We start from the raw sequence: 57671 nt of genomic DNA, 5'->3' as shown, positions 1-57671 counted from the left end.
GGTCTCAGCATCGAAATACTGCCCCGGAAATCTCAGGTTATTGGTAATTGCTGCGACATCGATGTCGGCCTGGCCGAAGGGGCGGTAGTTTGCGTTCCAGACCACATTCTGGGCCTGGTTGGTCAGGGTTTGCGGGGTGCCGAGATGGTCGGTGTGGATGTAGTAGATTTCGGTGCTGATCAGTGGCGGTGGGGGAGGGAGTATTTCTACCAGGCGGATGCCGTCGGCGGCGGTTTTGCCGCCGGCATCGGATAGGTCTATGTACTCGTCACCATTGCCGCTGAAGCTGTAGGTGCCCAGGTACACCCATTGTTTGCCCTGTCTGCCCTGGTTGGCGGTAACCGTCGACACCTGGCCGCCGTGATGGATCCGGTAGGTGGCGGAAGGGTTGTTCTTTCGTACTTTTGGCCACCAGGCGTAGATCTCGTAATCGCGCTCTTGCAACGTGCCGGGGTGCCAGCGATAGCTGTTGCCTGCATCTTCGGAGAGGTGATAGTAGTCCCCCCAGGCGCCTTTCTTTCTCACCTGTTCCCAGGTGCCGCTGCTGCTGGTTCCCGCGCTGGTGTCATCCAGCAGTGTCTCGGGGCCGGGCTCGGCGGGTCCGTAGGTGAAGCTGGTGCTGGCCACGGCGATGGGGCGTTCGTTGAAGTAAATGTATTCGCGCAGGGGGATGCCGTCGCCGTTGATCTCTGCCAGTAACTCACCGCGCTGGCCGTAAACGTAGTGAATGTCCTCGTCTGCGGTTTGTTTCCTGGTGCGTTGGTTGCGGAAGTTGTAGCTGTACTCGGCGATAAGGCTGTCTGCGGGCTCGCCGTTGGTGAGTCGTCGCTCGATTACCCGGGCCAGCCGGTTGCGTGCGTCGTACTGGTAGATGGTAGTGTTGTCGCCGTTGTTGTCAGATTTCGCCACCAGGTTCCCGTTGGTATCGTACTGGTACTGCCAGTCACTGGTGCTTTGCAGGCGGTTGCTGTTGCTGGCGTAGCTGTAGACATCCGTGCCGTTACTGCTGCTATGGCTAAGGCGGTTGCTGTTGGCGTCGTAGCTGTATGACAGATTGCCGTAGCCGCCACTGGCGTTACCCAGCCGGTTGAGGGCGTCGTAGCCCAGGGCCTGGCTGAATGTGGCGTTCTTCTGGTCGTTTATGGCGGTGATGTTGTCGGCGGAGTCGTAGCTGTAGCTGCGGTTGAGCGCGCTGCCAAAGCTCAGCGTGGTCAGGCGATAGTCCAGATCATAGGCTGCCTGCATCTGCATGCCGTTGCCCAGGACAAGGGATGTGACCGGGCCAAAAGGGAGGTATCCGGCATCGCTGGCGATAGTCCGGGCTCCCTCGGGGCCGTTGCTGTGAATCGCCATTTGTCGTCCGGCCCCGTCGTAGCTGTAATCCACTGTGCGTCCGCTGGGGTAGGTAATCCGCGTTACCCGGTCGGCCAGGTTGTATTCGTATGCCAGGTTGAAGTCGTGGCCAGCGCTGTTGCGCGCTTCGAAGACCAGGTTGCCGCGATGATCGTAGTCCATTGTTGTCGTGCCCGAGGCATCGCTTACGGTGGTAAGCCGGCCGATGCCAAAACTTCCCCCGTCGTAGCCGTAGCTGATGTTCAGGCTGGTGTCGGGGTAGCTGGACTCGAGCTGCCGGTTGAGCGCATCGTAGCTGGATGCAACACTGATCCCCCGCGCGTCGGTGCTGAGTATTCGGTTGCCGGCGCTGTCATAATGATAGCTGCTGACCCCCGTATCCGGGCTGTCCAGGGTCACTACCTCATCAAAGCCGTTGATGGTGTAGTTGGTGGCCAGACCGCGAGGATCGGTCACCGCGGTAAGGTTATCCCGCTGGTCGTGATTGTAGTGCACGGTGTGGGCATAGGCGGCCTCGGTGCTATAGATCCTGTCCAGGGAATCTATCCACTGCACGGTGGTGTTGCCATTGCCATCGGTGCGCGAAGTCCGGTTACCGTTGCGGTCATAGGTATAGTGGGTGGTTTGTCCGGATGCGCCGGTAATGGTGATCAAGCGCTTGAGTTCATCATAGCTGCGGTTGATGTCCCTTAGCAGCGTGCCGTTAGTGTCAAAGCTTCGCTCCGCGATGCGGTTGCCGGCCTCGTCCAGGGTGTATTCCACCCGCTCGCCAAGGTTGTTGCTGACCGCCACCAGCCGGCGGGCACCGTCGTATTCGTTGCTCAGGGTGCTGCCGTCAGGCAGCGTGGTGCTGAGCAGCATTCCCTCGCTGTCGTAGCTGTAGTCAGTAATCGCATCCAGCGAACTGTCACCGGTGGGGTCGATCACGGTGCGTGAGGTGATCCAGCCCCGGGGGTGATAGGTCAACCGGGTTTCCACGCCGTTTACGTCGATAATCCGTCGCGGCTGGCCGCGCTCATTGTGATCGAGCAGGTGGCTGGTGTATCCCAGTGAGTTGGCGGCCGAGATGCGATTGCCGCTGGCGTCATAGCCATAGTGGATGCTGTCGTCCGCATCGACACGGGGGCCATCAGCGAGGGTAATCTGGCCGTTGCTGTTGTACTGGTAGGTCCACTGCCTCTCTTCGGCGAGGGAGACGGTGCAACCGACTGCGAGTGCAATGCTGCCGGTTAGCGTGAACAGGAGTCTGCCGGAGTGGTTCATGATGCGTTCCTTGCTTCGTGAGCCGTTGCTATTGTTGGAATCCCGGTGTCAGGGAGTTTCGACACGTTTACGGATCAGGTTACCCTTGAGGTCGTATTCGTAATGGCTTGTGCGGCCAGGTTCGGCTATGACTGTGGGCAGGTTGAAATTGGCGTGCCAGGTAGTGCGGGTTTCCCGCTCCTGGGGCGTACCCACGCCTTCCCGGCGAATCAGTTCACGCCCGTTGGCGTCCCGCAGGTACTCGGTAACGTTGCCTTTCCAGTCGGTCTTGCTGCGGATGAACGCCCGCTGGTCAAAACCATAGCGCTGGTTGGCCGCCACGCAGTTGGCGCTGGCATGTCCCTGCACCTGGAATACGCGCTGTACGCCATTGACCCGGGTGTAGTAATAGGTGGTTTCCTTGCCCAGTGGGTTGGTGACGGTGGTTCTGCTGGTACCCGGACCGTTGAGCAGACTGTAGTCAAAGCTGGTCCTGTCGGCGCCGTTGTGGTGTTCGGAACTGACCGCCCGGCGGGCGCTGTCATAGGTCCAGCTGGCGTAGCGCTTGCCGTTGGCATCACTGATACCGGTGAGCAGGTCGGGATAGGTGGTGTTCTCGTAGTGATAAGTGCGGTTACTGCCATTGTCCGGGTAGAACACCGAACCGAGCATGCCATTGCTGTTGTAACTGTAACTGTAATCCTGCCCCAGCGGATCGCTGAAGCCGGTAATTCGGCCCGCTGTATCCAGCGCGTAGCGGATCACGCCGCCCAGGCTGTGCTCAACCTCGATGGCATCCAGCTGGTAGCGATAGCTGTGACTGAGCCCGGATCGTTGGCTGACCCGCACAAGTCTTCCGCTGCTGTCGTAGGTTTCGACCTGGTCGTCCAGGGTCTCCAGGCGCCAGCCGCTGATATTGCCCGCGCCGTCGAGCTCACTGAACAGTTGTTCGGTGATGTCGGTGCTGCTGTTGCGCCAGTCAGTGCCACCCTGGCCGCCGGTGAAGGTAAGTATCTTGCCGTCGGCACGGGTGACCTGGGCCTCGATGGTGCCCGCCTGGTGGGACACCCGGGGAAAGAATGTCCACTGGCCGCTGATGGAGTTGTAGGCCCGGCTTACCGCCAGCGGAAATGGCCGCTTGCCCTGGTAATCGGTTTCTATCTGGACCTTGTTGCCGGCGGCGGGGTTCACCGGGTTGCCCAGGGCGCATTCGGTCAGGCCCATTTCCCGCCCGAGGTCGTCTTTGCCGGGAATCGAAAAGTAGAGGTTGTCGATGCCGAAGCCGCCCGGTTCGTCACTGACAATGTGTACGCGCCAGCTGGCAATGCCGATATTGCCGCCCCGGGTGAAAAAGCGGTAGATACCGGTGCCCTCGTTGGTGGTGGATAGCAGCAACTGGCCCTGTGGGCCATAGAGGTCCATCTGTACCGAGGCCACCGCGTCAAAGTGGCCGCTCTCCCAGACAAACTGGTAGACGGTTGCGGCTTCCTGGGTGCCGGGTTTGACGAACTGGCCGGTGATATCACCCTCGAACACGGGGGTTCCCGTCAGCACAGGAGAAGAAGCCACCGCGGCATCCGTGGTAATCACCGGCCCCGAGCCGCCGAAGACGATGCCCCGGTCCCGGTACTGGTCACTCACCAGGGCATCCACTGGCAGTTCCGAAAATGAGATGCGGCGGGAAAAATTGCGCTCGCCGCTGGTGTATGCCGGTGCCGGCGTCTGGAGGGTTGTATTGACCTGCCGCGTGTTTGCGGGGGCCGACCCTCGGGGCGCCGGGCTGAGCGATTCCGGGGCCTGCAGCGGTGGACTGAAGTCCTGCTGCTGGAGCGTGGTGGCAGGCGCCGGGTTGTCAGAGGATGATTGCCCCAGTGCCAGGGCGGGAACGAGCAGCAACAGGCCGCCCGGAATTCCAGGTTTCATCGACACTACCTCCCTGTAGTGAACCGTTGCGATAGCGTCCTTGCCATCGCGATAGTCAGAGTAGGTGCTTCCGGGCTGGCGAGCCAGCAAACGCCGCAATTTGATGAATTGCGACGCGCTCTGGCTCAGTAAGATGGGTGCTCTGGCTTACATGCCGCCGGCGTTTTCCAGCAGGTAGGTAATCACGAATTTGATCAGGAAACCGAAAATGCCCATGGCCAGGCCGATGTAGAGGATGATGGTGCCGAACCTGCCCGCGTTACTGCGCCTGGCCAGGTCCCAGACGATAAAAATCATAAACAGGATCAGGGCGCCGACCCCCAGGGTAACGCCGTACTCTGTTAACCACTCGTCCATATCGCTCTCCCGGGCCGCAGGCGGCGCCTGTTCAGGGGGCGGCGATTATATCAGCTTCCAGGTGGCAGGGGGCCTTGAGCGAGGCAGTGACCAGGCAGGCACTTTCGGCCTTTTCCAGCAGGCGCCGGGCGTCGGCCTGGTCGGTGCCTGCGGGCACGGTCAGGCTGGTGCGCACGGTGAATCCGGTGAACTGAGTGACCCGGTCCATTCGGTCCAGCACCCCTTCGGCGTTCACTTCCAGGCTGTTCCATTCCAGCCCGGAAGCTCGCGCAATGGCGCGAAAAGTAAGAATGAAACAGTCGCCAACCGCAGCGACCAGCAGGTGTTCCGGTGACCACTGGTCTCCCGGGCCGCCAAACTCGGCGGGCGGGGCGGAAACCAGCTGCGGCATGTCGTCGGCTTTCAGGGCGATATTACCCTCGGCTTCCGCGTTGGCAGATACCCGGTAGTGGTGGGGGAAGTCTTGCATGTTTGGCTCCGCTGTCAGTGGCGTTAAAGTACAACGCGGATTCTAGCAGAGCGTAATTATCCCGTTTTTGATGTCCGTCATGCTGGTTGTGTTCAGGCAAACGACAGCGTCGGCTGCACCTGGGGGCTGACCTGCCCGGGGCTCGCCTGCCAGGCGGGAATCTCCCACAGCTGGGGCTGCTCCGGCACATCTTCCGAGGGCGGCAGGGCCACGTCCAGGTACTGGTTGCCACCGCGCTGCTTGAGAATATGCACCTTGCGGTACTCGCGCATTTGCAGGCGCAGACTGGCGGGGGCGTGGTTGCGCGCGGCGGCCTGGGGGCGGAACAGTACTGCCAGGCTGTCGCCGCTGGCGGCGGCCAGTTGCAGCTTGCGCAGTTCGCCGTAGCTGTATTCCTCGGCCCCCAGCCAGCTGAACACGGCGCTGCTGGTGCTGCTGCGCAGGGCCTGCTCGGTGGCCCACAGCAGGTCTTCCCGGTTTTTGGGGTGTACCAGCAGGATCTGCCCGGTGTCGATGCCCCGGGCTTTCAGCAGGGGGGCATAGGGTGTGAAGGGCGGGGCAATAAAGACCTGCCAGAGGCCCTCGGCGCTGAGCTTTTCCATGGCCGGCAGGAACAGGCCCATGGAGCCCAGGCCGCAGCCATCGCTGAGCATTTCCACGGTGTTGCCCAGGGGCCAGCCCTTGTGGCGCAGCTGGGCATCCAGGGTGCTGTAACCGGTGTTGAGGCGGCCCTCATCCCGATGGCTGTTGCCGCTGGCGGAGAATACCTGGCCGGCAAGCCAGGTGTCGTTACGCTTGATAAGCTGTTGCAGTGCTGTATTCATGGCCGCGCCTCTTTGCTGTATGTTTATACACTGTTTGTATATACAGTAGTTGGCGCGACCGGGCTTTGCAAGCGGTAAAATTTACACGCGGGTGTGACCTGTGCGATCAGGCGACAGGTGGTTGAAGCGCAGAGCAGGGTTTAGCGGCGGGCGCCGGCCAGATCCAGGATCAGGGTTTCCAGGTTATCCCAGGGCTTGCCGCCGGCGAAGCCCTTGATGCTGCCGTCGACGGCGCTGGCCTGTTCCAGCAGGTGGTTGAGGGAGTTGCGGCTGTGGCGGCCCAGCGCCCCCTGCATCAGGCTCATGCGGTTTTTCCACACCCGCAGGGCGCCCAGGGCCTGTTGCGGGTTCTGGCCCGCATCCATCGCCTGCCGGGCCTGGTGCAGGGTGCGGATTTCCCGCAGCAGGGCCCACAGGGCCACGGCGGGCTCGGTGCCCTCGCCGCGCAGGCCGTGGAGCATTTTCAGGCTGCCGGCGGCATTGCCCCTGAGCGCGTTGTCGGTCATGTCGAACAGGTTGTAGCGGGCGTTGTTGGCGACCGAGGCGGTTACCGTCGCGGCGCCGATCCGGCCGTCGTCCGCCAGCAGCTTGAGTTTTTCCACTTCCTGCACTGCCGCCAGCAGGTTGCCTTCCACCCGCTCGCACAGCAGTTGCAGGGCCTCGTTATCGATGGCCATGCCGGCGGCGCTGACCCGCTGTTGCAGCCAGCGGGGCAGGTCCCTGGCATCCACCGGCCAGACCTGCACCGTGGCGCCGGCGGCGTCCAGGGCCTTGTACCACTTGCTGTTGGTGGACTGTTTGTCGATCTTGCCGGCGATAATCAGCAGCACGTCCTCGCTGCCCTCACTTACCTGCAGGTACTCCACCAGGGCCTTGCTGCCCTCGGTGCCCGGCTTGCCGCTGGGAATGCGCAGTTCCACCAGCTTGCGCTCGGCGAACAGTGACATGGCGGCGGCGCTGGCGATGATCTCGTCCCACTTGAAGCCCGGCGCGCTGACATCGAGAATTTCGCGGTCGCTGCAACCGGCCCGGCGCGCCGCCTGGCGCACCTGGTCACAGCACTCCTGGACCAGCAGCGGCTCGTCGCCACTGACCAGGTAAACGGGCAGGAGTTGCTGTTGCAGCTGGCCGGCCAGTTTCTCCGGGTAAACGCGCATCAGGCGTCCTGGGCGGCGGCGTAAAAGGCGATGCGGCGCATGATCTGCTGGGCCAGCTCACTGCGCATCTCCGACTTGAGGATGCGGATTTCCTCGGCCTTGCCCACCACGTTCTGCGGGTCGTTTTCCATTTGCTTGACCACCGAACTGGTGGTGCTTTCGATGACCATCTCGCCGGTATTTTTACGCACCGCGAAGGTGGCGCGCATGGTCAGCTCGAATTCCGCTGCGCGGGCTTCGGAGTTGAGCGACAGGTTGCGCTGGTTGAAACGCTCGGGACCCAGCACCACGCTGTAGTTGGCGGCTTTGTTGTCGTCCTGCCACTGCACGCCATTGGCGGCGAAACGGGTTTTCACCTCGCGGCTGAACTCGCTGTTGGGATTGTTGGTCTGCAGGTACATTGAGCGCCATTCATCGGAAATACTGACGCCGCCGGCGCCGCGCAGGTGGAAGCCACAGGCGCTGAGCGCCAGGGCCATAGCGAGGATGAAGCAGTGGTGGAGCGGGCGCTGTGGCATGGGGAGCTTCCGTTGCGGGCTAGTTGGCAACAATATTAACCAATTTGCCCGGCACTACAATTACCTTGCGCACGGTCACGCCTTCAAGGAAGCGCTGGACGTTGTCCTGGGCCAGGGCTGTGGCCTCGACGCTGTCCCTGGCGGCATCGGCGGGCACTTCCATTTTTGCCCTGACCTTGCCGTTCACCTGCACCACCATTTCAATGCTGTCGCGGGTCAGGGCATCCTCGTCGACGCCGGGCCAGGGAGCGTGGAGAATGTCGCCCTCGCCGCCGAGCAGCGGCCACAGGGTGTGGCAGACGTGGGGCGTGATCGGGCTCAACATCAGCACCACTGCGCGCAGGGCCTCATCGAGCACTGCCCGGCTCTGGTCGCTGCCGTCCAGCTTGCCCAGTTCGTTGCACAGTTCCATCACCGCGGCGATGGCGGTGTTGAAGGTCTGGCGCCGGCCGTAATCGTCACTGACCTTGGCGATGGTCTCGTGGGTCTTGCGGCGCACGTTCTTCTGTTGTTCGTCCAGTGCGGCTACAGCCAGCGCAGGCGCCGGATCTGCCGCCAGGTGACTGGCCACCAGCTTCCACAGGCGCCTGAGGAAGCGGTTGGCCCCCTCCACCCCGGAGTCGGCCCACTCCAGCGACTGTTCCGGCGGCGCCGCGAACATGGAAAAAAGGCGCACGGTATCGGCGCCGTACTGGTCTATCAGGGCCTGGGGGTCGACGGTGTTGCCTTTCGACTTGGACATCTTGGCGCCGTCCTTGAGCACCATGCCCTGAGTCAGCAGGCGGGTGAACGGTTCGTCGGAACTTACCAGGCCCTCGTCGCGCAACAGCTTGTGGTAAAAGCGCGAGTACAGCAGGTGCAGGATGGCGTGCTCGATACCGCCCACGTACTGGTCCACCGGGGTCCAGTAGTCAGCCTCGTCATCGAGCATCGCTTCCTTGTTGTTGGCACAGCCGTAGCGGGCGTAGTACCAGGAGGACTCCATGAAGGTGTCGAAGGTGTCGGTCTCGCGGGTGGCCAGGCCGCCGCAAGCGGGGCAGCTGGTTTCATAGAATTCGGGCATCTTCTTGATCGGCGAACCCACGCCCTCGAATTCCACCTCGGTGGGCAGCACCACCGGCAGGTCTGCAGCCGGCACCGGCACCGCGCCGCAGCTGGCGCAGTTTATGATCGGAATCGGCGCGCCCCAGTAGCGCTGGCGGGACACGCCCCAGTCGCGCAGGCGGTAGTTCACCGTGCGCTTGCCCCTGCCGAGGCTTTCCAGCTTGTCGGCAATGGCATCGAAGGCGCCCTGGAAATCCAGGCCATCGAATTCACCGGAATTGATGCTGGTGGTGCCGGATTTATCGGCGTACCAGTCCTGCCAGGTATTGCTGGAATAGATGTAGTCATCGCCGGCCTTGTCGACCACCTGCACAATCGGCAGGCCGTACTTGCTGGCGAAGGCGTGGTCGCGCTCATCGTGGGCGGGTACCGACATGACTGCGCCGGAGCCGTAACTCATGAGCACGAAGTTGGCGACCCAGATCGGCACCTGCTCGCCGCTCAGCGGATGAGTGGCGGTAAAGCCGGTGGCCATGCCCAGCTTTTCCATGGTCGCCATTTCCGCCTCGGCCACCTTGATATGGGACTGTTCTTCAATAAAGGCAGCCAGTTGCGCGTTGTGCTCGGCAGCAGCCCTGGCCACCGGGTGCTGGGGGGCGACCGCCAGATAGGTGGCACCCATCAGGGTGTCGGGGCGGGTGGTGTATACCGCCAGCGGCTCGCCATTGAAGTCGAACTCCAGGTCCACGCCCTCGGAGCGCCCGATCCAGTTGCGCTGCATGGTTTTTACCTGCTCGGGCCACTGGTCCAGTTTGTCCAGGTCATTCAGCAGCTGGTCGGCGTAGTCGGTGATCTTGATGAACCACTGATCGATCTCCCGGCGTTCCACCGGGTTGTCACAGCGCCAGCAGCAGCCGTCGACAACCTGCTCATTGGCGAGCACGGTCTGGTCGTTCTCGCACCAGTTGACCTCGGCCTTTTTCTTGTAGGCCAGGCCCTTCTCGAACAGGCGGGTAAAGAACCATTGTTCCCAGCGGTAGTAGTCCGGATCGCAGGTGGCGAGCTCCCGGTCCCAGTCGTAGGCAAAACCCAGCTGGCGCAGCTGTTCGCGCATGTAGTCGATGTTTTGCGCGGTCCAGTGGGCGGGTGGTACGTTGTTCTTGATGGCGGCATTTTCCGCCGGCAGGCCGAAGGCGTCCCAGCCCATGGGCTGGAGCACGTTTTTACCCTGCATGCGCTGGTAACGCGCGATCACGTCGGCAATGGTGTAGTTGCGCACGTGCCCCATGTGCAGCTTGCCACTGGGGTAGGGGAACATGGCCAGGCAGTAGAATTTTTCCCGGCTGTCGTCCTGTTGCACGGCGAAACTGTTGTTCGCCAGCCAGTGCTCCCGGGCTTGCCGCTCCAGGGTAAGGGGGTCGTATTGTTGCTCCATCACGGGACTGGTGTTTCCTGGTTCAGGGGTAAAAAAAGAAGCGCGAATTCTACCAGTAATTGCCGGGGGCGTCTGTAGTGGCGGGCAAGGTGAGGGGCGCATGGAGCGCGGTGCCCGCTTCAGTTCTCCTCGCGCCAGAACGCCAGGTACATGAGGTACATCAGCCCCAGGCCCAGGCCGCAGCCGATGATTACCGGAGCGGAACCAAAGCTGCCGAAGGGGGTTCTGCCGAGCATGGTCTGGGCCTCGCCCACCAGGCTGGTTTCGACGAACTGCCCGGTGGCCTCGACGATGTGGCCGCGGTGGTCGATGATAGCCGATATCCCGTTATTGGTGCCGCGAATCAGGTAGCGGCCATTTTCCAGGGCGCGCATGCGCGCCATCTGCAGGTGCTGCAGCGGGCCGAACGAGTCGCCGAACCAGCTGTCGTTGCTGATGGTAATCAGCAGGTCGGCGTGGCGGGCGGTGCTGGCCACCAGGTCCGGGTACACGATTTCATAGCAGATGTAGGGCGCTACCCGGAACGCGCCGGCCTGCAGCGGTGGCTGGCCGGCAGGGCCCGGGCTGAAAGAGGACATGGGCAGGTCGAAAAAGGCAATCAGGCCGCGCAGCCAGTTTTCCAGCGGCACGTATTCACCAAAGGGCACCAGGCGCTGCTTGTGGTACACCCCGCTGCCGGCGCCCAGGGCCAGAATGCTGTTGTGGGCGCCCTGGTTGTTCCCGGCACGGTAGGGAATGCCGGTCACCAGGGTGGTGTCGCTCATGCGCGCCCGGGCGTCGATGGGATCCAGGAAGCCGCGCGCGTTCTGGTAATAGTTGGGCACCGCCGCTTCCGGCCACACCAGGATGTCGTGGCCCAGCAGCGCCGAGGTCTCTCGCTCCAGTTGCCTGAGTATGGGCAGGTAATAGTCGCGGTCCCATTTGTGTTCCTGGGGCACATTGGGCTGGTAAATGGCGATGCGCAGCGGCTGCTCGCTGGCCAGCGCTACCCACTGGATGGGCTTGAGCACGCCGCCGCCCGCCCACAGGGTGAGCACCATGACGCCATAAGTGGCAATGGCAACCGGTTGCCTGCTGCGCCAGGCGAGGAATAAACAGCTGCCGCTGAGGGCGCAGATAAAAGACAGGCCGAAAACCCCGACGATGGGGGCCCAGCCGGCAATCCAGGTGTCGACGTGGGCGTAGCCCAGCAGCAGCCAGGGAAAGCCGGTGAGAATCCAGCTGCGCAGCCACTCCAGCAGCACCCACAGCAGTGGCAGGCCCATCAGCATGCCGCCCGGCAGGGGGCGCACCAGGCGCACATACAGCCAGCCGAACAGGCCGTGGAAAATCGCCAGGCCGGCGCAGAACAGCGCAGTGAGAGTGGCCGCCAGGGGCACCGGGGCGTAACCGTGCTCGTGAATGCTCACGTAGACCCAGGAAACACCGCTGCCGAACATGCCCAGGCCGTAGAGCCAGCCCCGCCACAGGCCCTGGCGGGGAGTGCAGGTGCTGAGCAGCCAGGCCAGCAGGGCGCAACTGACAATGCCAGCTGGCCAGATATCAAAGGGCGCCAGTGACAGGGTAACCAGGGCGCCCGCCAGTGGCGCAATCAGCATCACCTGCAGCGGCGACAATCCTGATTCGCTGTTAGTGTCCGGCACTGGGGGTGCTTCAGGCCTGGAGGGGGCGCATGCGCAGGCTGTGGATCTTGCGCAGGTCTGCGTTGATCACCTTGAATTCGAACTTATCAATTATCGCCAGCTCATTGCGTGATGGCATGTGTCCCAGGGCCTGCATCACCAGGCCGCCGATAGTATCGAACTCATCATCGGAGAAGTCGGTCTTGAAGTACTCGTTAAAATCGTCGATCGGAGTCAGTGCCTTGATGAAGTAGTCCTCATCGGAAATCTTGCGAATATAGCGGTCCGCCTGGGCATCGGTTTCATCTTCAATCTCGCCGACGATTTCCTCCAGCACGTCTTCTATGGTCACCAGGCCGGCGACACCGCCGTACTCGTCGATCACAATCGCCATATGGTTGCGGTTTTCACGAAATTCGCGCAGCAGGACGTTCAACCGCTTGCTCTCGGGTACCACCACCGTGGGCCGTAACAGGGAAGTGAGTTTGAAGTCGCTGTGATCCTTGTTGAGGATTTGCGGCAGCAGGTCCTTGGCCAGCAGTATACCCAGTACGTCGTCGGTACTTTCGCCCACTACCGGGTAACGCGAGTGGGCAGAGCGGGTGATCAGCGGCAGGATTTGCTCCAGCGACTGTTCTTCCTTGAGCACCACCATCTGCGCCCGCGGGATCATGATATCCCGGGCCTGCATATCCGATACCTGTATCGCACCTTCCATGATGCTGCGGGCATCCTCGTCGATCACCTCGTTCTCCGAGGCCACCGCCACCACGTCCAGCAGGTCGTTGCGGTTGCGCGGTTCGCCGGAGAACAGCTGGCCTATTTTTTCCAGCCAGGATTTGTCGCCCGAATCGCTGCCAGAGTATTCATCGCTCATGCGTCAGCATGCTCCTTGGGTATATTGTCCCGGTAGGGACAGGGAAAATTCAGTTGCCCGAGGATCTCGGTCTCCAGCGCCTCCATGGCCTGGGCTTCGGTTTCCTCGATGTGGTCGTAGCCCAGCAGGTGCAGGGTGCCGTGGACGGTCATGTGGGCCCAGTGGGCCGCCAGCGGCTTGGCCTGCTCGCGGGCCTCCGCGCGCACCACTGGCGCGCAGATGACAATATCGCCCAGCAGCGGCAGTTCAAGCTCCGGCGGCAGGTCCGCGGGAAAGGAGAGCACATTGGTGGGGCCCGCCTTGCCGCGGTAGCTCCCATTGAGCGCGGTCATTTCGGGAATATCCACCAGCCGCAGGCTGATCTCGGTGTCGCTGCTGCGACGGCCTGCCAGGGCGACGATAATCCAGCGTCGTATGTCGTCCTCGTCGGGGACCGGTTCGGTGCTGGCGCACTGGATGTCCAGTTGCAGGTTCACAGCTTGCCCTGGTCCAGGGGAGTGGCCTTGTCCTCGTGGTTGTCGTAGGCCTGCACGATGCGCTGCACCAGTGGGTGGCGCACCACGTCCTTGTTGGCGAAGTAGGTGAAGCCGATGCCATCGACGCCGTCGAGGATGTTGCCGGCGTGGGTCAGGCCCGACTGGGCGCCCCGCGGCAGGTCGATCTGCGTGGCGTCGCCGGTGATCACCGCCGTGGAGCCGAAACCGATCCGGGTGAGGAACATCTTCATCTGTTCCCGGGTCGTGTTCTGGGCCTCGTCAAGGATAATGAAGGCATTGTTGAGGGTGCGGCCACGCATGAAAGCCAGCGGTGCCACCTCGATGATATTGCGCTCGATATACTTGTTGACCGTCTCAAAGCCCAGCATCTCGTACAGAGCGTCGTACAGCGGCCGCAGGTAGGGATCGATCTTCTGGCTCAGGTCGCCGGGAAGGAACCCCAGCTTTTCGCCGGCCTCCACCGCCGGGCGCACCAGCAGGATGCGGCGCACCCGCTCTTCGAGCAGGGCCTCTACCGCGCAGGCCACGGCCAGATAGGTCTTGCCGGTGCCGGCTGGGCCAATGCCGAAGTTGATGTCCGACTGCTTGATGGTGCGGACATAGCTCTGCTGGTTTTTGCCCCGGGGCTTGATAGAAGCGCGTTTGGTGCGAATGACCTGGATCGCCTCAACCGGCTGGCCGTCGCCGGCCGCTTCCGCCAGGTGCTCCAGTCCCGCCTGCTGTAGTTGCAGGTGCAGGGACTCCGGGCTCAGGCCCACCCCCTGGCATATTTCAGCGTAGAGGTGGATCAGCAGCTGTTTGGCCGAGGCTACATTGACCGAGGGCCCGCTCAGCAGGAACTGGTTGCCCCGGTTGCTGATGGTGATGCCCAGGCGCTCCTCGATCTGCCGCAGGTGGCTGTCGAGCTGGCCGCACAGCATGGCCAGATGACGGCTGTCATTGGGCTCGAGAGTGAGGTTTTGTTGCGTCGCCGGCTGTGTTGCCGGCGTCGACGGTTCGGATTCGCTATTCAAAATGCCTGATGGCCCATTATGGGCAGAGTAGTTAGTTCAAAGGATATACGGGAAATACCAGCCGTCAACCGGCCTGCAGCACGCCGCGCAGCGAGTTGGGCAGGGCCTCGACAATCTCAACCTGGGCGAATTCACCAATCAGCTGGTGATCGATGCAGGAGAAATTCACCGCCCGGTTGTTCTCGGTACGGCCCTGCAGCTGGCCCGGGTCTTTTTTCGATACGCCGGTGACCAGAATGGTCTGGGTGCTGCCCACCATGCGCCGGCTGATCGCCTGGGCCTGCTGGTTGATACGGGCCTGTAATATCTGCAGGCGCTGCTTCTTGGTTTCCTCGGGTGTTTCGTCGGGCAGGTCCGAGGCGGGGGTGCCCGGCCTGGGGCTGTAGACAAAGCTGAAGGACACATCGAAGCCGATGTCCTCAATCAGTTTCATGGTGTCGGCGAAGTCTTTTTCGCTCTCACCGGGAAAACCGATAATAAAATCGGAGGAGATGCTGATGTCGGGCCGGATGTTGCGCAGCCGGCGAATCTTGGACTTGTATTCGAGGGCGGTGTGGCCGCGTTTCATTGCCGCCAGAATCTTGTCGGAACCGCTTTGCACCGGCAGGTGCAGGTGATCGACCAGCTGGGGAATGTCCGCGTAGGCGGCGATCAGGGCGTCGGAGAATTCCACCGGATGGGAGGTGGTGTAGCGGATTCTGGCGATGCCGGGAATCCTGGCCACGTAGTGCAGCAGCTCGGCAAAGTCGACGATGTCGCCCTCGTGGCTCTCGCCGCGGTAGGCGTTGACATTCTGGCCCAGCAGGTTCACTTCCCTGACCCCCTCGGCAGCGAGGTGGGCAATTTCGGCAATCACATCGTCCAGCGGCCGGGACACCTCCTCGCCACGGGTGTAGGGCACCACGCAGAAGGTGCAGTACTTGGAGCAGCCCTCCATGATGGAGACAAAGGCTGTGGGGCCGTCCACCCTGGGTTCCGGGAGGCGGTCGAACTTCTCGATTTCCGGAAAGCTGATGTCCACCACCAGGGTGCCGCCGGGGCCTGCGCGCTGCTCCATCATCTCCGGCAGCCGGTGCAGGGTCTGGGGGCCGAATACCAGGTCAACGTAGGGCGCCCGTTTGCCGATTTCTTCCCCTTCCTGGCTGGCCACGCAGCCGCCCACACCGATAATCAGATCGGGTTTTTTCTGCTTCAGGTGCTTCCAGCGTCCCAGCTGGTGAAATACCTTCTCCTGAGCCTTTTCCCTTATAGAACAGGTGTTTAGCAGGATTACATCGGCTTCTTCCGGGTTCTCGGTGGTCACCAGGTCATGGCTTTCTTGCAGCAGGTCACGCATACGGGCGGAGTCGTATTCGTTCATCTGGCAGCCGTGGGTCTTGATGTAGAGTTTCTTGCTCACTAATCCTCAGGTACGCTGGCAGCAGTTCTGCCGGCGAATGTGTCTGCAAAAGGGCAGCGGATTATACAGATTTACCCCGCTGAAACCTAGGCCCGGCAAGGCTTCAGCGCTGGTAATTCCTGCCGATGGTGGTAATATTGCCGCCCCCTGAAATCGCGGTCCGGCGGCCGGCGCTCCGGCGGCCGGCGCTCCGGCTTGCTACCGCGGTTCGATATCACGGTGGCCGGCCAGGGGCTCTGTTATCCGCCACCGCACGAGGAAACCATGCCAGCGCAACCCGTTTACAAAGTGATTTTCCAGAATGGCAACCAGGTCTTTGAGGTCTTTGCCCGGCAGATCTACCAGAGCGATATGTGGGGTTTCATCGAGATTGAGGAGTTCGTGTTTGGCGAGCGTTCGAAGATCGTGGTTGATCCCAGTGAGGAAAAGCTCAAGAACGAGTTCAGCGGGGTGACCCGCAGCTATATTCCCCTGCAGGCGATTATTCGTATTGATGAGGTAGCGAAGGAAGGCTCGGTGAAGATTTCCGACGTCAAGCCGGCCGAGGGCGGAAATGTGGCGAGTTTCCCGCTGGCGGGGATGCCGCCGCAGCAGACTACAGAAGAGTGAGGACTCCGAGCTTTTTGTGTTGATCCGGTTCCGGGGCTGGCTCAAACGAGCATGGATTGAATTTATCCCAGCTGTCTTCACAGTTTCAAGCGCCGTTACTTTGTTCGAATTGAAAGCTGAAAGAGGTTCGGTGGCGGGGTATAGCTGCTGAAACAATCAGGCCACCGCTTTTTGCGGAACGGAGTTTACGGGGGATTTCCGCGAGGACTGTCTGAGGTCGCTTAGCGGTTGCGCGCAGCAACCGCTGACCGAGTTCCGCAGCGGCCCGCAAACGCAGTGGAGTTTGTGGTCGTTTCAGCAGCTATACCCCGGTGCCGAACCGGCTCGCGAAGGCGCAATCTCAAGAGTTGGATAGCTGTTGCCTCAATGTCGCCAGCTTCACACAAACCACGAAGGCCTCCGCAGTCGCTTTCACGTCTTCCAGTGAGGGAAAGCTGGGCGCCAGCCTGATATTGGAATCATCCGGGTCCTCGCCGTAGGGAAAAGTGGCGCCGGCGGGGGTGAGGGCGACGCCGATCCCGGCGGCGAGGCGTACCACGTCTTTTGCCAGCCCGGGGCGGGTGTTGAAGGAGATAAAGTAGCCGCCGCGCGGCGCCAGCCATTCACCCATGCCGGTGCCGGCCAGTTCCCGGTCGAGTATGTCCAGGACCGCTTCGAAGCGCGGCCGCAGGATGGCGGCGTGCTTGCGCATGTGTCCGGCGATGCCGTCGGCGTCCTTGAGCAGCCTTACATGGCGCAGCTGGTTGACCTTGTCGGGGCCTATGCTCTGGATGGACAGGTGGTTCTTGAAGGCGGCCAGGTTATCCTCACTGCTGGCGAGGAAGGCCACGCCGGCGCCGGCGAAGGTGATTTTCGAGGTGGAGCCGAACTGGAACACATTGTTTGCGGTGCCGTACTGCTGGCAGTAGTCGCTGATGCTGGCGAGTCGGGGCGCGTCCTCGTATAGCGCATGCACGGCGTAGGCATTGTCGTACATCACCAGGAAGTGCTCGCTAGCGAGGGTGCCCAGCTTGGCCAGGCGGGCCACGGTCTCGTCGCTGTAAACGCAGCCGGTGGGGTTGGAGAAGCGGGGTACGCACCAGATGCCGCTGATGCTGGCATCGTTGCTGATCAGTGCTTCCACCAGGTCCATATCGGGTCCGCTCGCCAGCAGGGGCACGGGGATCATTTCAATGCCCAGGTACTCGCAGATAGCGAAGTGGCGGTCGTAGCCGGGTACCGGGCAGAGGAACTTGACCTCGTCGGAATTGCCCCAGGCGGAGCCGGGGCCGCGCAGGCCGGCGCTGAGCGCCAGGTCTATCACCGTGTACATCAGGGTAAGGCTGGCATTGCCGCCGACCAGCACATTCTCCATGGGAACCCCCAGCACAGTGGCGAACAGGCGCCGGGCCTCGGGCAGTCCCTCCAGGCCGCCGTAGTTACGCACGTCGATGCCGTCCTCGCTGCGGTAGTCGCCAGCCAGGATGCCATCGAGCGGGTTGCTGAGGCCCAGCTGCTCGCTACCGGGTTTGCCCCGGGTCAGGTCCAGCGCCAGCTTGCGCCCGGCGAGCGCCCGGTACTCGGCCTCAACGGCTTCCAGTTGGCTTGAAATGTCTGCCTGCGACAGCTGCTCTATATGCACGGCTGAGTCCTCTGGTGGTCTAAACTGGATGTATCTGTGGTGTGCCATTATACCGGCGCCTGCCAGCGCCGGCACGGTGCCCGCCGGTCGTGCTTGAAAACCGCGTCCGTTGGCCACATATAGCCTGCATTAACCAGCGTAAAGAAGGACAGGGCATGGATCAGCATGAGGATACTGTAGACGCGGATATCGTGGAACCTGGCGAGGGCAACAATGCCCCGGCGGTGGCTGACGACGTCCTGCCGGATACGCTTTACCTGATGCCATTGCCCAACCGGCCATTCTTCCCCGGCCAAGTGCAGCCGGTGGCGATTAATGCCCGGGAATGGTCGACAACGCTCAAGGGTGTCAGCGAGAGCAACCAGGGCCTGATTGGCCTGTCCTACGTTCCCCGCAGCGACAGTGGCGATATCGATACGCGCCAGTTCCCGGACATGGGTTGCGTGGTCCGGCTGCACCGGCCGCCAATGCCCGGTGACAATCAGGGGCAGTTCCTGGCCCAGGGTATCCGCCGGTTCAGGATTGTGCGCTGGTTGAATGATAAACCACCCTACCTGGCCCAGGTGGAGTATCCCCCCAGCCAGGGCGACCGGGACTCCGATGAGGTCAAGGCCTACGCCATGGCCCTGATCAAGGAGATCAAGGAACTGCTGCCGCTGAACCCGCTGTACAGCGAAGAGCTCAAGCAATACCTGGCCAATTTCAGCCCCACCCAGCCCAGCCTGCTGGCGGATTTTTCCGCGGCCTTGACCACCGCCTCTGGCGAGCAGTTGCAGGAGATTCTTGAAACCCTGCCGCTGATATCGCGCATCGAAAAAGTGCTGTCACTGCTGCGCAAAGAGCGGGAAGTGGCGGAGCTCCAGGGCCAGATCACCAGCCAGGTTAATGAGAAAGTTTCCGAGCAGCAGCGCGAGTTTTTCCTTCGCGAGCAGATGAAAATCATCCAGAAAGAGCTGGGAATCTCCAAGGATGACCGCAGCTCCGATGTGGAAATGTTCGAGCAGCGTATTGCCGACAAGGAGCTGCCGGATGCGGTGGCCACGCGTATTGGCGATGAACTGCAAAAGCTGTCGGTACTGGAAACCGGATCACCCGAATACGGTGTCACCCGCAACTACCTCGACTGGGCCACCTCGGTTCCCTGGGGTGTGCACTCGGACGACAACCTGGACCTGCAGCATGCGCGCGGGGTACTCAACGCGCACCACGAGGGGCTGGCGGATGTAAAAGCGCGCATTCTGGAGTTTCTGGCGGTGGGTTCCTTCAAGGGCGAGATATCCGGTTCCATCCTGCTGCTGGTAGGGCCGCCGGGGGTGGGTAAAACCAGTATCGGCCGTTCCGTGGCCGACGCCCTGGGGCGCGAGTTCTATCGCTTCAGCCTGGGCGGCATGCGCGACGAGGCGGAAATCAAGGGACACCGGCGTACCTACATCGGCGCCATGCCGGGCAAGTTCGTCCAGGCCCTGAAAGAAGTGCAGGTAGCCAACCCGGTGATCATGCTCGACGAGATCGACAAGATCGGCGCCTCCTTCCAGGGTGACCCGGCATCGGCCTTGCTGGAAGTGCTGGATCCCGAGCAGAACAGTGAATTTCTCGACCATTACCTCGACCTGCGGGTGGACCTGTCCAAGGTCCTGTTTGTCTGTACCGCCAACCAGCTGGACACCATTCCCGGCCCGCTGCTGGACCGCATGGAAATCACCCGGCTGTCCGGCTATGTTGCCGAGGAAAAGCTGTCCATCGCCCGCAAGCACCTGTGGCCGAAGCAGCTCAAACGCCACGGCCTGGCTGAGGAACAACTCAAGATTAACGATGCCGGCCTCAAGTATGTCATCGACTCCTACTGCCGCGAGGCGGGGGTGCGTTCGCTGGAAAAGCAAATTGCCCGCATCATGCGCAAATCCATCGTGCGCATGCTCGATGAGGATGAAGAAAAATTGCGGGTGGGGAAAAAGGATATCGACGAGTTACTGGGCAAGCCGCCCTTCATCGCCGACAAACCCATGCGCGGTCTCGGGGTCGCCACCGGACTGGCCTGGACTGCCATGGGCGGCGCCACCCTCGCGGTCGAGTCCTCCCAGATTCACACCCTCAACCGGGGCTTCAAGCTTACCGGTCGCCTGGGTGACACCATGCGCGAGTCGGCGGAGATCGCCTACAGCTACGTGATCAGTCATCTCAAGGACTATGGCTGCGATCCCGATTTCTTCGACATGAGCATGGTCCACCTGCATGTGCCGGAGGGGGCCACACCCAAGGATGGCCCCAGCGCCGGCATTACCATGGCCACAGCGCTGGTCTCCCTGGCGCGCAAGGAGCGCATCAAACGCCCGCTGGCCATGACCGGCGAGCTGACCCTGACCGGCCAGGTGCTGCCCGTGGGGGGGATTCGGGAAAAGGTGATTGCCGCCCGCCGCAGCAAAATCATGGAGCTCATTCTCCCCCACGGCAACCGGCGAGATTTCGACGAATTACCGGACTATCTCAGGGACGGAATTAACGTGCACTTTGCCCGCAACTACCGCGAGGTGTTCGAGTACGTGTTCCACGAGCACCGGCTGGAGAAGTCCTTGCACTGAACTGGGCTCCAGCATCTGGTGACTATTAGTGGTCGCCTGTTACCAACGATGGTGGCAGACCAGTAACAGGTGCGACGGAGCGCGGTGGCCAACTGGCAAATTTCCGCTTGTCTGCTAGTCTTCGTGGACTAACGTCTGTACTGCGTACCCTCACTTTGGAACGCGGAGTGTCACCGTTCGTGCGCTAATCACCGACACAAGTGGCATAAGGGAACAGATGAGGCGGTGAAGGAGATGAGTGATGGGGATCATAGTCACCTCATTAGCGGTATTCGCAATTTTTGTCCTGCTGGTATTTTTTCTCTGGCGTGGTATCGGATCGCCGGGAACAGCGGGTGGATTTGCTGATAAACGGCACAAAGGGCGCCGCAAGGATTTGGCAGCCAGTACCAGAAACCGGTATCACGCGGTTACGGTGTCCCCGATGGAGGGCGGTTGCGAGGCCGTCAGAAACCTGCCAAATCGTCGCTACCTGGTTGATGAGGCACCGCTGTTACCCCTGCCCAATTGCACCCGGCAGCGCTGTGACTGCAAGTATGTGCACTATCAGGACCGGCGCGATCCGGGAAGTGACCGCCGACAGTCACCCGGTGCGGCGATCGAAAGCTATCTGCTGAGAGACAAGGGTGAGCGCCGGAACCCCAGAGGACGCAGGCGGGAGGATTGGGCGGTGGCCTGAACAGGGCGACAGTGAATCCGCCTCCCAGCCCTTACCTCCGCAGCCGGGTTCTTTGATAAATGATTCACAGTGTTGTGACGACTATCCCGACATCCCCCCGACCCTCTCCAGGTGCTTGTGCAGCAACTGGCAGGCAAAATTTTCCTGTACCAGGTCGTCCTGCCCGGTGGCCACCATGATTCGGGACAGGATCAGGCCGTAACGCATGCCGGCAAAAATGAGATAGTAGTCGTAGTCACTGGCGGAGTAGCCGGAGGCCTGTTCCCACTGGGCCACGGTGTCCTCGTAGGAGGGTAGCCCGGGCAGCCGGGGCAGGCCCAGGCCCTCGGCGAAGGTGGCATCGATGAAGTTGAACCAGGCAACGTCCTGTACCGGGTTGCCCAGTACCGCCATTTCCCAGTCCAGCAGCGCGGCCACGCCGTCCAGGGATTCCCGGAAGATGATATTGCCGAGGCGTGAATCGCCCCAGCACAGTACCGTGGGTTCATTCCCGGGCTGGTTGGCCTCCAGCCAGTCGAGCGCGGCGCTACCAATCTCGTGGCGGGTGCCTTCCATCGCCCAGTCGTGATAGCGCCGCCAGTAGGCGAGCTGTTGCTGCAGGGGCGTGGCGCTGCCGCTGGCCAGGTGTCCAAAGCCCAGCTCGCGGTAATCCAGCCGGTGGTAGCGGGCCATGGTGTCTACCGCCGCACGCCACATTGCCTCCCGCTGGGGCTCGGTGGTTTCATGCACCATCCAGCCGTCCATGCTGTAGGGGGGCATGTCGGTGGGAATGCGGCCGGGGGTAAACTCCATGATGTAGAATTGCACACCCAGCAGCGCGGGGTCCGCTTCCAGCCCGAGCAGCACGGGAACCGGGATGTCGCTGGTTTCAGCTACCGCTTCCATGACCTGGTACTGTTGCCGCAGGTCGTAGCTGGGAAACACCGGGCGCTCGATTTCCGGCTGCAGGCGGCCAACGCAGGACAGCGACTTCGTCTCGCCCTGCTCCTGCCAGTTAATGTCGAACAACAGGGTGACATTGGACATGCCTGTGGCTTCCGGTATGTCCAGACCGCTGATGCTGATGTCGGTACCGCGGCGCTCGGAGAACCAGCTCTCCAGTTTCCGGCGGGTGCCGTCCAGGTCTTCTACCAGTGGCGTGGGTCTTTCTTCTTTCACCCGTGTACTCCAGCATTATTTTCGCTATACGCCCGTATTGTATTTGCCAAAGTCGAGATTGTCTAACCCCGGCTATAGGAGAGCCCTACACAAGCTGCTAGAGTAGCCGGGTTTGCGCGTGGCCCGCTGGCAGTCGGCGCAAAACCCGGAAATAACAAGGTATTGGGGGATATGGGGTGAGAATTACAGAGTGGCTTAAGCACCTGGCGGCGGAAAACGGCTCGGACCTTTACCTGAGCACCGGGGCGCCGCCCTGCGCCAAGTTCGACGGGCACCTGCGCCCCATCGACAGCGAAATTCTCAAGCCCGGCGAGATCCGGGATATCGCCTACGAAGTCATGGACGCTACCCAGCAGGCGGAGTTCGAGCAGGAACTGGAAATGAACCTGGCCACCTCGATCCCGGGCTACGGCAGGTTCCGGGTCAATATCTTCCTGCAGCGCAACGAGGTGGCCATGGTCTGCCGCAATATCGTGGCCGACATTCCCCGCTGGCAGGACCTGCGCCTGCCGGAAATACTCCCCGAGGTCATGATGCGCAAGCGCGGGCTGGTGCTTTTTGTCGGCGCCACCGGCTCCGGCAAATCCACCTCGCTGGCGGCGCTGATCGACTACCGCAACGCCAACAGCAGCGGCCATATCGTCACCATCGAGGACCCGGTGGAGTATGTGCACAGCCACAAGAAATCCATCGTCAACCAGCGCGAGGTGGGGGTGGATACCCGCAACTGGCACAACGCCCTGAAGAACACCCTGCGCCAGGCCCCGGACGTGATTCTGATTGGTGAGATCCGCGATCGCGAAACCATGGAGCACGCCATCGCCTTTGCCGAAACCGGCCACCTGTGCATTTCCACGCTGCACGCCAACAATGCCAACCAGGCGCTGGACAGAATCATCAACTTCTTTCCCGAGGAGCGCAAGGCCCAGCTGCTGATGGACCTGTCGCTGAACCTGCAGGCCTTCGTGTCACAGCGCCTGGTGCCCACGGTGGACGGCAAGCGCTGTGCGGCCATCGAGGTGCTGCTGGGTACGCCGCGGGTGGCCGACCTGATCCTGCGCGGACAGATCGAGGGTATCAAGGAAGTTATGCAGAAGTCCGAGAACATCGGCATGAAGACCTTTGATACCGCCCTGTTCGAACTGTACATGGAGGGACTGATCAGCGAGGAGGAGGCCCTGCGCAATGCCGACTCGCCCAATAACGTGCGCCTCAAGATCAAGTTCGCCCAGGAAGACGGCGGATTCGCGCCGTCATCCACGTCGCCGGATGCGGCGCCGGAGCTGGAGCGGGACGAAGGTGCCGGGGCCGCGGAATCGACAGCCGGGGATGAGCAAGCCGCAAGCGAGGCGCCAACAACCTCACCGCCGCCGGCGTTTGGCACCAGCATGGATGAGCTCAGCCTGGAAATTATCGAGGAAGAGGAAGAAGAGCGGCTGTTCTGAACCGGCCGCTTATTCGAGGCCGGATATCAGGTCTATCCACCGGCCGATATCGGAGTGGCCGGCTGGTAACAGGGCGAGTCCCGCCAGCCACGGCTGGTCCGCGGTCTCGCCAGCCCGGCACCACCTGACCTGGGCGGCGAGGAAGAAGGGTTCGCTGGCGGCATCGCCGACCTGTGGCGGCTCAATGCCGATCTGCAGGTAAGTCTGCTCGATCAATTCGTGCTCGAGGGCCACCTGCAGGCCGTTGGCGGAAACATCCAGGGTTTTACAGGTCGCGATATGACCCGGCGCATCGCTGCCGGATGCCGGCGCTTCAAGCTCGATAAAGACCCGGGTTTCCACCGGTAGCCGCAAGTGTTTTCGCTCCAGGTCCATTAGCCTTGGTGCCTCTTCATGCGGTCGCGAGCGCGTTCTACCTGCTCGCGGAAATTGACTTTGGTTTCCAGAATGTCCACCTGTCCCTCCTGGATCAGGGCCAGGTACTCATCTGCCGCCAGGCGGCGCTGTTCCACGCCCTTGCGATTGACGAAGATGAACAGCTGGCGCACCTTGTCGTGCAGGGCCAGCTTGGCCAGCAGGGGTGGGTCCACGTCGTGAAAGCCCAGCCAGGTTCCCATGGGCAGCTCCGGCACACCGGCATCCGGCAGATCGGGTTTTTTCGGCGTCTCACTGTCGACTTTTACGGGCGGGAGCTCATCCGTGGAGCCAGTGTCGGCTGCGAGGGTCTTTTCAGCCGCCGCGTTGTCAGCGGGCAGCGGCTTGCCGGTGAGCTTTGCCAGCGCCTCCCGGCTGTCTATGCCTGCGGTTGCCGCCAGTGAGCGGCTGAAGCTGCAGCCAGCGCTCAGAGGAATGGCTTTGCCCTCGACGAGCAGCTGGGCGAAGCTGGCGTAGTCCATGGCCTGGACCCGGGCGCCGGCATGATTGCAGAACAGCAGGCGCTGTTCATCGTCCTGTTTCATGGCGAGCTGTATGCGCAGGGTGCCGCCTCTGCGGGCCTGCACCAGGAACCACTGACCGGTTTCAATGGCGTTGATCTCGGCGATAGCCTCGCCGCTGCCCTTGGGCTTTTCGTCAATAGCCAGCAGCGGGCAATCACTGCGCTGGATGTCCTCGCCGCGGCCAACGCGGAGATGGATGTACTCGATGTTACTGATAGCCTGTTCCGCCGCCTGGGCATCGTGTTGCAGGCTCAGCAGCCACTGCTGCAGGTCCCTGCTGATGTCGGCGACGGATTTGAGTCGCGAGTCGTTCCCTGCCGGCTGCAGCGAATCTACCAGGACCCCGGTGGTATTGACCATGGCCTGCCACTGCTTGGACTGCTCACCGAATTTGAGCAATACCAGCTGCGCGCTTTCATACCAGGGACCAGCGAGGAACTGGCCGATTGCGGGTGGCAAGGGAAAGCGCTGCAGCTGCTGGTTGATGGCAAGCGCTGCGGTATTGCGGGCCCGTGCTGTCCGCAGCTGGCCGCGCTCCACATCGGCGGTGCGCTTGGCCATGCGCTGCTGACGGGTTTGCAAGCGCTGTGCCGACTGGACGCTTGCCCGCAGCAGCGACATCAGTTCGTCATCAGTGGCTTCCATGTTAGCCAGGGCATCATCGACGGCTTCTGCAACGAGCTTCAGCAGTGGCTCGCCGGCACGGCCGAGGCCGTCCTGCCAGCCCACCGCTGCCAGTTGCAGGGCGTCGAGCGCCTGGTGCAGGGGATGGTTGCCCGGCGTAAAAAACTGGGGGTCGGCAAGTGCCATGATAGCGATTACCGGCTGCAGCCGGCGTAACTGCCTGGCGATTTGCTGCTCCAGCGGGTAGTGCTTTTCCCAGTGGGCGAAGCTGGCCCCGACCCAGGCCAGGATGGCGCTGTCCTCCGCTGCCGGCAGGGCGGGATCGCCAATCTGCTCGGTTTGCGCCAGTACCGCTTGCAGTGGCGGCAGGTCGGGCCGGTGACTGGTGCGAATATAGGCAATGAGTTCTTGCCGCGGCATTGCCTGCCCCCCTCTGGCAGACAGAGCCGGATCGGCAAACTGTTGCCGCACCAGCGATTGCAGTGAAAGCGGGAGAGGGAACTGTGAATTGCTAAGGCTCAGCGGACCAGCTTCCACAGAATCACGACCAACAGCAGCGACCACGAACTGACCAGGGCAATCTTGTGCCAGCGTGGTGGCCCTTCCTGTTGCTCCTGCCTGAAGCCGGGGACCGACACATTAAAAGACCCACAGGCCGGGCACTGCCCCCCCTGACCACTGGTTTTACCGCGGTAGCTGCAATCATTGCAGTAGAATGCCATAACGTTATCGGGTGCTTTTAAGGAGTTGGTCTATTATGCGTTCCAGTTGCCTAAGGTTATTGCATTCGGCGGCAAAATGACAGGCGCTTTGGTAGCGGAGCATTTCCGAGTCGCCGCTGCCCCATGCTCGGCGTGATTCTGGATTCAGCCAGATTACCTGGCGTGAGCGCTGGTAGATACTCTGCATGATCTCCAGCTTGGGATCACCCTTGTTGTTGCGGGCGTCACCGAGAATAATCACGGTAGTATTGCTGTCGATGTCGTCCAGTGCGATGCGGGCAAAGTCGGTAAGTGCGGTGCCGTAATCGGTGGCGCCGCCATACTTCCAGTTAACCAGTTCGATGGCTTTCTCGACCGGGTGTTCCTCGAACAGCTCGCTCACTTCTCCCAGGGTGCTGGAAAAGGCGAAGCTCCTGACTCGCGGCAGCACGTCCTGCAGGCTGTACAGGAACAGCAGCAGGAACTTGGCATAGGCCGCGACCGAACCGCTGACATCGCACACCGCGAGTATCTGCGGTTTTTCCTTGCGGGTACGCCGCCAGTGCAGGTCAAACATCAAACCGTCGTTGGCGACGCTGGCACGCATGGTGCGGGCCATGTGCAGTTGCCCGCGGCGGTAATCGCGGCGCTTGCGGGAGTGGCGCGCGGCCAGTTTCCGGGCCATCTTGCGCACCAGTTCGTGTACGCGGTGCAGGTAGGTGTGCTCGATATTGCTCAGCCGGGTCTTGCTCAATACGTCTTCCATGAACTGCCGGGTCTTGCCCTCGGCGTGCAGCAGGTACTGGCCATCGACATAGTCGCGCACCTGCTCCCGGAGCAGATCCCGGTAACGCTGCAGCTGGGGCAGGGCGGGGTTCTGGTCGCGTTCCAGCGCAATCACCGCGGAGCGCAGCTGTTCCTCGCCCATGGCGTCGAGAATGCGGCGGGTGAACTGGCCTTTCTGGGTGAACATCTGGATATTCTGCAGGTCGGCGGCTTCACCCGCCCGGGCCATGGCCACGCTCAGTGCGCCGCGGTCGTTCTCGACCAGTGCCTGCATCAGTTCGGACTGCATGAGTGCCTGCAGCTCGGGGCTGTCTTCTGCGGCGACTTCCAGCGGCGATGCCTCACTGGCGGCGGCCCCGGCCTGCTGCTGGTCGGGTGAGAGGGCATCGGGATTTTCTGCAGCGGCGGCTTCGCTGTTGTCCGGCTGCTCCGGCCCGGAAACGTCCGCCAGCTGGCGATCGAAAAAGCGCTCAAAACACTGCAGGAAGATCGCTTCTTCTTCCGGTGTCTTGGCCAGGGTCATCCCCAGGCCGTCCCGCAACAGCCTGCGATCACCGTAGCCCAGGGTGGTCGCCACGTGCATGGCGTCCAGGGTTTCCGCCGGGGAGATGCGCACATCGTGGCTGCGCAGGACCTGGATAAAACTGACCAGGTTTTCAGGCATGGCTAGCTTGCTGCGGCCCCGCGCACCAGCTGGCGCAGTTCGCTGTCGGTGGATTCAATGTCGTCTTCAAACTTGAGCAGGACATTGAGGGTGTTGCGTACCAGCTCCTCGTCCAGGTCGCCGGCGTGCAGCAGTAACAGGCTGCGCGCCCAGTCGATTGTTTCGGAAATGGCCGGGGCTTTCTTCAGGTCCAGTTGCCGCAGGGAGTGAACGAATTCCACCAGCTGGTGACGCAGCTTTTCGTCGATCTCCGGTACCCGGCTGCGCACGATGCGCTCTTCCAGTTCCACCGTGGGAAAAGGAATATACAGATGCAGGCAGCGGCGCTTCAGGGCGTCGGAAATTTCCCGGCTGTTGTTGCTGGTGAGGAATACCATCGGGGTGGTCCTGGCCTTGACCGTGCCGATCTCCGGAATCGATACCTGGTAATCCGAGAGAATTTCCAGCAACAGCGATTCAAACTCGTAGTCTGACTTGTCTACCTCGTCGATCAGCAGGATTGCCCCCCTTTCCTGCTGCATGGCCTTGAGCAGGGGCCTGGGCTCGAGGAACTCCTCCGAGTAGAAGATATCGCCGAACTGGTGCAAACGCTCCACTGACTCCGCCAGGTTATGCGTGCCCTGCAGCAGGTCGCCCAGTTTTTCTTTCAACACCTGGGTGTATAGCAACTGCTTGCCGTACTTCCATTCGTACAGGGCCTTGGCTTCATCCAGCCCTTCATAGCACTGCAGGCGGATCAGCGGGGTGTCCAGCAGGTGGGCCGTGGTCTTGGCCAGCTCGGTCTTGCCAACCCCGGGGGGGCCCTCCACCAGCACGGGCTTGCGTAGCTGGAACGCCAGGAATACGGCGGTCGCGATTTTGTCCGAGCAGATGTAACCGAAAGACTCGAAGCCCTGTTTAATAACTGCTACCGAGTCCAGTTGGGGGAAATCCTGGGTATGCACGCGATGTCGTTTCCTTGGGAGTGGCGCGACATTGTACGTCAGGCAGGCGCGGCCTGGTACTGGCGAGCTAGCCGCCGGTAGTGTTCATGAAGCGCAGAATCTGGGGCTCTTCGCCGTGGTCGAAAAAGTGTCGCTCCGGTTTCAGGTCCATTGCCCCGACGATGGCCCACTTGAGTTTATCCAGCTTGTACCCGGGGCTACGCAAAATCTCCCGCAGGTCCACCGAGTGCTCATTGCCCAGGCACAGCAGCAGGCGGCCTTCTACCGTCAGCCTGACCCGGTTGCACAGGTGACAGAAATTGTTGCTGTGGGGCGAGATGAAGCCCACCCGGCTGCCACTGTCATCCACGCGGTAATAGCGGGCGGGACCACTACTGCCCCCGGGCTCACCCTGTGCCGTCAAGCGGTGCTGCGACGCCAGCATGGCGCGCAGTTCCTCGCTGCTGCAGAAGGTCAGCTTGCGGTCGTGGTGGTCGATCAGGCCCAGCGGCATTTCCTCGATGAAGGCGATGTCAATACCCCGGTCCAGCGCGAACCCGACCAGATCCAGCACCTCGTCTTCATTGCGGCCCTTGAGAATCACCGCATTGAGCTTGATGCCCGCAAAACCGGCGTTAATGGCCGCGTCGATACCGGCAATAACCTGGTCGAGGTTGCCGTGCCGGGTGAGGTGGCGGAATTTGCGCGGGTTCAGGCTGTCCAGGCTGATATTGATGCGCCGCACACCGGCCTCTTTCAGCGCCGGCGCCAGGCGCTGCAACTGGGAGCCGTTGGTGGTAATCGCCAGTTCCTCCAGCCCGGGCAGTTGCCCCAGGCGCTGCACCAGCGACATGATGTTGTTGCGCACCAGCGGTTCGCCGCCGGTGAGGCGAATCTTGCTCACCCCCAGTTCACAGAATGCCCGGGCGACCTGGTACAGTTCCTCCAGCGACAGGATTTCGCTCTTGGGCGCGAAGGTCATGTCCTCGGCCATGCAATACACACAGCGGAAGTCGCAGCGATCAGTGACCGACAGGCGAAGATAGTTGACGCGGCGCTGGAACTGGTCAACCAGGGTCAGGGGCAGGGGCTTGTCCATGCTGCCAGTGTATTGCCTGGCGGCCCCAGGCGCCAGTAACGACCGCCACAGCCCGGCGGCTTTGGTCTTTACAGCCGCGGCGCCTTGCGACAGGATGCGCAAAGCGCCGCGCGCAGGCGGCGGTGAATAACAAAGGTTTTCAAACGGGGACATATATGATGGGGTCGCTACCCTGGGCACTCGTAGCCTCACTGCCGGCCTGCCGCGGGGGCGGCCCGGGTGCGTAACTGGGCGATCTGGCTGGGGCCGCTGGCGGCCGCCCTGGCGGCGCTGGGCTTCATCCAGGGCGGCTACAGCGGGGATATCGCCATTGTGGGATTCGTCGCCGTGCTCTGTGTCATCTGGTGGGTATTGGAACCCGTCCCCATTCCCGTGACCTCACTGCTGCCGCTGGCGGTGTTGCCGCTGTTCGGCGTCCTCACCCCGGCTGAAGTCGGCCAGGCCTACGGCTCGCCGCTTATCCTGCTGCTGTTGGGCGGTTTCCTGCTCTCCCAGGCCATGGAGCATTCCGGTGCCCACCGGCGCATTGCCATCGGCATGGTCAACCTGTTTGGTGCTCACAGCGGCTTGCGCCTGGTGCTGGGCTTCATGGCGGCCGCGGCATTGTTGAGCATGTGGATATCCAATACCGCCACCACCCTGATGTTGCTGCCGGTGGTACTGGCGGTGCTGGAAGCATCACCGGACAAGGACCGGCTGGCGGCGCCGCTGTTGCTGGGCGTGGCCTATGCCGCCAGTGTCGGTGGCCTGGGTACCCCGATCGGCACCCCGCCCAACCTGATCTTCATGCAGGTTTTCGAGGAGACCACGGGAGAAAGCATCAGCTTCACCACTTGGATGAGCTGGGCGCTGCCGGTGGTGGTGCTCATGGTGCCCGTCATGGCCCTGATCCTGACTCGCAACATTCGCGGCACCCTGTCCGTCAGCTTGCCCAGGGTCGGCGCCTGGCGTACCGAGGAGAAGCGGGTCATGCTGGTTTTCGGGCTCACGGCGCTGGCCTGGGTGACCCGCGGTGAACCTTTTGGCGGCTGGATGGCCTGGTTTGACCTGCCCCAGGCCAACGATGCGTCGGTGGCGCTGCTGGCGGTGGTGTTGATGTTCATGCTGCCCGACGGCAAGGGTGAGCGCTTGCTGACCTGGGAGCGGGCGGTGAGGATTCCCTGGGGCGTGCTGCTGCTGTTCAGTGGCGGCATCTGCCTGGCCAAGGGCTTTGTCAGCTCGGGGCTCAGCGACCTGCTGGGGGGGGTATTTACCGACCTGGCGACCTTGCCCATCTACCTGCTGATGCTGCTGATCGCACTGACTGTGACCTTTATGACCGAGACCACGTCCAATACCGCCAGCACCACACTGCTGATGCCGGTGCTGGCCGCCGTCGCGCTGTCGGCGGGACTGGCCCCGGAGACATTGATGGTGCCCGCGGCAATGAGCGCCAGCTGCGCCTTCATGCTGCCGGTGGCCACCGCGCCCAATTCGGTGGTTTACAGCAGCGGCATGTTCACCGTGGCGCGGATGGCCCGGGAGGGGGTGGCGCTCAATTTCCTCGGCGCCGCGGTTATCAGCACCATTTGTTACCTGCAGCTCACCTGAGGGCGCAATGGGGTATGATGCGGGCCTTTGACTGAGGAGCAAGGTATGCCTATGTCTCGCCGCCTGCTGGCGCTGCTGTTGATTCTGGTATCGCTGGGCCTGTTATATCCGGGTATTTCCCAGCCGGTACTGACCCTGACCGGCACCCTGGAAAAATCCATGATCGCCGAACTTGGCGTGGACATGCTCGCCGGCGAGGACGCCGATTCCCAGACCCGGCAAATGCTTGTCATGCTCTCCAGCCTGATGGGCCTGGACCAGATCGAGGGCCAGATTACGGCCTACAACAACACCCGCTCCATTCTCGGAACCGTGGAGGAGCTGGCCGCTACCGGCAACCTGGCGGTGGCCCTGCTTATCGTTTTTTTCAGCGTGGTCATCCCGGTGTTCAAACTCTGCCTGCAGTTCACTGCCCTGGTGTTGCCACAGGCACGCTGGCGGGCGCCCCTGTGGTGGCTGAACGCCAGCCTCAGCAAGTGGTCCATGGCCGATGTATTCGTCATGGCCATGCTGGTGGCCTACATGTCCGGCAGCGCCTCGGGACAGATGGGTGACCTGCTGACCATGGGCGCGCAGCTGGAAGCGGGTTTCTATTATTTTCTTGCCTATTGCCTGTTCTCGATACTGGCAGGGGCGCTGATGAGGGAGCCGCGCCATGAGCAATAGCCTGGGGTACTCCGTTGCCGTGGTTGTGGACAAGCCGCTGGCTGAGGCCTGGGCGCTGCTGGCGGACTACTCCCTGCCGCATAACTACGTGCCGGGGCTGACCCGCACGGAAATTGTATCGGCGGCAAGCTCGGGCCCCGGCGCTCATCGCCGGGTTTACACTGGCGACAGGTATCTGGAGGAAACCATCATTGACTGGCGTGAAGGGCAGGGCTTTACCCTGCGCCTGCACCGCAAGGGCAAGCCCATGGCGCCGTTCAAAAATGCGGAATTTGACTACCAGCTGCAGCCGGAGGATGCGCAGCGCACGCGGGTAACGCTTGCCCTGCGCTTTGTGCTGCCGCTGGGGAGACTGGGCGGGTTCCTGGGGCGCAACCTGGTACTCCCGGAGATGAAAAAACAGCTGGTGGCGGTGGCCGCGGGCATGAAGCACTTTTATGAAACCGGCACCGCGGCGGCCGACGAAGACCGCCAGCGGCTGGCGGGCAGCGTGGAAACGCACCCCGCCAGCGGCTGAATTACAGCAGGCTCATCATGGTCTCGGCGGCACTGACGTCCACTCCGGTATCGGGTTCAACGTTGATGTGGGTTACCACCCCGTCTTCGGCGATTAGCGCGAAGCGCTGGGAGCGGGTGCCGAGGCCGAAGGCGCTGGCATCCAGTTCCAGGCCGAGGGCGGCGGTGAACTCAGCCATACCGTCCGCCAGCATAAGGATTTCCTCGGCATTTTGCGCCTTGCCCCAGGCATCCATGACGAAAACGTCATTGACCGCCATGCAGGCGATGGTATCGACCCCCGCAGCCTTGATCTTGTCCGCGTTTACCACGTAGCCGGGCATGTGGGTGATTGAGCAGCCCGGAGTGAAGGCTCCGGGTACGGCGAACAGCAGGACTTTCTTGCCGCCGAAAATGTCACTGGTAGAAACATCCGTGGGGCCTTCCGCACCCATGGTTTTTAGAGTGGATTGGGGAATGGTGTCACCGACCTGAATGGCCATGCTGTTGTCCTCGTTGGGGAGTGTGAAAGTGAACATGGAATATAGCAGATGAGCGGCGACTTGCACTGCCCGCTCTGCGGCCGCTCCCGGACCGGGGCCTTTTGCCGCGACCGGCGCCGTGAGTACCTGCGCTGTGGGGACTGTGGCCTGGTATTCGTGCCGCCGCTCTATTACCTCAGCAGCAGCGAGGAGAAAGCCGAGTACGACCTGCATCGCAATGCCGTCGATGACCCCGGCTACCGCGGCTTTTTGTCCCGTCTCGCCGCTCCCCTGCTGGCAAGAATTCCCGCCGCCGCCCGCGGCCTGGATTTCGGCTGTGGCCCCGGTCCGGCGCTGGCGGCCATGCTGGAGGAAGCGGGCCACCAGGTTGCCCTCTACGACGTCTTTTACCGGCCCGATACCGCGGTGCTGCAGCGCAGTTACCAGTTTATTACCGCAACCGAGGTGGTGGAGCACCTGCACCGGCCCGGGGCCGTGGTCGAACAGCTGTGGGTGCTGCTGGAACCGGGGGGCTACCTGGGCATCATGACCAAACTGGTGCAGAACGCCGGGGCCTTTGCCCGCTGGCACTACAAGAACGACCCCACCCATGTGTGTTTTTTCAGTGAACTGAGCTGGCAGTGGTGGGCGGGGCAGCATGCTGCCGTGCTGGAGCGGATCGGGGCAGACGTGATCCTGCTGCGCAAGGCGCAGTAGCCGTATCGGGGCCAGTCAGGGTGAGCTGGCGCTAGCTGTCCTGCTCCAGCATGTTGGCATAAATGGCCTCGCAGTCGCGGTAAAAACTCAACTGCTCATCCCCAAGGTAGGGGGCGACCATGGTCAGTAGCTGCAGCACGCCCTGGTGGATTGTCACGGCGGGGTTGCGTTCCTGGTGCAGTAGCTGGTCGTAGCTGAACCAGAAGGTCAGGTGCAGGGTCATGTTGTCCACCAGGCCCAGCAACTGCTGTTCCCCGGTGTTGATCACCGACTGCTGCAGCAAGGTCTGGCAAATGGCGTAGAGCGTGGCGCGCTTGAGCTGCAGCAGGCGTTTGAAATTGCGCCGGATGTCGGGGTAGCGCTGCAGGATATTGTCGAGGTTATGGTAGAGGAAGCGGTACTGGTACATTTCCTCAAGCACGACGTACAGGTAGTACCAGTTCTGCTCGACGTCTCCCGGCCCGGCCAGCGGCTGTTCAATGGGCGCGGTCAGGGTGCCGGAGAGTGCGGTCTCATACTGGTGAAACAGCTCGGCGATAATCTGGTCCTTGCCCTTGAAGTGGTAGTACAGGTTGCCCGGGCTGATGTCCATCTCATTGGCGATATCGATGGTCGTGGTCTGCTCCTCACCTTCCTCATTGAATAGCAGCAGGCTGGTATGAAGTATACGATCCCGGGTTTTCATTTAGGGCTGTCAGGCCTTCTTTTTTGGGGTTTTAGCTGTAGAGCGGGTGCTGGCTTTCTTCCGGGGGGTGGCAGGGGCCTTCTTGCCGGCCGCGGGTTTGCTTGCCGCCTGCTGTTCCTTGATCAGGCGGGTCAGGGCATCGACCTTGCGGGTCAGTTTGTCCACTTTCTTGTGCAGGCTGTCAATATCACCGGTGCGGGCGGGCCGCTGCATCTGGAAGTTTTCCCGGACCTGGGCAATGCGCTCCTCCACCGAACTGAGGGCCGCTGCCCTGGCTTCGGAGGCTTCTTCTTCAAGCTGGGATCCGGCCTTTACCAGGTCGCGAAACAGCTTGGGCGGTTGCGGTGTGGCTTTTTTCAGGTTGCTCTGGGCCTCGTCGACGGCCCGGCCGTAGGCGCCGACGCCCGCCAGCCAGATGTTTTTGGCGATTTCGCTCGCCTTGTCGGTGACCTTGCTTTTATCGTCGCTCATTGCCGGGTCCTCTGCGCGCGCGTTGGAAGGGCCAACATTACAGCAGAATAGGGCCAGAAATGACAGGTGCGGGGTGATGTGGAACTGAGCGCCGGCAATGGGAAACGAGCAGGCACAAAAAAGGGGGACTACGAAGTAGCCCCCCAAACCCTGACTAACAGGGATAAGTGGTCCTGAATGGACCGCTGCGCATCAGGCAGCGGTTTTGAAACCGACGGTTTCTTTCAGCTCTTCAAAGCGAGCCTTGGCCTTTTCCAGTTGCTCGTCCAGCTTTTTGCGGTCGGTCAGGCTTTCCAGTTCAAACTTGGGCAGTTCCATGTCGTCGACAGCCTTCTTGGCTTCTTTCTCGACTTTCTCACCGCGCTTGACCAGTTCCTTGTAGGCTTTTTCAGCCTTCTTGCGGCGCTCTTCCAGCTGGCTCTGCAGGCTGTTGAACTGCTCCTGCACCTGGTCGTAAGCCTTGCCGTAGAAACCCAGGCCGGCCAGGAATGCATTGCGGCCGTTTTCCTTCGCCTTGGCGGCGAATTCAGGCTTGGCTTTCTTGGCAGCGGGCTTGCGCTTGGCAGCCGGCTTGCGCTTGGCGGGAGCCTTCTTGGCAGCAGCTTTACGCTTGGCGGGAGCCTTGCGTTTGGGGGCAGCCTTGCTTTCAGTTTTGGGGGCAGTAGTCTCGGTAGCTTGTTCAGCCATGGTGTCACTCCTTTCGGTTCAATGTGCGGCGGTAACCCCGCCATTGAGTAAAGACTACGGCAGAAATTTAGAATAAACATACTAAACCGCTGCAAGAGTGAGCGGTTTTTTGGCATTAATACACATGCAAAAGGGGCCCCGAGAGGCCCCTTCAGTAGCTGCCAGTAGCTGCGCTGGTGGCGGTCAGTCGGCCTTTGGTCCCGCCGCGATGATGGCGTCGGCTACATCGAACCGGGCAATGTTCTCGGTGAACAGGGCTGCCAGTTTGGTGGCCTGCTCGTCATAGGCGGCCTCGTCGCCCCAGGAGGCGCGGGGGTTGACGTATTTGGCGTCGACACCGGGAATGTCGGTGGGGAAATCCAGGTTGAGTATATCCAGGTGGCCGGTAGCGGCACCGAGCAGCGCTCCGCTCTGGCAGGCGTGGACGATGGCCCGGGTCACCGGGATGGGGAAGCGTGAGCCGGTGCCGCCGGGCGCACCTGAACCGCCGGTCCAGCCAGTATTGACCAGGTAGACCTGGGAGCCGAAGTCCTCAACCCGCTTCATCAGCAGCTCTGCGTAGTCGCCTGCAGGGCGGGGCATGAAAGGCGCCCCGAAACAGGTGGAGAAAGTGGGGTGGATGCCGGCCTCGGCGCCCACTTCGGTCGAGCCGACCCGGGCGGTGTAGCCGGACAAAAAGTGAAAGGCCGCCGCCTCCTTGGACAGGATGGACACCGGGGGCAATACGCCGGAGACATCACAGGTCAGGAAAATCACACATTTGGGTTCGCCACCGTCATTGCTCTCGGTGCGCTTGGCAACGTGCTCCAGGGGGTAGCAGCAGCGGCCGTTTTCGGTGAGCGAGGTATCGTTGTAGTCGGCGTGGCGCTGCTCGTCCACCACCACGTTCTCGACGATGGCACCGAAGCGGATTGCGTCCCAGATAATGGGCTCGTTTTTCTGTGACAGGTTGATGGTCTTGGCGTAGCAGCCGCCTTCGAGATTGAACACGGAGCCTTTGGCCCAGCCGTGTTCGTCGTCGCCAATCAGGTACATGTCGGGGTCGGCTGACAGGGTGGTCTTGCCGGTGCCGGACAGGCCGAAGAACAGGGTGGTGTCGCCACTCTCGCTGACGTTGGCCGAGCAATGCATGGGCATGACGTCCTTCTCCGGGAGCAGGAAGTTCTGTACCGCAAACATGGACTTCTTCATTTCGCCGGCGTAGCGCATACCCGCCAGCAATACCTTGCGCTGGGCAAAATTGACGATTACCACCCCTTCGGAGTTGGTGCCATCACGTTCCGGGTCGCATTCGAAGGAGGCGACATTGAGAATATTCCATTCTTCTTTACGCGCGGCGTTGTAGTTGTCCGGGCGGATGAACATGTTGCGGCCGAACAGGTTCTGCCAGGCCGTTTCGGTAGTGACCTTCACCGGCAGGTAGTGGTCTGCGTGGGCGCCCACGTGGAGGTGGGAGACGAACCGGTCCCGCTCGTCGATGTAGGCTTCCACCCGGTCCCACAGGGCATCAAACCTGTCCGGGTCGAAAGGCCGGTTGACGCTGCCCCAGTCGATGGCTTCCTCGGTGCTGGGTTCCTTCACGGTGAACCGGTCAGCGGGTGAACGCCCGGTGCGCTCGCCGGTGGTTACCAGCAGGGCGCCTGTGTCGGTGAGGGTGCCCTCACCCCGTTTCAGGGCTTCTTCAATCAGTTGTGAGGGGGCCAGGTCCAGGTATTCCTGGGCGATGGGTGCGGTGGCGGTCATGGTGTGTCCTGTTCTTTCGCCGGGGTGGTCTTCCCGGCTGGTATGGCGGTAAATAGGGGCCGCCAATTATGTCAGAATCGCCACCGAATGCGAATCGCCGCGGGTATGAAATACTTTATTCTCACTATAATTGTTACTAATGTAATGTACCGGGATCATCAATATTCAAAATAGCCCCCAGGTCGTCCTCCACAAACTGGTACTGCTGGTTACAGAATTCGCAATCCATGGTGATACTGCCCAATTCTTCCAGTAACTCGCGGATGTCTTCTTGCGGTAGTGCGCTCAAGGCATTGAGGGTGCGTTCCCGGGAGCAGTTACAGCGAAAACGGGCCGGCACCGGTTCGAACAGCCGCAGTGGGTCCTCGTGGTACAGGCGGTGCACCAGTTCCGGCGCCGCCAGCTGCAGCAATTCCCCGGTTTCCAGAGTGGCGGCCAGGGCATTGACGTGTTCCCACTGGGCGTCGCGCTGGGCACTGTCCTCGACCCGCTGCGCCGGCAACTGCTGCAGCAGCATGCCCGCGGCCCGTTCACCATCGCAGGCCAGCCACAGCCGGGTACCCAGTTGTTCCGACTGGCGAAAGTAGGCATCCAGGCTATGAGCGAGGGAGTCCCCCACCAGTGGTACGATACCCTGGTAGCGCCTGCCGCTGCTGGGGTCGACAGTAATCGCCAGCTGGCCGCCGGCGAGTAACTGGTCAAAACGGTCGGACGTCGCCTGCTGGGCGCCCCGGGCAATGGCCCGCAGGTTGAGGTCGTTGTCGCACTCCGCCATCAGCAGGGGAATTTGGCCCTGCGATCGGGCCTGCAGCACGAGTCGGCCCTCGAATTTGAGCGTGGTGGCCAGCAACACCGCAGCGGCGAGGAATTCACCCAGCAAGCGATTGACCCCGGGAGCATACTGGTGGATCGCGGTGATTTCCCCCAGGCAGTCGTCCAGGTGCACTATCTCGCCGCGGATATCGGCATCCTCAAAGAGGAAGCGCTGGGTTCGGTTTCTGCCTGGCTGCGTGTCTGTGGGCATAGTGCTGGTTCCATGGGTATGGGTGGCTGCCGCCCTGGCGGCGTGGTCGGGGCTTACTATGTACGGCTGGCAGCGGCAAATTTCAAGCCTCCGGCCGCTGCAGGGCGCAGATTGCCCTGGCCGCCGGCCCGGAAGCGTTGATCTCTTTGGTTTTGCCGGCGAGGTGCTTACAATGCACGCCAACAGTTTGTGTCCTGTTTCCCCCGAGCCCATTGTCTGGCAGCCACGCCGGTTGGTGCTTTGACTCGCGCTGTTCAACCGGGGGTGGCAGCATGTAGACCGGCGAACCCATCAGGAGTTGATATGGATGACAACACCCCAGTACTGGTAGGCGTAGCGGCTTTCCAGCAGCATAATCCCGATTACAGCGCGGCTCTGGAGCCCATTGCTATCATGGAGCAGGCCCTGCGCGATGCGGCTGACGATGCCGGCAACAGCAGCCTGTTATCCCGCGCCGGCGAGGTGCTGGTGCCCAAGGGAATCTGGGGGTACAGCGATCCGGGTCGCCTGTTGGCCGATGCCTTTGGCGCCGGCCAGGCGCGCAGCGTGCTGGCAGAGATAGGCGTGTCCCAGCAGACTCTGCTGACCCGCGCCTGCCAGACGATTACCGCCGGCGAGGCGGAGGTGGTGCTGGTGACGGGAGCTGAGGCCAAGTACCGTGCCCTGTGCTCCGCCAAGGCTGGCACGGAGGCGACGGAGACTGTGCAGCAGGACGTGGAGCCCGATGAAAAACTGCTGCCCGAGGATGAACTGTGGTCGGCAGTGGAGTCCGCTGCCGGTCTCGGCATGCCGGTGGGCTACTACGCGATTATGGACAGCGCCCTGCGCTACAAGCAGGGTTTGACGCCAGAGTCCCACCGCCAACAGATGGGCGAGATGTACCAGCGCTTCAGCGAGATCGCCGCCGCCAATCCCGAGGCCTGGTCCCGGGCGCCGGTCGATGCGGCCACCATCAGCGAGCCGTCACCCGCGAACCGGATGCTGGCCTTTCCCTATACCAAGCTGCACAACAGCCAGTGGAACGTCGACCAGGGCGCCGGGCTGATTTTCTGCAGCGTGGCGCTGGCCCGGGAGCTGGGCCTGGATCCGGACAAATGGATCCATCCGCGCGCCTTTGCCGAATCCAATTTCATGTCGGTGGTGTCCAGTCGCGGCGACCTGGGCGGCTGTCCCGGTTTCCGCATAGCCGGCGCAACCGCCATGGAGCGCGCCGGCATCAGCTTCGAGGATATCAGGCTGCGGGAGCTGTACTCCTGCTTCCCGCTGGCGGTGCGCTCACAGCTGCACGAATTCGGCATGAGCGGTGACGGCGACCTCAGCGTAACCGGCGGCATGACCTTTGGCGGCGGGCCGCTCAACAATTTTGTGTTCCAGGCCACGGTGCGGATGGCCCGGCTGTTGCGTGCACAACCCGCCGAGGTGGGCCTGGTCACCACGGTCAGCGGCATGCTCACCAAGCAGGGGGTGGCGCTGTGGTCTGCCCAGCCCGGCGTCGATGGCTGGGTGTTTGACGACGTCACCGCGCAGGTCCGGGAGGCCAGTGACATACGGGAAGTGGTGGCCGATGTCGAGGGTGAGGCCGCGGTAGCCGGTTACACCGTCATGTACCAGGGTGGTGAGCCCTGGCGCGCGGTGGCGATATTTGACCTTGCTGACGGTCGGCGAACGGCGGCCTACAGTGAGCAACCGGCGGTGATTGCGGCCATGCTCAGCCGCGAGTGTTGTGGCGAGGTGTTTTCCCTGGCCGCGGGCGAGTTCAGGCCGCGCGGCTGAGGCCGCCGGTTTCAGGTGTGCCGGGCCCGGTCGTGCACTATACTGAGAGTAAAAGAGAGGTGTGCCGGTGGCCGGATTTCGTATTACCAAACCCTACACAATGCCCAAGGAAGAGGTGCGCTCGGCAGCGGAAGAGCTGGCGCAGAGCCTGGCCCGCGAACACGGTGTCCGCAGCCGCTGGGAGGGCGACAAGGTGAAGATCAAGGGCGCGGGCGTGGACGGCGTCATGTCCTTCCACGACGGGCTGATCGATATATCGGTGAAGCTGGGACTGCTGACATCGATGTTCGAGGCGGCTATCCGCAATGAAGTGCAGAGCTTCCTGGACGAGCACGTCACCTGAGTCAGGCGTGCACCACGACTCCTGCCAGAGGGTCGTCCCGGGCCAGCAAATCGGTAAATTCGTCGGCCAGTGCAGCGCTGGCGCTAATGCACTGCCGCCAGTAGCGCACACGCCGCTCCGGGTCAAAGCGGGCAAAGTCATTGCGGTCGGGAATCTTGCCGTGGGGCAGGGTGGCGACAAATTCCTCGCTGGGACACAGTAGCACCAGTTTGCGGGCGGCAGCCACGGGCAATTGTCGCCAGGGCAGGAACTTGTCGAACCATCCCGGTACCAGGCCGGCGCGAAAGTGTGGGTACAGCATCAGCCCGTCGCCCCGGTACTGGGACAGGTCGAAGTGATAGTCGATGATACCGCCGTCCCAGTACTGTCCCCGGGGCGCACCGGGTATGTCGCGCTCACCGTTGAGCACAAAGGGAATGGCACCGCTGGCATGCAGCGAGGGCAGCACCGCGGGGGTGCTCAGGGGGCAGTAGCAGGTGTTGAAGTCGTCAAAATCCAGTCCCGGGTTGCCCGCCCCGCCGGCGTGAAATACCACCCGCTGGAAGTGGTGCCGCAGCAGCCGGCGGCTCAGGGTATTGCCCAGGGCTGCCGCCCCCATGCCGGTGGCAAGCAGGGCCGAGGTTCGCGAGGCGGCCGCGCCCCGCCCCCGGGCAGTGACGATGTGGCTCTTGATGCGCGGGTGGCTGACCAGGGCGTCAGCGCCGTCGTCGCCCAGTGTCGTCTGCAGAATCCGGCGGCTGACGGCGCTGACTTCCTCCGGTCCGGGCCTGGCGCTGGCATATTCCTGCAGCAGGTAGCCCTGCTCCATGCGCTCGATGGCGGCAACCGGGTCGGGCTGCACCAGGCAGGCATTGCGCCAGGCACCGATTGACGAACCCAGGGTGGACAGCGGCTGCGTGCCTCCTTGCAGGAAATCGCCAAACAGGACCCGGTCCAGCTGCCCGAGCACGAACCACTTGGGGCCGCCGGAGGCGCCCAGCAGCAGGCTGAACAGGTCCGGGGTCCAGCCCTGCTCTGCGATTTGTTGCGCGGCCTCTGCCCCTGCATGTACCGCGAGCGCCTTAATGGTCATTGCGCGTTTCCCGCGGGGACCTGCCGGTCCACTTCTGGTAGGCCCGGCGAAAATTGGAGGCGTCGTTGAAGCCAATCATGTAGGCAATCGTCGACAAGGGCAGCCGGGTGTTTTGCAGGTAGCGGGTGGCGTGCTCGGCGCGCACCTGGTCCAGCAGTTCCTGGAAGGATTCCTGCTCCTGTTGCAGGCGGCGGCGGTAGGTGCGGGCGCTTAAGTTGAGCATGCGGGCGACGGTCGGCATCTGCGGGTACTGTCCCTCCAGTTTGCGCAGCAGGCGCAGGGTTTGTTGCGCCACCGAGTCGTCTTCCTCGAGGTCGGCCAGCAGCCGCGCGCATTCCTGTTCGTACAGGGCGCGCAGGGCGGGATTGGAGGAGGGCAGCCGGGCCTGCATCAGCTCGGATGGAAAAATCACCCGCCCCAGCGGGGCATCGAACTGCAGGTCCTCCCCGAAGACGTCCCGGTAGAGATGGGCATGAGCGGGCTCGGGGTAGGGCAGCTCCAGGCTTACCTGCAAGTCGGGCATGTTCAGCAGCCCCCTGATGGTGTTCAGCACCGCGGCGAAGAACGACTCCTGGCCGAAGTGCCGGGGCAGTTCGTGGCCTCCACCTTCCATGACTTTCAGGTAGCAGTAGCGGCCATCATCCTCGAAACCGACCTCGAGGTTGGCGGAGAGCAGGTGATGGTACTTGAGGAACAGGTCTATCGCCTCAGCGAGATTGCGACAGGTCATGAAGGCCTGGCCGAGAACGGCGTGGGCGCCGAGGTTCATACGCATGCCCATCTCCATGCCCAGGGCCGGGTTGCCAGTGAGCGTCAGGGCGTTCTGGGCGAGGCGGTTGAAGTCGCTGTCTTCCACCCGGGCGCCGATATTGTCGATGCCGGTGCTGGCCAGGGACGTGCCCGCCAGCAGCTGGGACCGGTTACAGCCGGCCTGTTCGGCCAGGTCGATGAGGATGAGGACGTATTGGGCAGGTGTCGTGGGTCTTGGCATGGGCGTATTTGGCCACATTTGACCGCAAAATGACAATACTTTACCTTGTCGGGTGGATATTGATTGCCCATAGTGAGGTCAAACTGACGATAACAGCAGGTGATAAGCATGAAAGTTGAATGGACAGACAGTGCACCCCGTAAAATCCAGACCTTTGCCGGCGCCGACCGGCCCCGGGAGAATCCGGACCTGGAGGATCTCCTCACCACTGGCGACGTGGATCACATCGCCGAGATTTTCGAGACGCCCCTGACCGGCTCCTACAACTGGAACTACACCGTCCAGGATGACCGGATCAAGAAGCTCTACGACCTGGGCAAGCAGCTCAACTGGGATCCGGAGATGGACATCGACTGGGATCGTCCGTGGCCGGACATCGATGAAGACGCCCAGGCTGACATGATGAACCTGCGGGACTACCCGCCCTATATGGCCCTGTCAGATGAGCGCAGGAAGGAATTCTGGCTGCACATGAATGCCTGGAGCCTGTCGCAGTTCCTGCACGGCGAGCAGGGCGCACTGCTGGTGGCCTCCCAGCTGTGTTCCTGTGCCCCGACCCTGAACGCCAAGCTCTATGCCGGCTCGCAGACTTTCGACGAGGCGCGCCATGTAGAGGTATTCAACAAGTACCTGCAGCAGCGGCTGGGCATGATGTACCCGGTCAATACCCACCTGAAAAGCATTCTCGACAAGATCCTCACCGACAGACGCTGGGACATGAAGTTCATCGGCATGCAGATCGTCATCGAGGGGCTGGCCCTGTCCGCGTTCAACACCACCCGCGAGACCACGCCGGACCCGGTGCTCAAGGACGTGGTGTACCTGGTTACCCGGGACGAGGCCCGTCACGTGACCTTCGGGGTGAACTACCTGGAAGAATTTGTCAGCAGCCTGTCCCAGGAAGAAAAAGAGGCCCGCGCCCAGTTTGCCTACGAGGCCTGCGTGGTCAGCCGGGAGCGGCTGGTGGCCACCGATGTGTTCGCCTACTTCGGCTGGGATGTGGAGGATGCCCGCCAGCGCGTACTGGACGGTTTTGTCATGTCCACGTTCCGCAACCTGTTGTTCCAGCGGGTAGTGCCCAACCTCAAACGCATCGGCCTGATGACCGACAAGATCCGCCCCAAGTTCGAGGAACTTGGCATTCTCGAGTATGAAAACCTGGCCACCGATGGCGATATCAACTGGGCGGCGCTGGAGCGCCCGCTGGACACCGAGGAAGCCCAGTCCTATGAACAGAGCATGCTGGCGGAGTTTGCCAAGGAGCATGAGAAGCAGGAAGCGGAAAACACCTCCAGCAGCGCGGCCTGATCTGGTTTTGGGGTGGCGCTGGCGGCAGCCGGCGCTATCACCGGGCAGGCAAAATGAGTCGGCTTGATATCCGGCCCGGGTTTCTTCCCCTGGACTTGGTAATGCTGCGGTAGCTGTTACCCGAGGTTACCTGCATCTGGCCATCGAGCATAATATCGACAGATTCAGTTCAATGGGAAGGCGTGGTAAGGGACCAGCGAGTCCAGTCAATACGCACACCGGAAGTGCCTACTCCCGTCAGGGCGTTAACTTGGGCAATACCTGGGGCTGAAGTGTTGGCCATGCATGCTTTTCTTGTCATGCAATCGGCAACCGCCTAAATTAGACCCTTTCGAGTCCATCAAAGGTAAGCGCATGTTTCGCCTGCTACCCGTTGCCATCGCGCCCCTGATCGCGATTACCACTCCCGGCGTGGCAGCTTCTCCGTATCCGAATTCAGGCTTGCTTTACCAGGATGTCAGGGATGACAGACTGCGCCAACAACCGAGACGGGATGTTGCAACGCTCCCGGATGCCGAGGTGCTCCCGGACTCCGAGGTTTCTCAGCCGGACGTGCCACAATACCCGGTAGAAGTTGCTCACTTTGCAGTGTATGGCAATCAGTCTCTGGAGGATAGCGAGCTGTCGGAGGTACTGGCACCCTTCTCCCATCGCACACTCTCGCCCAGGCAGTTGATCGAGGCCGCTGCAGCGCTACGCCTGGCGTATAGACAAAAGGGCTTTTTTCTAACCCAGGTATATATACCTCCGCAGGCCATTGAGCACGGGATTGTCACCCTGCATGTGTACGAGGGTGTACTGGAAGAAAACGGCGTGGAACTGGACGATAGCAGGGGCGACCACGTCTCGACACAGGTGGTCGAATCTGTGCTTGCTGAAAGCCTGGCCACCGGCTCGCCACTGCATCGTGACGACGTCGAGCGCAGCATTCTGCTGGTAGACGACCTGCCTGGAATAACGTCGCATTCGGTGATTTATCCCGGCGAGGATGTTGGCGCTGCGCGGTTCTTGATGCGCACTGAGAACACGCCCTCAATCAGCGGCAATATCGACGTCGACAACTTCGGCAACTACTACACAGGTGAAGAACGTCTCGGGGCAACCGTGTATGTAAACAGCCCCTCGGGTGCCGGTGACCAGTTGACCTTTCGAGGTGTAACCAGTGGCTCGGACTCGAACTATGTGTTTCTGGATTACAGCCGGCCTGTGGGAGCTCGCGGCTGGCGTATGGGAGCGAATGTCGACTACCTCGACTACGCATTTGGCGAAGGTTTGAGTCAGTCAGGCAGCGAAGGCAAAGCAGCATCGATCAGGCTCTTTGCCAGCTACCCTGTTGTTCGCACCCGACACAGCAATCTGAGCGGTCGTGTGGAGTATGCTTTTCTTGACCTGGAAGATGATGGGGCAGAAGGCCGGTTGCTGGCCGACCGGCGCCTGCAAACCGTTACGGCGGGGATCGCGGGTGACCATGACGATGACCGTTGGGCCAGTGGTATTACCTACTACAAAGCCAGCGTGACAGCCGGTTCTGTCGACATCAGGGGGGGCGAGTTTTTCGAGCAGTTCGATTATGAAAATGTCGACACTGACGGTGGTTTCGCCCGCGTCAATGTTGAACTCTCCCGCTTGCAACACATCAGCGGCTTCTGGTCTGCTTACGGGGCGCTTGCCGGGCAATGGGCCAGCAGTAATTTGGATACGTCCCAGAAATTTTACATTGGCGGTCCTTTCAGTGTGCCCGGATACCCGACTGGCCAGGCCGGCGGCGATCATGGTGCCAATCTTCATGGCGACCTTCGTTATGACTTTGTGGCTCTGCCCTGGGGTGGCTCATTGCAGGCCTCACTGTTCTATGCCTACGGTTGGACGCAATTGTTCGAGGACCCGTGGGATGGCTGGGAGGGCGACAATCCGTTCATCAAAAATAATATTTCGCTACAGTCCTGGGGCGTGGGTCTCACCCAGACCTGGGGCAGCGGGCTTATACTCCGCGCTTCCGCCGGGCGGCAGGTGGGCTCAAACGACAGTAGAAACCCGGTGACAGCTGAAGATGCCGATGGATCTGACAGTGATTATCGTGCCTGGATGCAGGTCATTTACTATTTCTGAGGATCGAGCATGCGTATCGTAGTTGCCATTGCCGCACTGGGCTTCCTGCATATCAACCCAGCATGGACAGGGGCCAACTGCCAGCATTCGAACAGTTGGCAGTGCGCTGGCAGTCAATCGTTTTCCAGCCAAATGTCACAGACCGGCAGTGGCATCGCTACCGGCGGCCATACACCAGACCCGGGTATTACCAATAATCACCTGGGTACTGGCAGCACTGGTGGGTCGCAACCAGCGCTGACCCTGGTGCCGGCGATGCAGGTGCCGCCACAGCCGCCGGCGCAGCAGACACCTCAGCCGGTGCCGGTGCAGGTGCCGCCGAAGATTGTCCAGAAGGTGCCACAGCCAATGCAGGTGCCGCCACAGCCGCCGGCGCAGCAGACACCCCAGCCGGTGCCGGTGCAGGTGCCGCCGAAGATTGTCCAGAAGGTGCCACAGCCAATGCAGGTGCCGCCACAGCCGCCGGCGCAGCAGGCACCCCAGCCGGTGCCGGTGCAGGTGCCGCCGAAGATTGTCCAGAAGGTGCCTCAGCCAATGCAGGTGCCGCCGCAGCCGCCGGCGCAGCAGACACCCCGGCCAGTGCCGGTGCAGGTACCGCCGAAGATTGTCCAGAAGGTGCCACAGCCAATGCAGGTGCCGCCGCAGCCGCCAGCGCAGCAGACACCCCAGCCAGTGCCGGTGCAGGTACCGCCGAAGATTGTCCAGAAGGTGCCACAGCCCCAGACTGCAGCACCTTCAAATCTGGTAAGCCTGCTGGTGGCACCTCACCCCTCCCTGGTGCACAAGCCGGCGATCAGCAGCACTAGGCCAACAACTCAGGTCACCGGTCCCGGGCAGGCCGGGAAGAGGCCTCCGGTCACTGACAGGCCCGTCACCCAGGTCGGCACAGGATCAAGGCCGAGGCCCGTGCTTACGGCGCACAAACCCGCGTCGGTCACCTCCACATCGCCACATGTAGTGTCGGTACCAGGCAGGGTCCCCCCGCAAATCACCGGACCAAAGCAGCCTGTTCAACCCAGCCATGTGGTGCAGCCGCAGTCGCATTCGGCAGCGCTACCCTCAGGCCTGAGTGGAGAATTATGGAGTCAGGAAGTCATCGAGCCCGGCATACAGAACCAGCGGGTCGAGCTCTACCGTAGCAATGATGCCGAGGAGGTCCTGTACAAGGATGTTATACCGATGGACAAGACGGGCTTCCACCTCACGGTGTTCGGCACCCGTCCGCCGGCTTACCAGTAGCAATCCGGCCGCAGTCGATCATGGTCTCCCCGGGTGGGGGTTCTATTATAGGGTGAGTGTTAAGCACAGTCTGCTGTGGATAGGCAACGACCGTGTGGCGCCGGGCGTGGCCAAATAAGGCCGACAGTGGAGGGGTGGGCCAGCCCTGGAAAATCTGAACGAGTTTCCCCGGAAACGCGGGAAAACCGAAACGGCCTTCCAGAAACAACAAACCCCGGTCGAATAACCGGGGTTTGTCATCATTCAAGGCCGGCTTGACCGCCGGCCTTTTGTAATTCGGGCAGAACTTACGCGGACAGGGCTTTGACCTGGGCGTTCAGGCGGCTCTTGTGGCGAGCGGCCTTGTTCTTGTGGATGATGCCCTTGTCGGCCATACGGTCGATCACAGGTACCGCGGCAGCGTAGGCGGCCTTGGCCTGTTCGGCATCGCCGGTGCCAATAGCGGCAACGACTTTCTTGATGTTGGTGCGAACCAGCGAGCGCAGGCTGGCGTTGTGGTTGCGACGCTTCTCGGCCTGGCGAGCGCGTTTCCGGGCTTGTGGTGAGTTTGCCACTGTAGTCGTCCTCTGGAAGGTCAAAAATTCAAGAGGCGCGATTATTCACATTCACCTGCCTGTTGTCAACCGGATTGAGGGGCCGCGGAAATAATGCCACAAGCTTGCCGCCCGGACCCGGAGGAACAGGCCCAGGGCGACGAATGCCGGGGCCGGGGCGGCCCCCAGTCAGCTTTATTCCACGTCGTCAATTTTGTCCGGTGTCATGAAAACCTCCCTGCGGTTATACTAATGGCTATTAGTTGTTCATGCCGCCACTGGCGAGCCGAGTATACCCTTGTATTATGGCAAGTGAATTACCTGTTACTGATGGCGCCCAGAGTACTGCCGAGCGCATTCTCGACGCCGCTGAGGACCTGTTCGCCCAGAAAGGCTACAGCGCGACCTCGCTGGGCGATGTCGCCGACCGGGTGGGCATCCGCTCTCCCAGCCTGTATAACCATTTTCGCAACAAGGAGGCCCTCTACGAGGCGGTACTGGAGCGCCTGCTGGTGGAGTTTGGCAGGCCGCTTATGGAGATGCAGGAGTCCAGTGAGTTGAGCCAGGAACGGGTCCTGCAGTGGCTGGAAACCATTGTCCGCCAGCACCACGCCAACCCCAACCTGGCGCGCCTGCTGCAGCACGCCGCGCTGTCCGGCGGCCCCCATACCAACGAGATTATCGAGCGCCTGTTCAGCCCCATGTTCAAGTCGCCGCCGCTGACCGAGTTGGATGACCAGTACTTCGGCCAGTTATCTCGCCTGGGGCTGCAGCCCTGGGCGGTCATGGCCTTTAACAACCTGGTGATGTCCTACGTCACCATGGCGCCCATGTACCGGGATCTGCTGGGCGAGGACCCCTTCAGCGAGGCGGCACTGGACAAGCAGCTGGCGCTGGTCAATACCCTGCTCAAGGCCGTGTTTGCCTACCGCCAGGATTGATTAGTTTTCACCCTTGGCCGCCATGCTGGCTGGCCCTTTCCCGATTGAGAGTTTGCGTACCATGTTGATTTCCGATGCAGTTCATATCTGGCGCGATGCCGGTGGCGATTACCATATCGAGTGGGAGGCCAGTGATCCGGACACGCAGGTCACGGTTGAGCCGCTGGGTGAGGGTATGGTGGTTCACCTGGAACGGGCCGCCAGGGTAAGCGGGCTGCCCCCGGGCAATCGCCATTTCTTCCGCCTGCGGGACCAGCACGGCAACGAGCTGGTGGCCAGCGAGCGTAAACTGGGTATGGAGGGGACCCCCAACTTCCGCGATTTTGGCGGCTACCAGGCGGCCGACGGCAGCAGGGTAAAGTGGGGCTACCTGTACCGTTCCGGCCAGCTGTCCAGCCTCAGTGACCGGGATATCGACTTGCTGGCCAGCCTGGAGCTGGACCTGATATGCGACTTCCGCCGGGAGGAAGAGCAGGCCAGTGATCCCAGTCGCCTGCCCCCCCGGAGCCCGCCGAAAATCGCCAGCCTGCCGATTATCCCCGGCAGTAACTCACGCTTTTTCGAGGAGGCAGAGCAGCAGGGCGGAGGCAGGCTCGATTTTGGCCGCCAGGCGATGTTCGATTTCATGGTCGAGATCAACCGCGACTTTGCCGAGGGCCAGCGCGATACCTATGGTCGCATGTTCCGTGAAATCCTCGATCTGGCGGATGCCCGGTTCCTGGTGCACTGCGCCGCCGGCAAGGATCGCACCGGCTTTGCGGTGGCGCTGGTGCTGATGGCGCTGGGTGTGCCCCGGGAGATAGTGATGCGCGATTACATGCTAACCAGCAGGTTCTTCAGCCCGGAGAAGGAAATGCAGCGCCTGCGCGTGAAGTATGCGATGGAACATGTCGACGCCGATGCCATCCGGCCCATGCTGGAGGTACATGAGGATTACCTGGCCCGGGCCCTGGCCAGTATCGATGACAACTACGGTTCGGTGGACGCCTATCTAGAGGGCGCCCTGGGGGTGGGTGCCGCCGAGCGTGAGGAGCTGCGACGCCGCTATCTGGAGTAAGGCGCCGGCAGCGAGGTGCCTTACTTACAGGCGGCGATGGCGGCCTTGATCTGCTTCTTCTCGCAGGACTCGCTGCTGGCGTCGCCCACGCACCACTTTTTGCGGTTGTTCCACGCGGTGAGTTCTTTTTGCTGGCCGTTGGAGCACTTGACCATGTAGGTGGAGTAGGGGGTTCCGTCACTGGTTGCTCCCCTGGCATCAAATACGATGCTGGTGGGCTTGGCGGCGAAAGTGGTGGCCGAAACGGTGGCAAGGGCGGCAAATGCCGCAAGCTTGATGATAGTCATCACAAATTCCTCAAGTTTCACTATGGACCTGAAGGCAGAGGGCTGCCCGTCAGGATCAGTGATTATACGGGGCCTGGGTAACAAACAGATGTTACCAATTTGTAATTAATTGGGTATTTAGGTAACGCAGTGCGGCTGCGCTCCTGATAGGGCGGGCTAAGCTACTGAAATGAAGCGATATTCAGAGCGTCGGCAGGGCGGGGCAGCGGCATTAACCGGGGTTAACACCGCATCTCCAGGGGAACAGCGCTACAGGGCAAGAAAAATAAATACCCAGCCCACCACGGCCACCAGAAGGGCTTCGCCGGCCTTGTCCAGGCGCGCCAGGCCATAAAGGTAGGACAGCGGCGGCAGGAACAGGGTACACAGGCCCCAGCTGTAATCTTCCTTCCAGGAAGCGATCAACAACAGTATCCAGCTGACCAGCAGGGTAGCTGCGCCAAAGGTCAAAAAGGTGGCGGAACCGGCGTCCATAAATCCTCCAGAGATATCAGGTTTGAAAATGCCGGCGAAGATTAGCAGAAAGGCGGGGGCAAGTCAGCGCCGGCGTGCAGCGGTGATGACTAGCGACGGTATTTTGGGTAAGGTGTGGCGCTTTCCGACGCGAGGTTGCTGCCTTGAGCGATCCCTTTGTTGACATTCGTCCCTACCGCGACGAAGAAGTGCCCGAGGTGCTCGCCAGGCTCCTGCGGGACCCCGAGCTACTGCACTCCCTGGCGCTGCTGCGTCTGCCGGGGCTGTCCCGGGTCCTGCCGGGCTTCGCCAGGTGGCTGGTGCGCATCAGCCTAGGCCACAAGCTGCGTGGCGTGGTCGATGTGCACGGCATGCAGATGGTCATCAAGGGCTATCTGGAGGGCATGATCGAGAGTACCAGTGGTGGTCTCAGCGTGTCCGGGCTGGAAGCGCTGGACCAGTCCCGCGCCTACCTGTTTATGAGCAATCACCGGGATATCGCCATGGATCCGGCGTTCACCAACTACGCCCTGCATCGCGGCGGGCACCAGACGGTGCGCATCGCCATCGGCGACAACCTGCTCACCAAGCCCTGGGTCTCCGACCTGATGCGGCTCAACAAGAGTTTTATCGTCAAGCGCTCGGTCAGTGGCCCCCGGGAACTGCTGGCGGCCTCGAAACTGCTGTCCAGCTACATCCAGCATTCCCTGCTGGAGGAAAACGCGCCGGTGTGGATTGCCCAGCGCGAGGGGCGGGCCAAGGACGGGCTGGATCGCACCGAGCCGGCGGTAATCAAGATGCTGGGGATGAGCCGGGACAAATCGAGCCAGACCTTCGGCGAGCATATCGCCAGCCTCGGCATTGTGCCGGTGGCGATTTCCTACGAACTGGACCCCTGTGATGCGCTCAAGGCCAACGAGTTACACCAGTTGGCCAGCACCGGTACCTACGAAAAGGGCGAGCAGGAAGACGTGGCCTCCATCGGCCAGGGCATCGCCGGCGGCAAGGGCCGGGTGCACGTGTCCTTCGGTACCCCGCTGGGCAGTGAATTTGCCGATGCCGACGCGGTTGCCGCGGAAATCGATCGCCAGGTCATAGCGCTTTACTGCCTGCATCCCACCAACCTCTATGCCTACGACATGCTCTACGCCGATCATGCCCCCAGGCCCGAGAACCTTTACCTGGAGGAGGGCGACTGCAGCCGCGAGGAATTCGAACAGCGTATCGCTGCCCTGCCGGAAGCGCACCGCCCCTACGCCCTGGCCACCTACGCCAACGCGGTGGTGAGCAAAATGGACCAGGCGGGCGATTGACCCGGCCTTGCTGACCGAGGAACTCAAGGACACCATCCGCGACGCCTACAACGCGCTGATGGAGAGCAAGCAACTGACCCCGCGCTGGGGCCAGCGGCAGATGATTGCCGAAATCGCCAACACCCTGGGACGGATACCCGGCCCCGGTGAGGGACCGGCGAAGGAGCCGGCAGTCTGTGTCATCGAGGCGGGCACCGGTACCGGCAAGACTATCGCCTACGCGGTGACCGCCATTCCCATGGCCCAGGCCCTGGACAAGCGCCTGGTGGTAGCCACGGCCACCATCGCCCTGCAGGAACAGTTTATTCACAAGGACCTGCCGGACATCAAGCACCACAGCGGGCTGGATTTCAGCTACGCCCTGGCCAAGGGGCGACGCCGTTACGTGTGCCTGTCGAAACTGGACAGGCTGCTGGCCGAGGGACAGGGGGAGACCGGCATGCTGGCCCTGTACCCGGATGAGGTGGCCTCGGCCTCACCCGCAGAGGCCATGCCGGTATACCAGGGCATGATCGACGCCCTGGGCAGGGGCCAGTGGGACGGCGATCGGGACAACTGGCCGGACACCATCGCCGAGGAGGTCTGGTACCCGGTGACCACGGACCATGCCCAGTGCACTGGTCGCCGCTGCCCGAATATTTCCCAGTGCAGCTTCTTCAAGGCCCGGGATGAATTGCAGAACGCCGACATCATCGTCACCAATCACGACCTGACTCTGGCGGACCTGGCCCTGGGCGGCGGTGCCATTCTCTCTGCCCCCGAGGACAGCATTTACATTTTCGACGAGGGCCATCACCTGCCGGACAAGGCGCTGTCGCATTTTTCCAGCTTCTGCCGCCTGCACACCACCGCCGCCTGGTTGCAGGACAGCAAGAAAGCCCTGGCCCAGGGCGCCCCGGTCCTGGGTCAGCTGGATTCCCTGGAGCGCCTGCTGCAGAAGCTGCCGGCGGAAATGGACGAGACCGTCGCCAGCCTGCAGAACGCCGAGCAAGTGGTGGCCCAGCTGTTCGAGGGCGTGGACCCGGAAGGGCAGCGCGACGACCCGCAGCTGCGCTTTGAACACGGGGTGGTGCCGGAAAACCTGCAGCGCCTGGCCCAGAGCCTGGCCAGCCAGTTCCAGAACCTGGCCAGTGCCCTGGCCCGCATGGAAACAGTGCTGGAGGATGCGCTGGATGATGACTTCAGCGGCCTGGACAAGTCCGAGATCGAAACCTGGCACATCAACCTCGGCGGCATGCTGGGCCGGGCGGAGGGCGCGCTGGCGCTCTGGCAGGCCTATGCCGAAGGCGGCGAGGCCGCCACGCCGCCGGTGGCGCGCTGGATTACCATGCTCACCCGCGAGGGCCAGTACGGTTTTGACTTGCGCAGCAGCCCGGTGCTGGCGGAAGAAATTCTCACTGAAAACCTGTGGCAGCGGGCCGCGGGGGTGATCATCACCTCGGCCACCATTACCGCACTCAACTCCTTCGAGCGCTTCATACTGCATTCCGGCGCGCCGCGGGAGGGCAATTACAAGCAGGTGGCCAGCCCCTTCGACTATGCCAACGCGGTGTTTGCGGTGCCGCAACTGGACAGCGAGCCGGGGGACGCCCAGGCCCACACGGCGGCCATCATCGAGCGCCTGCCGCAATTGCTGGACCCGGCCGAGGGCGCGCTGGTGCTGTTTTCCTCCCGGCGCCAGATGCTGGACGTGTACGAGGGCATTGCCGGCGGCATGGCTGACCGAATCCTCATGCAGGGCGATTACAGCAAGCAGGAAATCCTCAGGCGCCACCGGGAGCGCATCGACGGGGGCCAGGGCAGCGTCATTTTTGGCCTGGCCAGCTTCGCCGAGGGGGTGGATTTACCGGGGGATTACTGCCGCCACGTGGTGATTGCGAAAATTCCCTTCGCCGTGCCAGACAGTCCGCTGGAGGCGGCGCTGGCCGAGTGGGTGGAGTCCCAGGGCCGCAACCCCTTCATGGAAATCAGCGTACCGGACGCCGCCCTGCGCCTGGTGCAGGCGGCGGGCCGCCTGCTACGCACTGAGACCGATACCGGCCGGGTGACCCTGCTGGACCGGCGTATTATCAGCAAACGCTACGGCCGGGCTATCCTCGATTCCCTGCCGCCCTTCAAACGCGAACTGGCCTGATCCCGGTCAACGCCGGGTGCGCAACTTGTGTTGCCATTCCGGGGCCAGCACTTCGAGCTTCATGGCTGCCGTCAGCAGGCTGTTGCGGTCTGGATAGTCCCGGTCGTAAAACGCCCGGAACAGGCGGTGGACGCTGAGCGCGGCGGGATGCCGGTAAATGACTTCAGCGCCATCCCCGCGTTTCAGTTCGCCTTCCTCGAGCACCCGGAAGTACACGCCGGTATGGAAGTGACGGGTAAACAGGGCCGGCGCCCGCTCGTCATCCAGTGCCACTCCCAGCTTGAAACAGGGTACCCGCGGCTGGCTGACCTCCAATAGCACGGAGCCAATGGCCACCTGGTCACCAAGGCAGATGGTTTCCTCGTCCAGGCCGCTGACGGTCAGGTTCTCGCCGAAGGCGCCGGGGCCCAGTCCCGGATTGTCGAGGACCTCGCGCCAGTGCCCGTAGTGGTCGAGGGCAAAACCGTACACTGCCTTGTGCTCGCCGCCATGATTGAGCAGGTCGCACTGGCGGTCCCCCTGCAGGCCGAGCGGGTTTACCGCCACCGGTCCTGGTACCGGTTCCTTGAATATGCCGGTTTTGTGACGTTCGCCACGAAAAGTGATCTCGCGAACCCGGGCGACGTTGACAGACATGACTTGCATGATAGTTACCCATCGCTGGTGTTGAAGCGACAGCTTACGCTATGTGGGGCGGCAAGTTACAGCTTTACACCGGCGCCGGGGAGGTCATACTCGGTAAGCGACTCAACCCAAGTGGAGAAAAATAAAATGTCAGTTGAACTCTCGATGCTGGTTTACAGCACCCTGCTTTTCCTGGTCATCATCCTGGTCCAGGCCGGCCTCGGTATCGCCCAGAATGGCCTGCTGGCGCAGGCGGGCAGCCGCGACAGCCTGCCGGCCCCCACGCTGCTTCGCCAGCGCCTGCAGCGCCTCAGCGCCAACATGCAGGAAAACCTGGTGATGTTCGCCATCGTGGTGCTGGTCGCCCAGGCTGCGGGTGTGTCCAATGGCACCACCGCCATGGCAGCCAGCCTGTTCTTTTACGCCCGGGTGGCCCACGCGGTGATCTACGCCTTCGGCTGGCCGCTGATCCGGCCGCTGTTTTACTTTATCGGCCTGTACGGTATCGGCGCGATTGCCTGGCAGGTGCTGGTGGCGTAACAGGTGAGATGAAAGAGCCCCGTTGGGGCCCTTGTGGATTGGAGCGGGTGATGGGAATAATTCGCGCCATCCTGGCGCTCACCCTGCGGGCGCCTGCGGCGTTCAAATCGGCTGTCCTGCCGATTTGTCGAACCCGACGTGGCTTCTCATCCACACGCACCCCATCCAATCCACAAGAGCCCCGTTGGGGCCCTTGTGGATTGGAGCGGGTGATGGGAATCGAACCCACGTATGCAGCTTGGGAAGCTGCTGTTCTGCCATTGAACTACACCCGCGCGCTGTGGTGAAGATTACCTGCAGTAGGGTGCAGGGTCAAAACCGTCTCCTGCTTTTGTGTCGATACCGGTAGAATGCGCTGGAGATTCGCACGAGAGCATCCATGCACACCGAGATTGCCGAAGTACTGATCGACATCGAGGCCCAGCTGCGCCAGCTGGGGCTGTGGGACAAGATCCCGCCTTCCAGCCGGGCCCTGGCCTCTGCCGAGCCATTCTGTGTCGATACCCTGACCCTGCCGCAGTGGTTGCAGTTTGTTTTCATTCCGACGATTTACAGCATGCTCGAAGCGGGAGACCCCTTACCCCAGCGCTGTGGAATCGCACCCATGGCCAAGGAGTTCTTTCGGGATAGCGGCATGGGCATCGATGCGCTGGTGGAGTCGCTGCAGTCAATTGACGAACTGCTGACTCAATCCGACTGACGGCGTGCTCTCGCCCGGCCGGGTTTTATCCCGCTTTATCTCCGTGCAAGTCGGAATCCTGCGATTTTACTGTCGGTGGTCGTTGATTTTCGTATTTTGCCAACTCCGCGGAAATGTTTGAACGGAATGGATGTGGATGACTCTGTCATTCCGGCGCAAGCCGTGGTCCGGTATACCGTGGTCCAGCTTTCTGGATTGGAGCCGACATGAGTCACCTGACGCTCTGACGACCGCTTTCACCGCAGCGCGGTCAATCAATATCCCGGTGCCTAATATCCCAGAGAAATATCAAAGCGCCGCACATCCCGAGTGACCAAATGCTCCCGGTGAGGGCAACCTGCAATACGCTAACAGTATGTTCGGGCGTTAAACCTTCGTTCAAACGAGACAGCGCCGAGTCCTGTAGAAGTGACTGCATAAAGTTGAGTCCAAAGCCAATCATCGTTATGCGATGCACTAACCAAATGCATGTAACACTGAACAATAATGTCGCCACAGTGGTTTGTACTTTATTGAGTTTACTACCTACTACGTAGGAGGCAGCAATAAAGGCGAAGACAATAGATACATATATGGCGATGAAACTGGCCTGTTGGTCACTAAGATCAATCAAGTTAGAGGTTATTGCCTGCGCAAGATCACGTAGTTCGTATTAAGTCATAACTAGACACCCAGCTTGTTAACAGTTCAGCAAGAATAGCCGAGATGTCGTAATCTCGGCGAAAGCGCGCATTAGCGAAGCAATCCAACAATGGCCGCTTTTTGGGCGACTCCCATCCTCAATGTAATACGGAGTCCGAGGCAGCTAAGGAATCAGGAGCCAGCGTTCAAAACGCCTGCGGTTATGAGTGGTGCGGGGCGCCGTGGTAAACCAGCCCGTGGCCCTGACTTGCTAGGTGGCGCCCGTAATGCGTCTGCCAAATAGCAGCAACACGACGGCTAAAACAAGTCCTGCCGGACCCAGCCACAGATAGCCCTGCCCAAAATTAAAAGTACTGTCCTGTGACACCCAAAATGGCACGGAGGCCGCAATACAGAAATACATTGCTACTAACGACGTTTTGAGCGCACCGGCGTAGGCACAGTATGTGGCCAGGATTGCAGCAAGCATACTAGCGCAAATGGCCCCACCAGCGAATACCGGCATGGTCCAGTAAGCCGCTACTGAAAAGAACATTGCCATCGAGGCACCGGCTAACGGGCCTTTGTTGTTCCCGTTCATCACGTCACCCAACGCCCGGGTTTGGGGCGGGCTTGTGGTAGCGAAGCTGCAGAAAGGTCGTACCATCCCGGCAGGTGCGACAACAGCGACTTGCTAGATGAGCTACACACTATTAGTCCCGTACCTCATAGGTGTGCTTTTCCTCAAAAACGTTAGCCATCCGGTCTGAATAAACGCGCTTCTTTGCATGTGTAATCGCTCTGGAGTCAGGTTTTTCATTCCCAGAGCTTTTAAAAATCTCCACGCGAATAGACATGCCATCATTATTGTTATCTCCATGCAAGCCGGAATCCTGCGATTTTACTGTTGGTGGTAGTTGATTTTCGTATTTTGCCAACTCCGCGGAAATGTTTGAACGGAATGGATGTGGAAGACGCTGTCATTCCGGCGCAAGCCGTGTTCCGGTATACCGTGGTCCAGCTTTCTGGATTGGAGCCGACATGAGTCACCTGACGCTCTGACGACCGCTTTCACCTCAAAAGGTGCTATTTCGGCTGGGATATGAGCGTCCGCTTTGGGGAGCCATGATCAGACGCTAACGGTTACCTATCTCCAAGACTATATGTCGTCTTCGGGGCGTTCTCTACCATATGACGAAACTCATCTCCGTAGAACTGCCCACGAGCCTTCCATGTGTATTGAAATGAGGGGAGTGCGTAAAACTGTTGGAATTGACGGTTCATGCCATCCCAGTTTTTGCTATCCAGATAACCATCTCGATGCATGTAAAAAGCCTCTTCCCAGACGCGGAAGGCTCTTTGGCTGCCGATCATCAGTTGGAAAATTTCGTGATCTTCTAGCCTGAATATTTCATGAGTCATCAGATTCGGCCAAATCTCCGCGGAGATTTTCCGATTACGGAATCGCAGGCAGTTAACAGGCTGATTTGATCTGATTTCACGCCTTGCGGGCACAC

Annotated in this window: 53 protein-coding genes and 1 tRNA gene (1 of these 54 running past the window's edge); 19 read left to right on the top strand and 35 right to left on the bottom strand. The window is 61.5% G+C overall.

Translation table 11 applies throughout. The features are described from left to right. The 13 genes from DWB85_RS15670 to miaB all read right to left on the bottom strand — a co-directional run. Positions 1–2616: the 5' portion of an RHS repeat-associated core domain-containing protein gene (locus DWB85_RS15670; protein WP_117956422.1), read on the bottom strand. 408 nt of this gene lie to the left of the window's left edge; the window shows 2616 of its 3024 coding nt (coding positions 1–2616); its start codon is at positions 2614–2616; its stop codon lies beyond the left edge, outside the window. Between the two features lie 48 nt (positions 2617–2664). After that, positions 2665–4518: a DUF6531 domain-containing protein gene (locus tag DWB85_RS15665; RefSeq protein WP_117956420.1), complete on the bottom strand. Its 1854-nt coding sequence runs from the start codon at positions 4516–4518 to the stop codon at positions 2665–2667. A 147-nt stretch (positions 4519–4665) separates the two neighbouring features. Beyond that, positions 4666–4875 (bottom strand): DUF2788 domain-containing protein, encoded by a 210-nt coding sequence (locus DWB85_RS15660; protein ID WP_117956418.1) that lies wholly within the window; start codon positions 4873–4875, stop codon positions 4666–4668. Positions 4876–4906: 31 nt separating this feature from the next. Continuing rightward, entirely contained in the window at positions 4907–5344 is a 438-nt protein-coding gene (locus tag DWB85_RS15655; protein WP_117956416.1) for an OsmC family protein, read from the bottom strand. Positions 5345–5436: 92 nt separating this feature from the next. Beyond that, positions 5437–6168, bottom strand: a complete 732-nt coding sequence (gene imuA / locus DWB85_RS15650; RefSeq protein WP_117956414.1) for a translesion DNA synthesis-associated protein ImuA — start codon at positions 6166–6168, stop codon at positions 5437–5439. Between the two features lie 140 nt (positions 6169–6308). Beyond that, entirely contained in the window at positions 6309–7325 is a 1017-nt protein-coding gene (gene holA, locus DWB85_RS15645) for a DNA polymerase III subunit delta (protein ID WP_117956412.1), read from the bottom strand. After that, positions 7325–7843, bottom strand: coding sequence for an LPS-assembly lipoprotein LptE (locus DWB85_RS15640; protein ID WP_117956410.1), 519 nt, complete (start codon positions 7841–7843; stop codon positions 7325–7327). Before DWB85_RS15640 ends, holA begins: the two co-directional genes overlap by 1 nt. Before the next feature lie 19 nt (positions 7844–7862). Beyond that, entirely contained in the window at positions 7863–10322 is a 2460-nt protein-coding gene (gene leuS / locus DWB85_RS15635; RefSeq protein ID WP_117956408.1) for a leucine--tRNA ligase, read from the bottom strand. Between the two features lie 119 nt (positions 10323–10441). Continuing rightward, positions 10442–11965 carry an apolipoprotein N-acyltransferase gene (gene lnt / locus DWB85_RS15630; RefSeq protein WP_117956407.1) on the bottom strand — a complete coding sequence of 508 codons (1524 nt, stop codon included), beginning with the start codon at positions 11963–11965 and terminating at the stop codon, positions 10442–10444. Positions 11966–11975: 10 nt separating this feature from the next. Further along, positions 11976–12821 (bottom strand): HlyC/CorC family transporter, encoded by an 846-nt coding sequence (locus DWB85_RS15625; RefSeq protein ID WP_117956405.1) that lies wholly within the window; start codon positions 12819–12821, stop codon positions 11976–11978. Beyond that, a complete protein-coding gene (gene ybeY, locus DWB85_RS15620) occupies positions 12818–13297 on the bottom strand; it encodes an rRNA maturation RNase YbeY (protein ID WP_117956403.1) in 480 nt (159 codons plus the stop codon). The genes DWB85_RS15625 and ybeY overlap by 4 nt, the downstream gene beginning before the upstream one ends. Continuing rightward, on the bottom strand, positions 13294–14331 hold the full coding sequence (locus DWB85_RS15615) for a PhoH family protein (protein WP_117956400.1): 1038 nt from the start codon (positions 14329–14331) through the stop codon (positions 13294–13296). Before DWB85_RS15615 ends, ybeY begins: the two co-directional genes overlap by 4 nt. 64 nt (positions 14332–14395) lie before the next feature. Next, positions 14396–15730 (bottom strand): tRNA (N6-isopentenyl adenosine(37)-C2)-methylthiotransferase MiaB, encoded by a 1335-nt coding sequence (miaB, locus tag DWB85_RS15610; RefSeq protein WP_117956398.1) that lies wholly within the window; start codon positions 15728–15730, stop codon positions 14396–14398. 264 nt (positions 15731–15994) lie between these two features. Here miaB and DWB85_RS15605 point away from each other — a divergent pair, with 264 nt between their 5' ends. After that, positions 15995–16339, top strand: coding sequence for a DUF1820 family protein (locus tag DWB85_RS15605; RefSeq protein WP_117956498.1), 345 nt, complete (start codon positions 15995–15997; stop codon positions 16337–16339). 340 nt (positions 16340–16679) lie between these two features. On the opposite strand, the gene DWB85_RS15600 is transcribed toward DWB85_RS15605, so the two are convergent. Further along, positions 16680–17960 (bottom strand): aspartate aminotransferase type Ic, encoded by a 1281-nt coding sequence (locus DWB85_RS15600; RefSeq protein WP_239017349.1) that lies wholly within the window; start codon positions 17958–17960, stop codon positions 16680–16682. 155 nt (positions 17961–18115) lie between these two features. On the opposite strand from DWB85_RS15600, the gene lon reads away from it, so the two are divergent. Both lon and DWB85_RS15590 read left to right on the top strand, forming a co-directional pair. Further along, positions 18116–20539 (top strand): endopeptidase La, encoded by a 2424-nt coding sequence (gene lon, locus DWB85_RS15595; RefSeq protein WP_117956396.1) that lies wholly within the window; start codon positions 18116–18118, stop codon positions 20537–20539. Between the two features lie 241 nt (positions 20540–20780). After that, positions 20781–21218, top strand: a complete 438-nt coding sequence (locus DWB85_RS15590; protein ID WP_117956395.1) for a hypothetical protein — start codon at positions 20781–20783, stop codon at positions 21216–21218. An 81-nt stretch (positions 21219–21299) separates the two neighbouring features. Here DWB85_RS15590 and DWB85_RS15585 read toward each other — a convergent pair whose 3' ends face one another. Then, positions 21300–22376, bottom strand: a complete 1077-nt coding sequence (locus tag DWB85_RS15585) for a phosphotransferase family protein (protein WP_117956394.1) — start codon at positions 22374–22376, stop codon at positions 21300–21302. Positions 22377–22552: 176 nt separating this feature from the next. Between DWB85_RS15585 and DWB85_RS15580 the strand changes: the two genes are divergently transcribed. Further along, the gene (locus DWB85_RS15580) at positions 22553–23821 is read left to right on the top strand and encodes a PilT/PilU family type 4a pilus ATPase (protein ID WP_117956393.1); all 1269 of its coding nucleotides are present in this window, start codon (positions 22553–22555) and stop codon (positions 23819–23821) included. Between the two features lie 9 nt (positions 23822–23830). Here DWB85_RS15580 and DWB85_RS15575 read toward each other — a convergent pair whose 3' ends face one another. From DWB85_RS15575 to moaA, 5 genes are all read right to left on the bottom strand, one after another. Beyond that, positions 23831–24196: a PilZ domain-containing protein gene (locus tag DWB85_RS15575; protein WP_117956392.1), complete on the bottom strand. Its 366-nt coding sequence runs from the start codon at positions 24194–24196 to the stop codon at positions 23831–23833. Beyond that, entirely contained in the window at positions 24196–25803 is a 1608-nt protein-coding gene (locus tag DWB85_RS15570; protein ID WP_117956391.1) for a DUF1631 family protein, read from the bottom strand. Before DWB85_RS15570 ends, DWB85_RS15575 begins: the two co-directional genes overlap by 1 nt. Positions 25804–26109: 306 nt before the next feature. Beyond that, entirely contained in the window at positions 26110–27534 is a 1425-nt protein-coding gene (locus tag DWB85_RS15565) for a vWA domain-containing protein (RefSeq protein WP_117956390.1), read from the bottom strand. Between the two features lie 2 nt (positions 27535–27536). Further along, complete coding sequence (locus DWB85_RS15560; protein ID WP_117956389.1) at positions 27537–28478, bottom strand: AAA family ATPase; 942 nt, start codon at positions 28476–28478, stop codon at positions 27537–27539. 67 nt (positions 28479–28545) lie between these two features. Further along, on the bottom strand, positions 28546–29556 hold the full coding sequence (gene moaA / locus DWB85_RS15555) for a GTP 3',8-cyclase MoaA (protein ID WP_117956388.1): 1011 nt from the start codon (positions 29554–29556) through the stop codon (positions 28546–28548). Positions 29557–29775: 219 nt separating this feature from the next. On the opposite strand from moaA, the gene DWB85_RS15550 reads away from it, so the two are divergent. From DWB85_RS15550 to DWB85_RS15540, 3 genes are read left to right on the top strand one after another with little or no spacing between them, the layout of a single operon-like run. After that, positions 29776–31146 carry an SLC13 family permease gene (locus tag DWB85_RS15550; protein WP_117956387.1) on the top strand — a complete coding sequence of 457 codons (1371 nt, stop codon included), beginning with the start codon at positions 29776–29778 and terminating at the stop codon, positions 31144–31146. Positions 31147–31191: 45 nt separating this feature from the next. Beyond that, entirely contained in the window at positions 31192–31812 is a 621-nt protein-coding gene (locus tag DWB85_RS15545; RefSeq protein WP_117956386.1) for a paraquat-inducible protein A, read from the top strand. Next, on the top strand, positions 31802–32329 hold the full coding sequence (locus DWB85_RS15540; protein WP_117956385.1) for an SRPBCC family protein: 528 nt from the start codon (positions 31802–31804) through the stop codon (positions 32327–32329). The genes DWB85_RS15545 and DWB85_RS15540 overlap by 11 nt, the downstream gene beginning before the upstream one ends. Before the next feature lies 1 nt (position 32330). Here the strand turns inward: DWB85_RS15540 and DWB85_RS15535 are convergent, their stop codons facing one another. After that, entirely contained in the window at positions 32331–32810 is a 480-nt protein-coding gene (locus DWB85_RS15535) for a peroxiredoxin (protein ID WP_117956496.1), read from the bottom strand. 48 nt (positions 32811–32858) lie between these two features. Here DWB85_RS15535 and DWB85_RS15530 point away from each other — a divergent pair, with 48 nt between their 5' ends. Further along, positions 32859–33506, top strand: coding sequence for a class I SAM-dependent methyltransferase (locus DWB85_RS15530; RefSeq protein ID WP_117956384.1), 648 nt, complete (start codon positions 32859–32861; stop codon positions 33504–33506). 31 nt (positions 33507–33537) lie between these two features. On the opposite strand, the gene DWB85_RS15525 is transcribed toward DWB85_RS15530, so the two are convergent. The 5 genes from DWB85_RS15525 to hslO all read right to left on the bottom strand — a co-directional run bounded on the left by DWB85_RS15525 (position 33538) and on the right by hslO (position 38116). Beyond that, positions 33538–34191 (bottom strand): TetR/AcrR family transcriptional regulator, encoded by a 654-nt coding sequence (locus DWB85_RS15525; protein WP_117956383.1) that lies wholly within the window; start codon positions 34189–34191, stop codon positions 33538–33540. A 9-nt stretch (positions 34192–34200) separates the two neighbouring features. Then, positions 34201–34662, bottom strand: a complete 462-nt coding sequence (locus tag DWB85_RS15520) for a phasin family protein (protein WP_117956382.1) — start codon at positions 34660–34662, stop codon at positions 34201–34203. 192 nt (positions 34663–34854) lie between these two features. After that, positions 34855–35349: a hypothetical protein gene (locus DWB85_RS15515; RefSeq protein ID WP_117956381.1), complete on the bottom strand. Its 495-nt coding sequence runs from the start codon at positions 35347–35349 to the stop codon at positions 34855–34857. 183 nt (positions 35350–35532) lie between these two features. After that, positions 35533–37092, bottom strand: a complete 1560-nt coding sequence (locus DWB85_RS15510; protein ID WP_117956380.1) for a phosphoenolpyruvate carboxykinase — start codon at positions 37090–37092, stop codon at positions 35533–35535. Between the two features lie 136 nt (positions 37093–37228). Next, positions 37229–38116 carry an Hsp33 family molecular chaperone HslO gene (gene hslO / locus DWB85_RS15505; protein ID WP_117956379.1) on the bottom strand — a complete coding sequence of 296 codons (888 nt, stop codon included), beginning with the start codon at positions 38114–38116 and terminating at the stop codon, positions 37229–37231. Positions 38117–38419: 303 nt separating this feature from the next. On the opposite strand from hslO, the gene DWB85_RS15500 reads away from it, so the two are divergent. Both DWB85_RS15500 and DWB85_RS15495 read left to right on the top strand, forming a co-directional pair. Then, positions 38420–39889, top strand: a complete 1470-nt coding sequence (locus DWB85_RS15500) for an acetyl-CoA acetyltransferase (protein ID WP_117956378.1) — start codon at positions 38420–38422, stop codon at positions 39887–39889. A 67-nt stretch (positions 39890–39956) separates the two neighbouring features. Beyond that, complete coding sequence (locus DWB85_RS15495; RefSeq protein ID WP_117956494.1) at positions 39957–40232, top strand: polyhydroxyalkanoic acid system family protein; 276 nt, start codon at positions 39957–39959, stop codon at positions 40230–40232. A 1-nt stretch (position 40233) separates the two neighbouring features. Here the strand turns inward: DWB85_RS15495 and DWB85_RS15490 are convergent, their stop codons facing one another. Beyond that, positions 40234–41304: a patatin-like phospholipase family protein gene (locus tag DWB85_RS15490; RefSeq protein WP_117956377.1), complete on the bottom strand. Its 1071-nt coding sequence runs from the start codon at positions 41302–41304 to the stop codon at positions 40234–40236. Then, positions 41294–42295 carry an AraC family transcriptional regulator gene (locus DWB85_RS15485; RefSeq protein ID WP_117956492.1) on the bottom strand — a complete coding sequence of 334 codons (1002 nt, stop codon included), beginning with the start codon at positions 42293–42295 and terminating at the stop codon, positions 41294–41296. Before DWB85_RS15485 ends, DWB85_RS15490 begins: the two co-directional genes overlap by 11 nt. A 108-nt stretch (positions 42296–42403) precedes the next feature. Between DWB85_RS15485 and DWB85_RS15480 the strand changes: the two genes are divergently transcribed. The 3 genes from DWB85_RS15480 to DWB85_RS15470 all read left to right on the top strand — a co-directional run bounded on the left by DWB85_RS15480 (position 42404) and on the right by DWB85_RS15470 (position 46951). Then, positions 42404–43603, top strand: a complete 1200-nt coding sequence (locus DWB85_RS15480; RefSeq protein ID WP_117956376.1) for a ferritin-like domain-containing protein — start codon at positions 42404–42406, stop codon at positions 43601–43603. 354 nt (positions 43604–43957) lie between these two features. Further along, positions 43958–45712, top strand: coding sequence for a ShlB/FhaC/HecB family hemolysin secretion/activation protein (locus tag DWB85_RS15475; protein ID WP_162846154.1), 1755 nt, complete (start codon positions 43958–43960; stop codon positions 45710–45712). Positions 45713–45721: 9 nt separating this feature from the next. After that, positions 45722–46951, top strand: a complete 1230-nt coding sequence (locus DWB85_RS15470; RefSeq protein WP_133300637.1) for a hypothetical protein — start codon at positions 45722–45724, stop codon at positions 46949–46951. A 287-nt stretch (positions 46952–47238) separates the two neighbouring features. Here the strand turns inward: DWB85_RS15470 and rpsT are convergent, their stop codons facing one another. After that, complete coding sequence (rpsT, locus tag DWB85_RS15465) at positions 47239–47505, bottom strand: 30S ribosomal protein S20 (protein ID WP_117956373.1); 267 nt, start codon at positions 47503–47505, stop codon at positions 47239–47241. A 284-nt stretch (positions 47506–47789) separates the two neighbouring features. Between rpsT and DWB85_RS15460 the strand changes: the two genes are divergently transcribed. Further along, positions 47790–48425, top strand: coding sequence for a TetR/AcrR family transcriptional regulator (locus tag DWB85_RS15460; RefSeq protein ID WP_162846153.1), 636 nt, complete (start codon positions 47790–47792; stop codon positions 48423–48425). A 61-nt stretch (positions 48426–48486) separates the two neighbouring features. Next, positions 48487–49482, top strand: a complete 996-nt coding sequence (locus DWB85_RS15455; protein ID WP_162846152.1) for a tyrosine-protein phosphatase — start codon at positions 48487–48489, stop codon at positions 49480–49482. Positions 49483–49502: 20 nt separating this feature from the next. Here DWB85_RS15455 and DWB85_RS15450 read toward each other — a convergent pair whose 3' ends face one another. Together DWB85_RS15450 and DWB85_RS15445 are read right to left on the bottom strand one after the other, a co-directional pair. Next, entirely contained in the window at positions 49503–49769 is a 267-nt protein-coding gene (locus tag DWB85_RS15450; RefSeq protein ID WP_117956370.1) for a hypothetical protein, read from the bottom strand. A gap of 249 nt (positions 49770–50018) precedes the next feature. Then, positions 50019–50243, bottom strand: coding sequence for a hypothetical protein (locus tag DWB85_RS15445; RefSeq protein ID WP_117956369.1), 225 nt, complete (start codon positions 50241–50243; stop codon positions 50019–50021). A 143-nt stretch (positions 50244–50386) separates the two neighbouring features. Here DWB85_RS15445 and DWB85_RS15440 point away from each other — a divergent pair, with 143 nt between their 5' ends. Together DWB85_RS15440 and dinG are read left to right on the top strand one after the other, a co-directional pair. Next, positions 50387–51535 carry a 1-acyl-sn-glycerol-3-phosphate acyltransferase gene (locus DWB85_RS15440; protein ID WP_117956368.1) on the top strand — a complete coding sequence of 383 codons (1149 nt, stop codon included), beginning with the start codon at positions 50387–50389 and terminating at the stop codon, positions 51533–51535. Positions 51536–51542: 7 nt separating this feature from the next. Next, entirely contained in the window at positions 51543–53669 is a 2127-nt protein-coding gene (gene dinG / locus DWB85_RS15435; protein WP_117956367.1) for an ATP-dependent DNA helicase DinG, read from the top strand. Positions 53670–53675: 6 nt separating this feature from the next. On the opposite strand, the gene DWB85_RS15430 is transcribed toward dinG, so the two are convergent. Next, positions 53676–54314, bottom strand: coding sequence for an MOSC domain-containing protein (locus tag DWB85_RS15430; RefSeq protein WP_117956366.1), 639 nt, complete (start codon positions 54312–54314; stop codon positions 53676–53678). 126 nt (positions 54315–54440) lie between these two features. Between DWB85_RS15430 and DWB85_RS19560 the strand changes: the two genes are divergently transcribed. Next, a complete protein-coding gene (locus DWB85_RS19560; RefSeq protein WP_162846151.1) occupies positions 54441–54833 on the top strand; it encodes an MAPEG family protein in 393 nt (130 codons plus the stop codon). A gap of 201 nt (positions 54834–55034) precedes the next feature. Here DWB85_RS19560 and DWB85_RS15420 read toward each other — a convergent pair. Continuing rightward, a tRNA-Gly gene (locus tag DWB85_RS15420) sits at positions 55035–55108 on the bottom strand. A gap of 104 nt (positions 55109–55212) precedes the next feature. Here DWB85_RS15420 and DWB85_RS15415 point away from each other — a divergent pair. Beyond that, positions 55213–55533 (top strand): YqcC family protein, encoded by a 321-nt coding sequence (locus DWB85_RS15415; RefSeq protein WP_117956365.1) that lies wholly within the window; start codon positions 55213–55215, stop codon positions 55531–55533. 892 nt (positions 55534–56425) lie between these two features. Here DWB85_RS15415 and DWB85_RS15405 read toward each other — a convergent pair. Beyond that, positions 56426–56755, bottom strand: a complete 330-nt coding sequence (locus DWB85_RS15405; protein ID WP_133300635.1) for a hypothetical protein — start codon at positions 56753–56755, stop codon at positions 56426–56428. 542 nt (positions 56756–57297) lie between these two features. Further along, the coding region (locus tag DWB85_RS19665) for a hypothetical protein (protein ID WP_205422758.1) at positions 57298–57671 on the bottom strand (374 nt) is incomplete at its 5' end.

The organism is Seongchinamella sediminis (assembly GCF_003457605.1).
Classification (GTDB): Bacteria; Pseudomonadota; Gammaproteobacteria; order Pseudomonadales; family Halieaceae; genus Halioglobus; species Halioglobus sediminis.
The sequence above is the reverse complement of the archived record's forward strand: the minus strand, read 5'-3'. Positions and strand labels throughout refer to the sequence as shown.

Excerpts from the sequence above, each read along its gene's own strand:
- DWB85_RS15660 (WP_117956418.1), bottom strand. The coding sequence starts at position 4,875 with ATGGACGAGTGGTTAACAGAGTACGGCGTTACCCTGGGGGTCGGCGCC.
- holA (WP_117956412.1), bottom strand. The coding sequence starts at position 7,325 with ATGCGCGTTTACCCGGAGAAACTGGCCGGCCAGCTGCAACAGCAACTC.
- DWB85_RS15510 (WP_117956380.1), bottom strand. The coding sequence starts at position 37,092 with ATGACCGCCACCGCACCCATCGCCCAGGAATACCTGGACCTGGCCCCC.
- DWB85_RS15430 (WP_117956366.1), bottom strand. The coding sequence starts at position 54,314 with ATGCAAGTCATGTCTGTCAACGTCGCCCGGGTTCGCGAGATCACTTTT.
- DWB85_RS15500 (WP_117956378.1), top strand. The coding sequence starts at position 38,420 with ATGGATGACAACACCCCAGTACTGGTAGGCGTAGCGGCTTTCCAGCAG.
- DWB85_RS15480 (WP_117956376.1), top strand. The coding sequence starts at position 42,404 with ATGAAAGTTGAATGGACAGACAGTGCACCCCGTAAAATCCAGACCTTT.
- DWB85_RS15520 (WP_117956382.1), bottom strand. The coding sequence starts at position 34,662 with ATGAGCGACGATAAAAGCAAGGTCACCGACAAGGCGAGCGAAATCGCC.
- DWB85_RS15570 (WP_117956391.1), bottom strand. The coding sequence starts at position 25,803 with ATGCCGCGGCAAGAACTCATTGCCTATATTCGCACCAGTCACCGGCCC.
- hslO (WP_117956379.1), bottom strand. The coding sequence starts at position 38,116 with ATGCCCACAGACACGCAGCCAGGCAGAAACCGAACCCAGCGCTTCCTC.
- DWB85_RS15640 (WP_117956410.1), bottom strand. The coding sequence starts at position 7,843 with ATGCCACAGCGCCCGCTCCACCACTGCTTCATCCTCGCTATGGCCCTG.
- DWB85_RS15530 (WP_117956384.1), top strand. The coding sequence starts at position 32,859 with ATGAGCGGCGACTTGCACTGCCCGCTCTGCGGCCGCTCCCGGACCGGG.
- DWB85_RS15455 (WP_162846152.1), top strand. The coding sequence starts at position 48,487 with ATGTTGATTTCCGATGCAGTTCATATCTGGCGCGATGCCGGTGGCGAT.
- DWB85_RS15535 (WP_117956496.1), bottom strand. The coding sequence starts at position 32,810 with ATGGCCATTCAGGTCGGTGACACCATTCCCCAATCCACTCTAAAAACC.
- DWB85_RS15485 (WP_117956492.1), bottom strand. The coding sequence starts at position 42,295 with ATGCCAAGACCCACGACACCTGCCCAATACGTCCTCATCCTCATCGAC.
- DWB85_RS15460 (WP_162846153.1), top strand. The coding sequence starts at position 47,790 with ATGGCAAGTGAATTACCTGTTACTGATGGCGCCCAGAGTACTGCCGAG.
- DWB85_RS15525 (WP_117956383.1), bottom strand. The coding sequence starts at position 34,191 with ATGAAAACCCGGGATCGTATACTTCATACCAGCCTGCTGCTATTCAAT.
- DWB85_RS15475 (WP_162846154.1), top strand. The coding sequence starts at position 43,958 with ATGTTTCGCCTGCTACCCGTTGCCATCGCGCCCCTGATCGCGATTACC.
- DWB85_RS15565 (WP_117956390.1), bottom strand. The coding sequence starts at position 27,534 with ATGCCTGAAAACCTGGTCAGTTTTATCCAGGTCCTGCGCAGCCACGAT.
- DWB85_RS15545 (WP_117956386.1), top strand. The coding sequence starts at position 31,192 with ATGCCTATGTCTCGCCGCCTGCTGGCGCTGCTGTTGATTCTGGTATCG.
- DWB85_RS15540 (WP_117956385.1), top strand. The coding sequence starts at position 31,802 with ATGAGCAATAGCCTGGGGTACTCCGTTGCCGTGGTTGTGGACAAGCCG.
- DWB85_RS15405 (WP_133300635.1), bottom strand. The coding sequence starts at position 56,755 with ATGAACGGGAACAACAAAGGCCCGTTAGCCGGTGCCTCGATGGCAATG.
- DWB85_RS15605 (WP_117956498.1), top strand. The coding sequence starts at position 15,995 with ATGCCAGCGCAACCCGTTTACAAAGTGATTTTCCAGAATGGCAACCAG.
- DWB85_RS15415 (WP_117956365.1), top strand. The coding sequence starts at position 55,213 with ATGCACACCGAGATTGCCGAAGTACTGATCGACATCGAGGCCCAGCTG.
- DWB85_RS15655 (WP_117956416.1), bottom strand. The coding sequence starts at position 5,344 with ATGCAAGACTTCCCCCACCACTACCGGGTATCTGCCAACGCGGAAGCC.
- DWB85_RS15450 (WP_117956370.1), bottom strand. The coding sequence starts at position 49,769 with ATGACTATCATCAAGCTTGCGGCATTTGCCGCCCTTGCCACCGTTTCG.
- DWB85_RS15665 (WP_117956420.1), bottom strand. The coding sequence starts at position 4,518 with ATGAAACCTGGAATTCCGGGCGGCCTGTTGCTGCTCGTTCCCGCCCTG.
- lon (WP_117956396.1), top strand. The coding sequence starts at position 18,116 with ATGGATCAGCATGAGGATACTGTAGACGCGGATATCGTGGAACCTGGC.
- DWB85_RS15625 (WP_117956405.1), bottom strand. The coding sequence starts at position 12,821 with ATGAGCGATGAATACTCTGGCAGCGATTCGGGCGACAAATCCTGGCTG.
- DWB85_RS15575 (WP_117956392.1), bottom strand. The coding sequence starts at position 24,196 with ATGGACCTGGAGCGAAAACACTTGCGGCTACCGGTGGAAACCCGGGTC.
- DWB85_RS15515 (WP_117956381.1), bottom strand. The coding sequence starts at position 35,349 with ATGGCTGAACAAGCTACCGAGACTACTGCCCCCAAAACTGAAAGCAAG.
- DWB85_RS19560 (WP_162846151.1), top strand. The coding sequence starts at position 54,441 with ATGTCAGTTGAACTCTCGATGCTGGTTTACAGCACCCTGCTTTTCCTG.
- DWB85_RS15470 (WP_133300637.1), top strand. The coding sequence starts at position 45,722 with ATGCGTATCGTAGTTGCCATTGCCGCACTGGGCTTCCTGCATATCAAC.
- moaA (WP_117956388.1), bottom strand. The coding sequence starts at position 29,556 with ATGGACAAGCCCCTGCCCCTGACCCTGGTTGACCAGTTCCAGCGCCGC.
- DWB85_RS15490 (WP_117956377.1), bottom strand. The coding sequence starts at position 41,304 with ATGACCATTAAGGCGCTCGCGGTACATGCAGGGGCAGAGGCCGCGCAA.
- DWB85_RS15445 (WP_117956369.1), bottom strand. The coding sequence starts at position 50,243 with ATGGACGCCGGTTCCGCCACCTTTTTGACCTTTGGCGCAGCTACCCTG.
- leuS (WP_117956408.1), bottom strand. The coding sequence starts at position 10,322 with ATGGAGCAACAATACGACCCCCTTACCCTGGAGCGGCAAGCCCGGGAG.
- DWB85_RS15590 (WP_117956395.1), top strand. The coding sequence starts at position 20,781 with ATGGGGATCATAGTCACCTCATTAGCGGTATTCGCAATTTTTGTCCTG.
- imuA (WP_117956414.1), bottom strand. The coding sequence starts at position 6,168 with ATGAATACAGCACTGCAACAGCTTATCAAGCGTAACGACACCTGGCTT.